Source organism: Yersinia enterocolitica, assembly GCA_002082245.2.
Lineage (GTDB): Bacteria > Pseudomonadota > Gammaproteobacteria > Enterobacterales > Enterobacteriaceae > Yersinia > Yersinia enterocolitica_E.
This window is the reverse complement of the sequence record NBTC02000002.1, coordinates 2,595,216-2,652,886: the sequence shown is the minus strand read 5'-3', so window position 1 is coordinate 2,652,886 and position 57,671 is coordinate 2,595,216. Positions and strand designations below refer to the sequence as shown.

Genomic DNA, 57,671 nt, shown 5'->3' with positions numbered 1-57,671 from the left:
ATAAAAAAAGCAGTAAAGAGAGCCGATGCTTACTTTTCAGAAGCTGATCGTAGGAATGGCTATTCATATTCAATTCACTCTGCATAATGTCGTGCTGTCAGTAGACAAATAAACAATATCCTCATGAAGCCCTATTATTTAGGCATCACGATAAATAGTTTTTCTTAGTAATTATTTTTGTTTGAAGCGTTTTAGTATCGTTTTAGGAATTTTCTTAACCAAAATTACCATTTTTGTTTCAGCCTGTCATCATGATGTTTCTTAACTTGATGTTGTCGCTGTCTGTCCGCTGCTAACAACTTCATAGTGCAGACTACGATAGAGTGATATATGATATTGGTTATCATTATCAATTGGGGCCGTTGTTATGATTACAGCCAGATTAGCCGCTTATCGCTGGTGTGGGATCAGTGGGTTATTGAGCCGTGGTATGTCTAGTGGTTGGGGAATATTGCTGCCTTTTGCTTTACTACCGGTTTTGGGATGGGCTGATATCACCGTCGGTCAGTTACGTATCCTGATTGTGCTCGCCATGCTAGCCACGGTTAGCATGTTGTATCACGCGCGGTTACGGCATTTCTTATTGCTGCCATCATGTCTGGCGCTGTTGGGTGGACTGATGGCGGTGTTAATGCACAGTGGGATGCATTGAACCCAATAGCATTGGCTGAATTTTCTGTATTACAGGTATTTACGTGTATTTTAGGAAGGGGTCTTGCCAGAAGAGAGGTATTACTGTGCTTTTGAAATCATTGTGGTGCGAAGGGAGGGACTTGAACCCTCACGTCCGTAAGAACACTAACACCTGAAGCTAGCGCGTCTACCAATTCCGCCACCATCGCCCAAATGATTTCTTACTGCTATATCCGTCATACTTCAAACTACATGTGCGTTGGCTGCCTTTGTTCACCCCAGTCACTTACTGGTGTAAGCTCTTGGGAGTTCACTCGTTTGCCGCCTTTCTGCAATTCGAATTATTTTGGGTATATCTTAAAAAAGTAAAGCTTAGGATTTATATCACCAGCTTGGTGCGAAGGGAGGGACTTGAACCCTCACGTCCGTAAGAACACTAACACCTGAAGCTAGCGCGTCTACCAATTCCGCCACCATCGCATGTGCTGTGCAATATAAATCTCCCCTCGTACTTGAAGCCACAGGCTATTAAACCTCAATCACTTACCGGAGTAAGCCTATCTGGGTTTGTTTGCTGCCTGCAATACCAATTACTTTGGGGATATACTACGAATCGCCAAGAAAAGTATGTTTGGTGCGAAGGGAGGGACTTGAACCCTCACGTCCGTAAGAACACTAACACCTGAAGCTAGCGCGTCTACCAATTCCGCCACCATCGCGTACCGGAACATCACTTTTATAAAGCAACTACGGAGGCGAATTCTAGAGATTTTCGCGTTCAGGTCAATACTTATTTCCCCTAAGCGGGACGTTTGCTGTAAAAAGCATCATATGTTGAGCAATTGATTTGATTACAGAAGTATTTTTAGTTTTTAACGCCCGCTTGGTTGTGTTGGTGATAACTGTGGATAATCGGAAAACAGTTCAATCAGCCAGTCAATCAGCACTCTTACTCTAGGGGCAAGAAAACGCCCCGCAGGGAACATAATAAACAGCGACATGGCCGGTGGTGGACAGTGGGGCAACACCTCAATCAGTTCGCCTTGGGTTAATTGGCTCTGAATACCTGGCGTGGGAGCTTGAATCAATCCTAGGCCTGCGACACCGGCTGCGATATAAGCATCGGCACCATTGACACTCAAGATACCAGGTAATGTGCGGCTTTCAACTTTCCCCTGATAAACAAATTCTAATGGGTAATCACGGCCATTCATCTGTGAGAAATACCCCACCGCTTGATGGCCGGCCAGGTCGTCGAGGGACTGTGGAACACCATATCTGGCGAGATAAGCTGGTGACGCACAGGTTATCTGTGGTTGCTGACCAATATTACGTGCTGCTAATTGTTCATCATGGGGCAGCCATGCACGCAAAACACAATCGACACCTTCACGCATCAGGTCAATGGTACTGTCATTCGCGCCGAGAATCAGCGTGATATGGGGATAACGCTGATAAAAGTCATTTAGTGCGGGGATAACCACATTGCGGGCTAGCGAATGTGGCATATCAATGCGTACTTTCCCTTCCGGTTGCAGCCGCTGATGGCTGAACAGCGAGTCAGCCTCTTCAAACGCCGACAGTAATTGCAAGCAACGCTGGTAATACAGTGTGCCTTCCGCGGTGATATTCACTTGCCGGGTGGTGCGCACCAATAAACGCACGCCTAAGCGCTGCTCTAACCGTTTTAAGGTATGGCTGACCGTTGCACGGGGCAATTGTAGTTTCTCCGCCGCGCGACTGAAGCTACCTAATTCAACAATACGGACAAATATCCGCATAGCTTGTATTTGGTCCATGATTGCACTCGTCCATTGTTGGTGTTTTTTGAACAGTAATGAGCAATCTGCATTATTTATCTTTCCTCGCTAAACAACCACACTTTCTTCCGACATCATTAACGGGGAATATCACAATGCAACAACGTCAATTAGGTTCGAATGGCCCGCTAGTCTCAGCGCTGGGGCTTGGCTGCATGGGGATGAGTGACTTTTACTCCACCAATCAGGACGTGAATGAATCCATTGCGACGTTACATCGCGCGCTGGAGTTGGGGGTGACTTTACTCGATACCGCTGACATGTATGGCCCGTTTACCAATGAGGAGTTGGTTGGACGCGCCATTAAAGGCAAACGTGATCAGGTCTTTCTGGCCACTAAATTTGGTATTGTACGTGATCCGACTGACCCGACAGTGCGGGGCGTCAGTAGCCAGCCTGATTATATTCGTAAGTCTGTTGACGGTAGCCTGAAGCGGTTGGGTGTTGATGTTATTGACCTTTATTACCAGCATCGTGGCGACCCGAGTGTACCGGTTGAAGATGTGATTGGCACTCTGGCTGATTTGGTCACTGCCGGTAAAATACGTTATATCGGTTTGAGTGAAGTCTCAGCGGCAACATTAGAGAAGGCCCATCAGGTGCATCCAATTACCGCAGTACAGAGTGAATACTCACTTTGGACACGAGATGTGGAATCCTCTGTATTGGCGACCTGCGAACGGTTAGGTGTGGGTTTTGTGGCTTATAGCCCTCTGGGGCGCGGTTTTTTGACCGGAGCGTTACGCCGCCCGGAAGATCTGGCTGCTGATGATTTTCGCCGTCATAACCCGCGTTTTCAGGGGGATAATTTTGCCATGAATCTGGTATTAGCCGATGCGGTGGTGGAAATGGCGCGCGCGAAAGGGGTTAAACCCTCTCAACTGGCGCTGGCCTGGGTATTGGCGCAGGGGAAATATATTGTCCCAATCCCTGGGACCAAACGGCGTGCTTATCTGGAAGAGAATCTGGCGGCACTCGATCTGGCACTCAGCCCGCAAGAGCTGGCAGCACTGGATGCAGTATTCCCGTTCCATGCCGCAGCGGGTGAACGCTACGGCGCGGAAGGGATGGCCCATCTTAACGCCTAGTTTTAACGTTTTTTCTTGGAGTCTCGTGGCGCACGCCCGACAGTTGCCTGATACACCTTAAAACGGCCATTCTGGGCCAGCACTTCATGGCTGCCAAATGCCGCATCCAGCAGTGCAGGGTAAGGCAGGAAGGAGTTCGCCACTATCCGCAATTTACCACCGACATGCAGGTGAGCTGTTGCGCCGCGGATCAACAATTCCGCCGCAGTCAGGCTGGTTTGAATACCATCATGGAACGGTGGATTCGAAATAATCATCTCGAAGCGGCCTTTAATGTCGGAATAGACATTGCTGGCAATCACCTGCGCGTCGATGTTATTCGCCGCTAATGTTGCTCGGCTGGCTTCAATAGCGGCCGCAGAGACATCACTCAGGGTCCATTTGATTTTAGGTGATTGCTGCGCCAATACAGAGGCCAGCACACCTGCACCACAGCCGACATCCAGCACATTGCCTTTAAATGGCTCACTGAACGTAGACAGTAACAGATGGCTGCCGGAGTCCAGCGAGTCACGGCTGAATACGCCAGGCAATGTTTTAACTGTCACATCGCCCACCTGGTAACTTTCCCACCAGGCATCGGCATCAAATTCCGGCTGTTTATCCAACCGGCCATGGTACAGACCGCAACGGCGGGCGCTGTCGATTTTAGTCAACTGCGCAAATTCAGATAACATTTCTTCTGCACTGCGCACGCCACTACGGTTCTCACCCACCACAAAAATATCGGTGCCGACAGGCAATAACGAAAGGAGATTAGCCAATTGGAACTGGGCTTCCTGTTTGCTTTTCGGCCAGTAATAAACCAGCGTATCGCAGTTAGCCACCATGTCGGCAGTGGCCAAAAGACCGAATTGCACATTCTCTTCCAGCGTATTGCTCAGTAATTGCCAGTGGTGATATTGATTGGTATGAACCCGTACCCCGGCTGCATCAAACTGCGCTGGCAGTGCATCTTGTAAATCACCGGCAAACAACACATGGCGGGCTATAAATTCATCACTATGGCGCAGTATCACTTCACTGGCTGGGGTTAATGCTGACATCAGTCTTTGGCTCCTTAATAATATGATCGGGGATTATAGAGGTTTGTTGGCGCATGTTCGATGGGTTTGCTAGCATAGCGTCGAAATACGGGTCGCTCTGACAGGAAATGGCATGGCATCAAGACGAGACTTGCTGTTACAACAGCTAGGCATTACGCAGTGGACATTGCGCCGCCCGGCCGTCTTGCAGGGTGAAATCGCAGTTCGTTTACCCGAAGATACCCGACTGCTGATTGTGGCACACCTGCTTCCTGAATATGATGATCCCCTGTTGTGTGATGTGTTGCACAGCTTGGGTCTCACGCCGCGTCAGGCTTATGCACTGACGCCGGACAGGGTTGCAATGTTGCCGGAAGATACGCAGTGCAACAGTTGGCGATTGGGCATCAGTGAACCGCTTGCGGTCGCTGGCGCGCAGTTACACAGCCCGGCATTGGCCGGACTTTATCAAGACGCGAGCGCTAAGCGCGCACTTTGGCAGCAGATTTGTCACCATGAAGCAGATTTCTATCCTGACGCCAGCCGATCTGGCCACAGCGTACAAAATTGAGCAAGCCAGCCACGCTTTCCCGTGGACGGAAAAAACCCTGGTCAGTAACCAAGGGGAGCGCTATCTCAATTTTAAGTTGAGTGTCAGTCAACAAATGGTCGGTTTCGCCATTACCCAAATGGTGTTGGATGAAGCGACGCTGTTTAATATCGCCATCGATCCGCACTATCAGCGACAGGGGTATGGCCGTTTACTGCTTGAACATCTGATTGAGCAGTTGGCAACACGTGATATCGTCACTCTCTGGCTTGAGGTGCGGGCTTCAAACGCACGGGCTATCGCCCTCTATGAGAGCTTAGGCTTTAACGAGGTTTCTGTGCGGCGCAACTATTACCCAAGTGCCGATGGGCGTGAAGATGCCATTATGATGGCGCTGCCGATGGGATAGCCCCGTTTTGCCGATTGTCAGTCGTGAATAATGACTGTTTGTCTTGAATAACGACTGTTTGTCTCGAATAAATTGTCTATCTCGCATAAATCAGAGAAAATACCGCGCTATAGCCACTTATACCCGACGTGATAGGAGTTGCCGCTAAGCCTGCTGCAATTTCCAATAAGCAGGGTATAGCGCCACAATCAATGCCTCGCTTTGCCTGACCCGCATATCAATAGGATATGAGGCCCAGAGCAGGGCGGCTTAAAAGTAGAAATCTCAAATTATGTCTCCAAGTGAATACGCACTGGAAGTCGCGAAAAGACGTACTTTCGCGATCATTTCCCACCCCGATGCCGGTAAAACCACCATTACCGAAAAAGTGTTGTTGTTCGGACACGCAATTCAGACCGCCGGTACGGTAAAAGGCCGTGGCTCAAGCCATCATGCCAAATCAGACTGGATGGAAATGGAAAAGCAACGCGGGATCTCCATCACCACCTCGGTGATGCAATTTCCGTATGGCGGTTGTCTGGTTAACTTACTCGATACCCCGGGGCATGAAGACTTCTCCGAGGACACTTACCGTACTCTGACCGCCGTGGACTGCTGTCTGATGGTGATTGACGCGGCAAAAGGGGTTGAAGATCGAACCCGTAAGCTGATGGAAGTAACTCGTCTGCGTGATACACCAATCCTCACTTTTATGAACAAATTGGACCGCGATATTCGTGATCCGATGGAAGTGCTGGATGAAGTGGAACGTGAGCTGAAAATTGCTTGTTCACCAATCACCTGGCCGATTGGTTGCGGTAAGTTGTTTAAAGGGGTTTACCACCTTTATAAAGATGAAACGTATCTCTATCAGACGGGTAAAGGCCACACCATTCAGGAAGTGCGCATCGTCAAAGGGCTGAATAACCCAGACTTGGATGCAGCGGTAGGTGAGGACTTGGCTAAACAGTTCCGTCAGGAACTGGAGCTGGTACAGGGGGCTTCTCATGAATTCGAGCATGATGCTTTCTTGTCTGGTGACTTAACGCCGGTGTTCTTCGGTACCGCTTTGGGTAACTTCGGCGTCGATCATATGTTGGATGGCTTGGTTGAATGGGCTCCGGCCCCGATGCCACGTAAAACCGATACCCGTGAAGTGGTTGCTGCTGAACCCAAATTTACCGGTTTTGTTTTCAAAATTCAGGCAAATATGGATCCGAAACACCGTGACCGTGTTGCCTTTATGCGGGTGGTTTCTGGCCGTTTTGAGAAAGGGATGAAACTGCGTCAGGTGCGAACCAAGAAAGACGTAGTAATTTCAGACGCACTGACCTTTATGGCTGGTGACCGTTCTCATGTAGAAGAAGCTTTTGCTGGCGATATCATTGGCTTGCATAACCACGGTACCATTCAAATTGGCGATACCTTCACCCAGGGTGAAGATATGAAGTTCACCGGCATACCGAACTTTGCCCCTGAATTGTTCCGCCGCATTCGCCTGCGTGATCCATTGAAACAGAAGCAGTTGCTAAAAGGTCTGGTTCAGTTGTCAGAAGAGGGTGCGGTGCAAGTGTTCCGCCCGTTGACCAACAACGATTTGATTGTTGGCGCAGTCGGTGTTCTACAGTTTGAAGTGGTCTCTTCACGACTGAAAAGTGAATACAACGTGGAAGCGGTGTATGAATCAGTTAACGTCTCTACTGCCCGTTGGGTTGAATGTGATGACGTGAAGAAGTTCGAAGAGTTTAAACGTAAGAATGAGGTTAATCTGGCATTAGATGGTGGTGATAACTTGAGCTATATCGCCCCAACGATGGTAAATCTTAATATTACGCAAGAACGTTACCCGGAAGTGAATTTCCGTAAAACTCGCGAACATTAATCACCCGCCAAGCCGCACTCTATCGGGGTACAGGGTACCCCGATTCATTAATTGTCTTCACTATTTCCTCCTTAGGATAACTCCTACTTAATCATAAAAATCCGGCTTTAGGGCGATTCCGACTGTATTTATTCTGAGATGCTCTATCTTTATAGGTACACGCAGGATTGACGTGCATCAATTTTAGGTCAAATAACCTGTAGTAATCGTAAAGTATTCATCAACTGGTCACCTCTCTGGGTGGCGTAAAATCCGTAAGTTTGGGTGTTATAACAAGTTAAGTTTCATAACCCTTTACGGTTTATAACGACAAAGGAAGAAATCGATGACAAATACAAAATTTGCCCGTTCAATGATGGCTATTGTCTTAGGTACTGCACTTATGAGTGGTAGCGTGTTCGCTGAAGACACCATGCTCAATAAGACAAACAACGTAGTAGACAGCACCGGCGCGAAACTCGATAGCTCCATGAAGAAAGTCGATAACTACATGGGTGACAGCGCTGCGACAGCTAAAGTGAAAAGCGCTCTGTTGGAAGAGAAATCTCTTAAAAGCACTGATATCTCTGTTGAAACCAACCATGGTGTGGTCACTCTGACTGGTTTTGTGACTTCTCAGGCTGAAGCTGAAACTGCCGTTGAAATTGCCGGAAACGTTGAAGGCGTTAAATCTGTCAGCGATAAGCTGCATGTGAAAGACCAGAAATCACAATCAGTCAGTGAATATGCTGGCGATGCTGCAACAACCAGTTCAATCAAAGCCAAATTGCTGGCTGATGACATCGTACCCTCACGTAAAGTGAAAGTAGAAACCACCGAAGGTGTGGTGCAGTTATCAGGTAGTGTTGAGAATAAAGCTCAGTCCGAACGTGCTGAAAGTATTGCTAAAGCCGTTGATGGCGTGAAAAGCGTTAAAAATGATCTGAGTATCAAACCTTAATTATTATCGGCTGATGGGTATTTCGTGGGGAAATAAAATAACCCACGGGATACCCGTTAATAAGTTTGTCAGCCAAATAACTCATCCACAAATCCAAATAATACGACTTCTGTCAAATACGCTACTGTTAAAGAGTGATTTTTGAACGCGAGTTTACATACCCTAAATAATTCGAGTTGCAGGAAGGCGGCAAGCGAGTGAGTACCGATGAGCTTACTCAAGTAAGTGATTCGGGTGATTGAGTGCAGCTAACACTCCTGCGGCTTGAAGTATGACGGGTAGAAAGCCATTTTTTAAAACGGGAAGGAGAGGCTTATGTTTCGCTGGGGCATTATATTTTTGATTATTGCTTTAATCGCTGCGGCATTAGGTTTTGGTGGGCTAGCTGGTACGGCAGCCTGGGCCGCAAAAGTCGTCTTCGTAGTGGGTATTGTCCTATTCCTCATCAGTCTGTTTACAGGCCGTAAGCGCCTTTAGTCAGGCGAGAGGGTTACAGCAAAGGGTAAGACGGGGTATCCTCGGCACCTGTTGTAACGAATTAAGGATAGATGGTGGGATACAGAATACCTATCACGCTCGGTAATATTGAGCCACTCGCCTATAAACCATACCAACCCGGAAAAATGGCGTTGGTTTGTGAGGGAGGCGGGCAGCGGGGAATTTTTACAGCCGGTGTGCTGGATGAATTTCAACGCGCCCGCTTTAACCCTTTTGATCTGATGATTGGCACCTCTGCCGGTGCACAAAATCTATCTGCCTTTATCTGCGGTCAACCCGGTTACGCTCGCCGCGTCATAACCCGCTACACCACCACCGCTAATTTCTTTAACCCATTACGTTTTGTGCGTGGTGGCCACTTAATTGATCTCGACTGGTTGGTGGATATCACATCCCAGCAGTTGCCTCTGGCCATGGATCATGCTGAAGAGCATTTACGCAATGGCCGTGAATTCTTAATGTGTGCCTGCCGTAGTGATGATTTTGAACCCACCTATATTTCCCCCACTCGAGAAAGCTGGCTGCCGACCATTAAAGCGTCCAGTGCTATCCCTGGTTTATACCGTCAGGGGGTAGATTTGGGGGGGATCAGTTATCAGGATGGTGGCATCAGTGATGCCATCCCGGTGGAGGAAGCCTACCGCCGTGGCGCTGATACTATTGTGGTGATTCGGACTGTACCGTCGCAGGCCTATTACACGCCGCAATGGATGAAGCGGATGGAACATTGGCTGAGTGAAAGCAGTTTGCAACAACTGGTGCGGATTATGCAGCAACATGAGCAGAGCTATCACCGTATTCAGCAATTTATTGAAAAGCCGCCCGGTGACCTGCGTATTTTCGAAATTTTTCCGCCTAAGCCACTTGCCAGTAATGCACTGGGGAGCCGGGTCGCGGCACTAAATCGTGATTATCATTTAGGCCGCCGTTGTGGTCGCTATTTTTTGGCTACCGTCGGGCACTGGCTATTACCGCAAGATCAACGGGATCAGGCTGGAATCAATGGGGAGAAAACCTCGATTTCACTTTCACGTCGTATCATTCAGCCACAAGATATTAATCAACCAGATGATATGGCAGAGCTAATTGATACTGATGACTCTTCATTTGATATTACTCAAACGCCGGATATCATTACACCAGCGGATTCAGTGACCGCCACTCACTATGGCCTACCGGCTCAGATGAGTGTGAGTGACAATGGGTTGATTATTCCGACGAATACCAATAGAAAGCCCTTGCCAGTAGAGATAATTTTGCCTGCCAGTGTGGCAAAAAACAAAGGTGATACCGTCTAATGGTAGAAGTGAGTGAGCAGATAGTGAATTTTAGCGATAAAGCTTATTTTATCGATACCCACTGTCACTTTGATTTCCCTCCATTCAGTGGTGCTGAAGCGGCCAGTTTAGTCACTGCGGCTCAGGCGAATGTCAGGCAATTGATTGTTCCTGCGGTGGGTGCTGCTTATTTTCCCCGTATTTTAGCCTTGGCTGCGAACTATCCACCCCTTTTTGCCGCACTCGGCATGCATCCACTTTATATCGCTCAACATCAAGAGGCCGATTTGGCGACACTGGTATCCTATCTGGCGAACAAAACTCACAAGCTGGTGGCCGTGGGGGAAATTGGCCTGGATCTTTATATGGATGAGCCGCAGTTACCACGCCAGTTGGCGCTATTGCAGGCCCAACTTAAGTTGGCTAAACAGCATGATCTCCCCGTTATTCTGCATTCTCGCCGTTCCCATGACCAATTAGCCTCGGTGCTGCGTAAAACGGCGTTGCCGCGCACCGGTGTTGTACATGGTTTCGCCGGTAGCCTGGCGCAGGCGCAGGCATTTATTCGCTTGGGTTATTATATTGGTGTGGGTGGGACCATTACTTATGTGCGGGCACAGAAAACCCGGAGTGTCATGGCCGCATTGCCTCTTTCCGCATTACTGCTGGAAACCGACGCGCCAGATATGCCGTTAGCCGGTTTTCAGGGGCAGCCAAACCGGCCCGAGCGGGCTGCTGATGTGTTCAGCGTGTTGTGTCAGCTACGCTCTGAAGCGCCACAACAGATTGCCAGCCAGTTGTTAGCGAATAGTCAACGTTTGTTCCGATTACCGCCCGCCGATAGCTGCCCACTTTAAATCACCTCCGGGAATATACAAACCATACTAATAATTTGTGTGATCTCTTTATTTTCGCTTTTTAATGTGACTATCGTCACACTTACGTTGATTCGGTTGCTTTTAGTTGTGTTTATTTGTGACAGAGATTATTTGATAGCGCCTTCATGTCGGTATAATCCCCCGAAAATTATTTCAATTTAATTAATGATTTCACTATTAGGGATAGCGACATGCTAATGAGTCTGGTTGGAATGGCAGTACTGATATTAATAGCCGTACTTCTTTCAAGTAATTATAGGGCGATTAATATCCGCACTGTTGTTGGTGCATTTATTATCCAGATCGCTATTGGTGCGCTGGTATTATATGTGCCCATCGGGCGCCGCATTCTGGGCGGTATGTCAGAAGGAGTCGCTAACGTTATCGCCTACGGTAATGAGGGGATTTCATTTATTTTTGGCGGTTTGGTTTCTGACAAAATGTTTGAAGTTTTTGGTGGTGGCGGCTTTGTATTCGCCCTGCGAGTATTACCAGTAATTGTATTCTTCTCATCATTGATTGCCGTTCTGTATTACCTTGGCATCATGCAAATCGTTATTAAGGTATTGGGCGGCGGTTTACAAAAGTTGCTGGGCACTTCACGTACTGAATCCCTTTCTGCCACAGCTAATATCTTTGTTGGCCAAACTGAAGCGCCGTTAGTGGTGCGCCCTTATATTGCCACCATGACCCAATCTGAACTGTTTGCGGTAATGTGCGGCGGTTTAGCTTCCGTTGCCGGTTCAGTATTGGCTGGTTATGCGCAAATGGGGGTACCATTGGAATATCTGATTGCTGCTTCCTTTATGGCAGCACCGGGTGGGTTACTGTTTGCTAAACTGATGGTGCCAGAAACCGAAAAAACGCACGATAACGTTGATGCTACAACCTTGATTGCTGAAGATGAACGCCCGGCTAACGTTATTGATGCAGCGGCATCTGGCGCGGCTTCCGGCATGCAACTGGCATTGAATGTAGGGGCAATGCTGCTGGCCTTTATCGCCTTGATTGCTCTGCTCAATGGTATTCTGGGTGGGATTGGTGGCTGGTTTGATTATCCACAACTTTCGCTAGAGTTGATTCTGGGTTGGATATTCTCGCCGATTGCTTACTTGATAGGCATCCCATGGAGTGAAGCGATGGTGGCTGGTTCATTTATCGGCCAGAAGATTATCGTTAACGAATTCGTAGCATTTATGAATTTCGGTCAGTATCTCCAGGCAGAAGAGTTAGTCAAAGCCGCGGGTTTACAGGTTCTTTCCGAGCACACTAAGGCTATTATTTCCTTCGCGCTGTGTGGTTTTGCCAACTTGTCATCTGTTGCCATCTTATTGGGTGGCTTGGGTAGCATGGCCCCAAACCGCCGTCACGATATCGCGCGTTTCGGCCTGAAAGCGGTAGCAGCAGGCACATTGTCGAATCTGATGAGTGCGACGATCGCCGGTTTCTTCCTGGCATTATAATTAGGCTAGCTTGACTTGCCATTTTGGGATTGGGCAGTGCTCGGGACTTGTCACCTACTTCGTGTACGCTCCAGTCCCTGCGCGCTGTCCGCACCCAAACTGTCTGCGCCGCTGACGCTTAATTTTTTATGGTTCAGGCCTACAATACTGCGTATTCCTGCCCATAGGCTATTCTTGAAGCGAGTGAGCGTATCGTGGTCAGAAAGCTATAAATTAGGTTATTTTGTGACCCTAATCACATATAATTCCGTCTCGTTACAAGTTACTATTGATTAGTGTGAAATTGAACACACCTAAGCTGCCGATAACGTGTTCAAATAGTGTTATTGGCTTTCGGAATGAAAGCCTAAAGTGTGTATGGAGTCTCATTGCATCAGTGATGTAAGCAATGACCAAGTAGTTAGTGCGGTGAGATGGATCTCAATTGCCACCCATAGGGGCTATCTTCAAGGAACCAAGTCCGCTCGCCAACGTATTGAGCTTAGAACCTTCTCATTAGGGCTATGTTATTTGCCTGACTGCAACAATTACGCCTACTGAGAGGGACTTTTAATCACCAAAGGTACCGGTACGGTCTCTTTGTCCGCTCATAAATAGATGCTCAGTTCTGGCAAAGTGCTGGGGCTGAAATAGTGTTGGAGAGTTTTATGACCGATTTAACCGCCTGCGCGAATCTTAACGATTATGCCAAACGCGCACTGAGTTTGATGGATTTAACCACCCTGAATGACGACGATACCGACGATAAGGTTATCGCGTTGTGTCATCAGGCAAAAAGCCCTGCCGGTAACACGGCGGCAATCTGTATTTATCCCCGCTTTATTCCTATTGCGCGTAAAACGTTGCGCGAGCAGGGTACCCCTGAAATCCGTATTGCGACAGTGACCAACTTCCCACATGGCAATGATGATATTGCTATTGCACTGGCCGAAACCCGTGCCGCCATTGCCTATGGTGCTGATGAAGTGGATGTGGTTTTCCCTTACCGCGCCTTAATGGCGGGTAATGATAAGGTCGGCTTCGAATTAGTAAAAGAGTGCAAAGAAGCCTGCGCTGCCGCGAATGTATTACTGAAAGTAATCATAGAGACCGGTGAGTTAAAGCAAGAGCACTTGATCCGTCAAGCCTCTGAAATTGCTATTAAAGCTGGCGCGGATTTCATCAAAACCTCCACCGGTAAAGTGCCGGTCAATGCCACATTGGAAAGTGCGGGTATTATGATGAGCACTATCCGTGATTTAGGTGTGGGTAAAACCGTCGGCTTTAAGCCAGCGGGCGGAGTACGTACTGCCGAAGATGCCGCGCAATTCCTGCAACTGGCCGATCAATTGATGGGTGAGGGTTGGGCCGACGCCCGCCACTTCCGCTTTGGCGCATCCAGTCTGTTAGCCAGCTTATTAACCACGCTGGGCCATCAGAGTGATAGCAAAAGTAGCGGTTACTAATCATTATCGCAATCATTGAGTTTAGCCGATGCGCTGCGGGCGACTAGCCTGCCGTGCGGCTTTTATCCTTATTTAGGTCAGGGGGATGCTGTGTTTCTGGCACAAGAAATTATCCGTAAAAAACGCGACGGTCAGCCACTGAGCGAAGAAGAGATTCGTTTCTTTATCAATGGGATCCGCGACAATGTGGTTTCCGAAGGGCAGATTGCTGCTTTGGCGATGACCATCTATTTCCATGACATGAGCATGCCGGAGCGCGTGGCACTTACTATGGCAATGCGTGATTCTGGCACGGTGCTCAACTGGCAGAGCCTTAATCTAAACGGCCCCATCGTGGATAAACACTCTACCGGTGGCGTGGGTGATGTGACATCACTGATGCTCGGCCCGATGGTCGCAGCCTGTGGTGGCTATGTGCCGATGATTTCTGGCCGTGGCTTGGGCCATACCGGCGGAACCTTGGACAAACTGGAAGCTATACCCGGTTTTGATATTTTCCCCGATGATAATGCGTTCCGTAAAATCATTCAGGACGTCGGTGTCGCCATCATTGGTCAAACCAGCTCATTAGCACCGGCAGATAAACGTTTCTACGCTACCCGTGATATCACCGCCACTGTAGATTCCATTCCACTGATTACCGCTTCTATTTTGGCGAAGAAACTGGCTGAGGGGCTGGATGCGTTGGTGATGGATGTGAAGGTGGGTTCTGGTGCTTTTATGCCGACATATCAACTATCTGCCGATTTAGCACAGGCCATTGTCAGTGTGGCTAACGGCGCGGGTTGTAAAACGACGGCACTATTGACTGATATGAATCAGGTGTTGGCTTCCAGCGCCGGTAATGCGGTTGAAGTGCGAGAAGCGGTGCGCTTCCTGACGGGTGAATATCGTAATCCACGCTTGTTAGAAGTGACGATGGCGCTGTGCGTTGAGATGCTGTTATCAGGTGGTTTGGCGCAAGATGATGCTGACGCCAGATCCAAGTTACAGGCGGTGCTGGATAACGGTAAAGCAGCAGAACTCTTTGGTCGCATGGTGGCGGCGCAAAAAGGCCCAAGTGATTTCGTTGAGCGCTATGACAGCTACCTGCCGGTAGCCACGCTGAGCAAACCGGTCTTTGCTGAACGAGCCGGCATTGTTACCGCGATGGATACCCGTGCGCTGGGTATGGCGGTGGTTTCCCTCGGCGGTGGTCGTCGGCGGGCAACTGATCCTATTGATTACAGTGTTGGTATCACTGAAATGGCACGTCTGGGGACTGGTGTTGATGGCCAGCAGCCATTAGCGGTGATTCATGCCAATAACGAAGACGACTGGCAGCAGGCAGCAGACGCACTACGTGCGGCGATCACCTTGGGTGACAAAGCGCCGGAAGAAACACCGGTTATCTATCGCCGTATTACTGAATAAACGCCATACTTTTGTTATTGACGCTATTTGCTTTCGACGGCAAATGTTAGCAAAAACAGATTAATTACATGGGGGAGCAAATGAACGTAGCTGCCCCAGAGCGTGAACCCACGCAGGAGAAAATAATGAAACGTACATTTATTATGGTATTGGACTCATTTGGTATTGGTGCCAGCGCCGATGCTAACAAATTTGGTGACCAAGGGGCCGATACACTGGGCCACATTGCTGAGGTCTGCGCCCGTGGTGAAGCTAACGTTGGTCGTAGTGGCCCATTGACGCTGCCAAACTTGAGTCGTTTAGGGTTGGGTAAAGCTGCCGAAGAGTCCACCGGTAAATTCCCAGTTGGGCTGGATAAGAATGCAGACATCATTGGTGCCTATGGTTATGCCAGTGAGTTATCCTCCGGTAAAGATACACCGTCAGGCCACTGGGAGATTGCGGGGGTGCCGGTGCTGTTTGACTGGGGTTACTTCAGTGATGTCGAAAACAGTTTCCCACAGGAACTGTTGGATAAACTGGTAAAACGGGCCAACCTGCCGGGTTATCTGGGTAACTGTCACTCAAGTGGGACCGTTATCCTTGACCAATTGGGTGAAGAGCATATGAAAACCGGCAAACCGATTTTCTATACCTCGGCGGACTCGGTGTTCCAGATTGCCTGCCACGAAGAAACTTTTGGCCTGGATCGCTTGTATGAGCTGTGTGAAATTGCCCGCGAAGAACTGACCGAAGGTGGCTACAATATTGGCCGTGTGATTGCGCGTCCGTTTATTGGTGACAAGCCGGGTAACTTCCAACGCACCGGTAACCGCCATGATCTGGCCGTTGAACCGCCAGCGCCAACCATGTTGAAAAAACTGGTGGATGAGAAGGGGGGGGAAGTGGTTTCTATCGGTAAAATCGCCGATATCTATGCGCATGTGGGTATCACTCAGAAAGTGAAAGCCACCGGTCTGGATGCGCTATTTGATGCCACGATAGAAGAAATGAAGAAAGCCGGTGATAACACTATCGTGTTCACTAACTTTGTGGATTTTGACTCTTCTTACGGTCACCGTCGCGACGTTGCTGGTTATGCTGCTGCATTGGAACTGTTCGACCGCCGCCTGCCTGAGTTGATGGCGCTGGTAAAAGAGGATGACATCATGATCCTGACGGCTGACCACGGTTGTGACCCAACCTGGCCGGGCACTGACCATACCCGTGAGCACATTCCGGTCTTGGTTTACGGCCCGAAAGTCAAACCGGGATCGCTGGGGCATCGTGAGACCTTTGCTGATATTGGGCAGACGGTAGCGACATATTTCAATCTATCCCCAATGGATTACGGTAAGAATATGCTTTAAGTCATTCAGCTAAGCTGAGCGTGCCATTTTGAACCCGGGCAGTGCTCGCCCTCCTCACGTACTGCGTGTACGCTCCGGGGGCTGTGCGCTGGCCGTGCCTAAACTGTCGGTGCTCATCTACGCTGGCGATGGCTGATTTTCTCTGAACTGTGCAAAGTAGTTCAAACTTAAAAACAGCTCAGTAATATAAATTTTAATTCTCTGATTTTTAAGGAAAGTGATTATGGCAACGCCACATATTAATGCTGAAATGGGTGATTTCGCTGACGTTGTATTAATGCCAGGGGATCCACTGCGTGCGAAATTTATCGCCGAAACCTTCCTGCAAGACGTGCGCGAAGTGAACAATGTGCGTGGCATGTTGGGCTTCACCGGTACTTATAAAGGCCGCAAAATCTCTGTAATGGGCCACGGTATGGGTATCCCGTCCTGCTCCATTTACGCCAAAGAACTGATCACTGATTTTGGCGTGAAAAAAATCATTCGTGTCGGTTCATGTGGTGCGGTTCGCGCCGATGTGAAACTGCGTGATGTGGTGATCGGCATGGGGGCTTGTACCGACTCCAAAGTAAACCGTATGCGCTTTAAAGATCACGACTATGCAGCGATTGCTGACTTTGAAATGACCCGCAATGCAGTGGATGCGGCAAAAGCGAAAGGTATCGACGTCCGTGTAGGTAACCTCTTCTCTGCTGACCTGTTCTACACGCCAGACCCGCAAATGTTTGATGTGATGGAAAAATACGGCATTCTGGGCGTGGAAATGGAAGCGGCCGGTATCTACGGCGTTGCCGCGGAGTTCGGTGCTAAAGCCCTGACCATCTGTACTGTTTCTGACCATATCCGTACCGGTGAGCAAACCACCGCTGCGGAGCGCCAGACCACCTTCAATGACATGATTGAAATTGCATTAGAATCGGTGTTGTTGGGCGATCAGAAGTAATCCCGTCTCTGCTTCCCTCTATTCAGCGGCAGCGATTTCTGCCGCTGAATCTATTCATAAAATCTGCCAGAAAAAATAGGTTTCTTTACACATCAGATAATTAGCGCTATAAATCTATTCATCATTCTATTCATGAATCTATTCACATGCTCTCTCTGGAAACGTTATTACGCCAAAACCCGGCGACGGCGAGTTATCTGGCGCAAGCTATGGCAATCAGTCAACCCACTGTTTCCCGGCAATTAAGCAGGTTAAAAGAGAGGGTGCTGAAAATAGGTAAAGGTAAAGCAACCCAATATGCCTTGCGGCGGTACATTGCTGGAGATAGTGCCAGAGAGCATGCATTTCCGCTATATCGTATCGATGAACAGGGTCATGTAACCCATTTCGCGATGCTCTATCCTATCCATCCGGCTGAAATGTGCTGTGTACATCAACTGGCATCTGATACATGGCAGCTATTTGATAGCTTGCCGTGGTATTTGACTGATATGCGGCCTCAGGGGTTTCTCGGGCGGATTTGGGGGAAGTCAGTTGCAGGTAAGTTACAGCTCACCGATGACGTTCGTTTGTGGAATGAAGACCATATCTTATTAGCACTGTCACGTCAGGCCGATGATATGAATGGCAATATATTGATTGGACAACAAAGTTATCAACATTGGTTAGCAGCACCTGATGCGATACCTATCGATCCGGTAGATAAGTTATCTCGTTATGCAGAACTTTCTCAAAAGGCTCTGGCGGGTGAAATGGTCGGTTCTTCTGCGGGCGGCGAACAACCGAAATTTACTTGTTATGCAGGGTATCTGGATCGGCCTTCGTCTTATGTTATTGTCAAATTTTCTGCCTCTTCACAAAACGCCAATAGTCGGCGCTGGGGTGACCTACTGATATCTGAGTCGCTTGCACTTAACACCTTGAATAATAGGGGTTATAAAGCGGCCATAAGTCAGGTTTTACAGGGGGTTGGTAGGCAAATATTCCTTGAGGTAGAGCGATTTGATCGCTGCGGGCAGCGTGGCCGTTTAGGGATAGTTTCTTTAGAGGCGGTTAATGCCGAATTTGTTGGCAACCCAGTTGCCAGTTGGCCACAAGTTTGCCAACAATTAGTCGATAAAGGATTACTGGCCGCGCCGGCATTAGAGCAGGTCAACGTTATCTGGGCATTTGGTAAATTAATCGCCAATACCGATATGCACCAAGGTAACCTTTCCTTTCTGCATCCTGAGAACACACCACTATCATTAGCGCCAGTTTACGATATGCTGCCAATGGCATTTGCCCCGACGAGTACGGGGAATATGCGCCACAACGTGCCGGAAATCTCTTTATCTGCTGATATCAGCAAGCTGCACTGGCAACGCGCACAGCAACTGGCAAATATATTCTGGCAACAGGTGATAGATCACTCGAACATCAGTAATGAATTCAAACTTATTGCCCGACAGATGCAGGGAAAACTGCTTTCTCTCACCACGCTAATTGAGCGCATGGCATAATATCTATCCGCAGTATTATTTATCGCCCGTCTTTTTATCTGCATCTGCCTGACTGGCAGGTGTCTCAGGTGTCTCAGGTGTTTCATCCTCATCTTCTTTGACCGGCGTATTGGCGGTGAGCAGATAAGGTGATTGCTGCCAACGGCTGCGGCGACCTTGCAGCAGAGTGCGAGCCAGAATGATCCCCACCGCCAGTGCGACGAGAATCATCAAGCGCAGCAAATTGGTGGTATTATCCACTTGCTTGGATTCCGTCGCCAGCACATGGGTGTCCAGCGTCATACGCAGAAAGCCGCTTGGCCCGCTTTTCCCGGGGATCAGCTCGACAATCTGGTGGTTGAAATAGCTGCCGGGGCGTTTACCATCCAAAGCCAGTCGATCACGTACTTTTACGTTCTCTCCAGCGCTGGCGACCAGCGTTCCGTCAATTTGATATACACTGGCATCCAATACGCGGCTTGATTGCGTCAGTTGCTGGAGAATTTCGTCAACTTTTTGGCTGTCGATATCATCATCCCCACTGTCCATGATGGGGGCGAGGCTGAAAGTGACTTGTTTTGCCAGTGTTTTCGCCAGCTCTTCAACTTGTTCCGAACGAGCGAGTTGATGACTGAGGCTGAAATAGGATGCACCTTGCATCAGCAAGACTAATAATGCCAAGCAAATCAGCACAATAGCCGTACGGTGCAGTCGGAATTTTAGTTTGGCCTTAGCCATGCAGGTTCCTTGCAAGAATCGGTGACTTTATACCCGTCATACTTCAAGCCGCATGTGCGTTGGCTACTCTCAATAACCCGAATCACTTACTGATGTAAGTTTATCGGGATTATTTCGTTTGCCGCCTTCCCGCAACTCGAATTATTTAGGGTATATGTTGCCAGAAGCAAGGGCGATAGGATAGCTTGATGCGTCCTTTTGTCTGGTCTTTACCCCGTTTTCTACAGGAGTCATTCATGTCTAATAGTCTGACCTATTGCGATCTCCCCGCGGAGATCTATCAATGGCCAGGTCTGCCACTTTCGCTCAGTGGTGATGAGGTCATGCCGCTGGATTATCGTGCCGGTCATACAGGTTGGCTACTGTACGGTAGAAAGCTGGATAAACAGCGTATTACGGGTTTTCAGGGCCAATTGGGTGCCGCCATGGTGATTGTCTCCGCCTGGTGTGTGGAGGATTATCAGGTCATCCGTTTGGCCGGCAGTTTAACCCCACGGATTAAAACGTTAGCGGATGAAAACGGTCTTGATGTCGCCCCTCTGGGAGCTATCCCGCATTTGCGTACCCCGGGCCTGCTGGTGATGGATATGGATTCAACTGCCATCCAAATCGAATGTATTGATGAGATTGCCAAACTCGCCGGTGTCGGCGAAGAAGTGGCTGCCGTCACCGAACGCGCCATGCAAGGTGAACTGGACTTCGCCGCCAGCCTGCGCCAGCGGGTTGCCACCCTGAAAGGGGCGGATGCCAATATCTTAAAACAGGTACGTGACCAACTGCCATTGATGCCGGGGCTGACCAGCCTGGTCCGTAAGCTTCAGGCATTAGATTGGCATGTGGCGATCGCCTCCGGTGGTTTTACTTATTACGCTGAATATCTGCGCGACAAACTGCGTCTGGTCGATGTGGCAGCTAATGAACTTGAAATCAAAGACGGCAAGCTGACCGGCAAAGTGTTAGGGCCGATTGTCGATGCACAATATAAAGCCGATACCCTGCTCAAGTTGGCGGAAAAACTCAATATCCCTATTGCTCAAACAGTGGCTATCGGCGATGGCGCCAATGACCTGAAAATGATGCAAGCCGCCGGTTTAGGGCTGGCTTTCCATGCAAAGCCGAAGGTGTATGCCAAAGCGAAAGTGGCGATCCGCCACGGTGATTTGCTGAGTGTTCTTTGCATTTTGACCGGCAGTCTGAAGCACGAAGAACGATGAAATAGGCTATTTTATTTGCCATTTTGAACGCACTTAAGGGCGGCCCGTAGGGGGAGCGTAGCGAATAAAATCCTCACGTCGCCATGATTTACAACGTCATGGTGTACGCTCCGATTTCTGCGCGCTGTCTGCACTCAAACTGCCTGCAACAATTACGCTTATTAGGTAATTTGGGGCTCAGGCAGGTGTGAGCTAATTAAATTGAGGTGAACCGTGGCTAAAGCGCCAAAACGAGCATTTGTCTGTAATGAGTGTGGTGCCGATTATCCTCGTTGGCAGGGGCAGTGCAGTGCCTGTAATGCCTGGAATACCATTACCGAAATCAGGCTGGCGGCGGCAACCTCGTCGTCGTCGCGCAATGAGCGTTTTGGTGGCTATGCCGGTGATGCAGGCGTCAGCCGGGTACAGAAGCTGTCAGATATCAGTCTGGACGAACTACCGCGCTTTTCAACGGGCTTTCTTGAGTTTGATCGGGTGCTAGGTGGTGGTGTAGTGCCGGGCAGTGCCATTCTGATTGGTGGTAACCCCGGCGCGGGGAAAAGTACCTTACTGTTGCAAACGCTCTGCAAGCTGTCTGAAAACATGAAAACCCTGTATGTCACTGGCGAAGAGTCGTTGCAGCAGGTGGCGATGCGTGCGCATCGTTTGGGGTTGCCTACAGCGGGCCTCAATATGCTGTCGGAAACCAGTATAGAGCAAATTTGCTTGATTGCTGAGCAAGAGCAGCCGCGCTTGATGGTGATCGACTCCATTCAGGTGATGCATATGGCGGATATTCAGTCGTCGCCGGGCAGCGTGGCCCAAGTGCGCGAAACGGCCGCCTACCTGACCCGTTTTGCCAAAACCCGGGGTGTTGCCATTATCATGGTGGGCCATGTGACGAAAGATGGTTCACTGGCCGGGCCGAAAGTGCTGGAGCACTGTATTGACTGCTCTGTGATGCTTGATGGTGACGGTGATACTCGTTTCCGTACGCTGCGTAGCCACAAAAACCGCTTTGGTGCGGTGAATGAGTTAGGTGTATTTGCTATGACCGAACAGGGCTTGCGTGAAGTTAGCAACCCGTCGGCGATTTTCCTCAGCCGTGGGGATGAAGTCACTGCTGGTAGCTCGGTGATGGTGGTATGGGAAGGGACTCGCCCGCTGCTGGTAGAGATTCAGGCGCTGGTCGATCACTCAATGATGTCCAACCCACGTCGGGTGGCGGTCGGTCTGGAACAGAACCGGCTGGCAATCTTGTTGGCGGTATTGCATCGCCATGGCGGGTTACAGATGTCGGACCAAGATGTGTTCGTCAATGTGGTGGGTGGGGTGAAAGTGACAGAAACCAGTGCTGATCTGGCATTGCTGATGTCGCTAGTATCCAGCTTGCGTGACCGCCCGCTGCCACAGGATTTAGTGGTATTTGGTGAGGTAGGGCTAGCCGGTGAAATTCGCCCAGTACCCAGTGGTCAAGAGCGTATCTCTGAGGCGGCCAAACACGGTTTTAAACGCGCTATCGTGCCGTATGCCAATATGCCGAAGAAGCCCCTGCCCAATATGCAGGTGTTCGGGGTGAAGAAATTGGCTGATGCGTTGGCGGTGTTAGAGGATTTATAACCGCTAATTTAGTCGTGTTCATCTTGCGACATACTGTGTTATTTTTGTTTAGCGCACTAAACAAGGAGGCGGTATGCTGCAATTCGACTATCTCAAAACAGCAATTAAGCAAAAGGGTTGCACCTTACAGCAAGTGGCCGAATGCAACGGCATGACCAAAGGTTATTTAAGCCAGCTACTCAACGACAAAATCAAAAGCCCCAGTGCGCAAAAGCTTGAAGCTCTGCACCGTTTCCTCGGGCTGGAGTTTCCCCGCCGTGAGAAAAAAGTCGGCGTGGTGTTTGGTAAATTTTATCCGCTGCATACCGGCCATATCTATTTAATCCAGCGCGCCTGTAGCCAGGTTGACGAGTTGCACATCATTCTTTGTTTCGATGAGCCACGCGATCGTGAGCTGTTTGAGAACAGTTCGATGTCACAGCAACCGACGGTCAGTGACCGTTTGCGCTGGTTGTTACAAACCTTTAAATATCAGAAAAATATCCATATTCATTCGTTTGATGAGCACGGTATCGAGCCGTACCCCCATGGCTGGGATGTGTGGAGCCATGGCGTAAAGAGCTTTATGAATGAAAAAGGCATTGTTCCGAATTTTATTTATTCCAGCGAAAGCCAGGATGCGCCGCATTACAACGAGCAATTTGGCATCGAAACCATCCTGATTGATCCACAGCGCTCATTTATGAAGATCAGTGGTCGCCAGATCCGCCGTGACCCTTTCCGTTACTGGGACTATATTCCGACTGAAGTGAAGCCATTTTTTGTCCGTACTGTGGCGATACTGGGCGGTGAATCCAGTGGGAAATCCACTTTGGTCAATAAGTTAGCCAATATCTTCAATACTACCAGTGCGTGGGAATATGGCCGGGATTATGTCTTCTCCCATCTTGGCGGCGATGAGATGGCGTTGCAATATTCTGATTACGACAAAATCGCGCTGGGGCAGGCACAGTATGTGGATTTTGCAGTGAAATACGCCAACAAAGTGGCATTTATCGATACTGACTTTGTTACCACGCAGGCCTTCTGCAAAAAGTATGAAGGCAAAGAGCACCCCTTCGTGCAGGCGCTGATTGACGAATACCGTTTTGATCTGGTTATTTTGTTGGAAAATAATACGCCGTGGGTTGCCGATGGTTTGCGCAGTCTGGGGAGCGATCGTGACCGCAAATCCTTCCAGAACTTACTGGAGCAGATGTTGCGCAGTAACAATATCGAATATGTTCACGTCGAATCGGCAGACTATGATGAACGCTTTCTGCGCTGTGTCGAACTGGTGCAACAACTTCTGGCCGCTGACCTGCAACGCCTTGCCCGCCCTTCATTATTGAGTGATGTACCACAATAGGGTTGATGAAAATTTGATATCTGAGGGCGTGATTGTTGCAGTCAGTTTGCATGCGGACAGCGCACAGAAACCGGAGCGTACACCATGACGTTGTAAATCATGGCTACGTGAGGATTTCGAGCACTGCCCAAATGTAAAATGGCAAATAAAATAGCCCTGTTAATAATATATTTAGTAAGCAATAACGACTTTACCCTGCATATGCCCGCCTGCAACTTGCGCGTGGGCGGCATGTAGGTTTTCCACTGTCAGGCCGTGCAGTGTTTCGCTTAAGGTGCCTGGCAGTTTGCCCTCATCCACCAACTGGCTTACCTGCTTTAAAATTTGCCCTTGTTGAGCGATATCCGGGGTAGAGAACATGCTGCGGGTGAACATAAATTCCCAATGCAGGGCGGCACTTTTGAGTTTTAACTGATTCTGATCCAACGGTTTTTCATTTTCAACAATGGTACAGATTTGCCCCAATGGCGCGATGAGTTCACTGATGGCGGGCCAGTGGCCGTCGGTGTCATTCAGGCAAAGAATATAATCAACTTTATCAATACCTTCTTTTGCCAGCTCAGCTTTCAGATGGTGATAATCGACGGTCAAGTCCGCTCCACGTTCACGACACCAGGCGGCTGATGCTGGCCGTGATGCTGTTGCTATCACTTTTAGCGGGCTACGTAATGCCGCCAGGGGAATAGCTAATGAGCCAACCCCGCCCGCTCCCCCGATGATCAATAAACTTTGTCCGGCACTGGCTTGCTGAATTTTTAGATGTTCAAACAGCGCTTCCCACGCAGTTATTGCGGTTAATGGCAATGCAGCGGCCTGCGCCCAGTTGAATGAACGGGGTTTGTGGGCCACGATGCGAGCATCAACCAACTGTTGGTTAGCATTGCTACCGGGGCGGGTGATATCGCCGGCATACCACACTTCATCACCTGCACGGAACTCGGTGACGTTCGCACCGACGCTGATGACCACTCCAGCGGCATCCCAACCCAGAATTCGCGGCTGTTGCAGGCCATTCTTCTTCAGGCCAGCATGTACTTTGGTATCAACCGGATTGATGGACGCGGCTTTAACCTCAACCAGCAAATCAAACGGACCGGGAGTGAGTGGGTCCAGAGCGACTTCAATAAAATCGGTGGGTTGTTGCGGGTTCACCGCAATGGCTTTAACTGACATGGTAATACTCCTGTTTAGCGTATGGATTGAGTCTAGACCTTCTTGGTGGTGGTGATAAGATGGACAATCACTAACGCAGTGTTCGTCTAAGATAAACAATCATGTTTAAACAACTTCAGGATATGGCGCTGTTTGCACGAGTCGCGGAGTGTGGCAGCTTTACCCGCGCCGCTGAAATGGCGGGTTTACCGAAATCCAGTGTCAGCCAGCGCATCAGTCAGTTAGAACAAAACTTAGGTATCCGTTTACTCAATCGAACCACCCGTCAGCTGAACCTGACCTTTGCCGGTGAGCGCTATCTAGTGCATTGTCAGGAGATGCTACAAGCCGCAGAGCGCGCTGATCTGGCGCTGCAACGCCTGAAAGATAACCCCAGTGGCCGCTTGCGCATCTCAACTCCAGCAGGGCTGGGGGCGACTTTACTGGCGCGGTTGGCAACAGATTTCCAGCGGCAATACCCGGATGTGCTGTTGGAAGTGTTAGTCTCGGAGAGGGCTTTGATGTGGCATTGCGCACCGGTAAGCCGCAGGACTCGTCACTGATTGGCCGCCGATTGGGCTATGCGCCACGCTATCTGTTGGCGTCACCCGCCTATCTGGCACAGCATCCGCCACTCACTCATCCAAGGCAACTGGATACTCACCGTTGTATTGCCCACCGTGCCTGGCAGGCGCTGATTTTACGCCGTGAAGATGAGTTTTACCGCTGGCAGGTACCTGCGCTGCATGTCACTGATAATCTGCTGTATGCCCGTGAATGTGGCCTGGCGGGTGGTGGTATCACCCTATTACCGGCATTTTTAAGCCGTGAAGTGGTGGCAAACCGTCAATTAGTGGAGGTGTTACCACAATGGCAGGCTGAAGGTAATGAGCTGTATCTGGTGTATCCGAGTCGTAAGTTGAACTCACCGGCATTGAGCTGTTTTATTGATGTGGTGATAGGTCATCCGGTGTTTGAAGACTATGTGCAGGGACTGGCAACGTCCTGAAAGATGTGGAGCCAGGCTCCACATCGGGCGAGCTATGCCAAATAGAACACTTCTCGTAGTGCCTGGCTTACCGGGCTGTTATCAGGGTTGGCTGGCATCACATCGGCCATATGTTGCCACCAGCGCTGGCAAATGGCGGTTTGGGCCACGGCATTCCAGCGCTCTTCTGATTCAATTTCGACAAAACCAAATAGCAAATTGCGCGTGTCATCAAGAAAAATTGAATAGTGGTGAGCGCCATGGGCTTTCAGTACCGCTTCCAGTTCAGGCCAGATGGGTGAGTGCCGCCGCTGATATTCTGCATGGGCATCAGGGTTAACCTGCATTACAAAGGCTTTGCGTATCATGATATTACTCCGATCAAAGTGCCTGTAAGTACAGTGCGCGGACTTGATCTCTGTCCGCAGTACGTGGGTTACAAGGAGCACAAGGATCCGCCAGCGCTTTATCTAACCAGCCTTCGATATCACTTTCCTGAATACCTAATGCTGAGAAGCCAACAGGAATGCCAACACGTTGCGACAACTGCCGAATGGCGCTTATCGCTTGATGGCTGGCTTGCTCATCAGTCAACTGTTGAGTATTTATCCCCATGGCTTGTGCTATGCGGGCAAAACGGCTGACTGCCTGTGGGCGGTTATACTCTTCAATAATTGGCAGTAAAATAGCATTGCACACCCCGTGTGGAAGGTTATGGGTCGCACCCGGCTGATGGGCCAGTGCATGCACTAAACCTAGCCCGGCGCTGTTAAATGCCATCCCCGCCAGATACTGGCCGCACGCCATCATTTCACGTGCGTGCAGATTCTTACCGTCATCGACTGCCAGAGGTAACCATTGGCTGATCAGGCGGATAGATTCAAGCGCTGAATGGTCGGTTAGGGTGTGTGCGCCCAGCGATACATAGGCTTCGATAGCGTGGGTGAGGGCATCCATTCCGGTTGCAGCAGTCACACTGGCAGGAATATTCAACATGACAGAGGGGTCATCGACGGCGATATCAGGAATGATATTGGTATCGATAATGACTTCTTTTACTTGCCGCTGGCTATCAATAATCACTGCATTACTGGTCAGTTCTGCGGTTGTTCCGGCGGTGGTATTGATGGCGACCAGCGGGACACCACTCTGTTTTACTTTACCGACACCAGAGTATGCCGTGGATGGCCCCGGATTGGCGGTCAAAATCTTAACGGCTTTGGCTGTATCGATTGGGCTACCGCCACCAAAAGCTATCAGATAGTCACACTGATGCTGCCTGAAAGCGGCTAATCCTGCCTGTACTAACGCTTCGGTAGGGTTAGGAAATACCTCGCCAAACAAGGCATAAGGTAACTGATGCTGTTGCATCGCAGCGAACAGACCGTCGAGTAGGCCTAGCTCGACCAACTGCCCATCAGTGACAATCAGGGCTTTGTCCCACTGTTTGTCACCGAGTAATTTAACCATATCCTCGATTGCACCTGTGCCGTGCAAGCTGATTTTTGGTAGTGCCAACATAAAGCTCATGCTGTGCTCCTCAAAGAAAGCAGACCAGATAATGACCAGCCCCGGCCTGAACCGGAGCGTTGGTCGAAGGGGTTAAACGTCCAGTGCAGCGGCTAATGGGGTCACGTCAAAACGAGCCGCGAGTGCTATCAGTTGTTCACGAGAAATGGTTTGCTGCTTGCCACCCATCGACAGGACTTTCACCATGATTTCGGCGGATTTCTCGGCGGTATCAATCAGACCAAAGGCATCATCCAGTGTTGGCCCACTGCCGAAAATACCGTGGAACGGCCACAGCACTAGGCTGTGTTCACGCATCTGCTCGGCGGTTTGGCTACCAATACCGTCGGTTCCCGGCACCATCCACGGCACGATGCCGATACCGTCGGGGAACACCACCAGGCACTCGGTGCTGCCCTCCCATAACAATCGAGTGAAGCTGGCATTTTCCAGTTTTTGTACATAACTCAGAGCAATCAGATTGGTGGCATGGCAATGCATGATCACTCGGTTGCTGCCACCACTGACTTGCATGCGAACAATATGAGATTGGAAGTGCGCGGCAAGCTCTGAGGTTGGTAGCCCCCCTTGCGGCAGGCCCCAGTGAATGTGATAAGCCATGCCATCATTGCTGACTTGCAGTAGTACCAGATTGTCTTCTGGGTTTAATTCAACATTGCGGAAAAATTTGCCAGAGCCGGTGACTAAGAACCAACTGTTCGCCAGTTCAGGGGCGGGTTGAGTGAGTTCCACGTTACGTGGTTGCGCAGCGAAATCACCACGATACGGTTCAACCTCTTCAGCCAATAAGCGCAGGCTGATATTGCCACCGTTACGTTCATCCCACCCTTTGCGCCACATATCGCTGGTGGCTTTAATCATTCCCTGAATAAACCAGGAAGATTGAATAGCTTGCATAATCATGAGTCCTTAACGTTGGCTGAGAGTCTGTTGTTCGTAATCACGTACGGCATTGAGCCAGCGGGCATCGACCGGCACATCGTTGCGCTGACAATACCCTTCCCAGATGGCTTGCCATGGCAGGGATTTCTGTTCTTCCAGCAGCGCCAGGCGTGCGGTGTAGTCACCGCGCAGTTCCAATTGACGTAGCATCTCGGTCGGTTCCAATAAGGCGCGCAGCAAGGCTTTCTTCATGTTGCGAGTGCCAATGACCCAGGCGGCGATACGGTTGATGGAGGCATCAAAGAAGTCGAGACCGATATGCACCCTGTCGAACAGGTCGTGGCGGATAATTTCGTTGGCGATAGCCTGTGTTTCATCATCGAGCAAGACCACATGGTCGCTGTCCCAACGCACCGGACGACTGACATGCAGTAGCAGGCGCGGAACATACAACATGGCGCTAGAGATCTTGTCGGAAATCACCTCAGTCGGGTGGAAGTGACCGGCGTCCAGACACAGTGCGGTCTGGCGGCTGGCGGCATATCCCATGTAAAACTCGTTAGAGCCGACGGTGTAGCTTTCAGCCCCAATACCAAACAATTTGCTTTCGACGGCATCAATGTGATGGTTTGGGTTTAACTTTTCACTGATAACCTCATCCAGTGCTGATAGCAGCCGTTGGCGGGGTGCCAAACGGTCGATGGGGGTATCCTTCATGCCATCGGGGATCCAGATATTCATCACCGATGGTGTCCCTAGTTGCTCACCAAAATAGGCAGAGACCCGGCGGCTGGCCTGACAATGTTCAATCCAGAATTGGCGAATTTCAGGGTTAGCATGAGACAGGGTAAAACCATCGGCACTCAGTGGATGAGAGAAGCAGGATGGGTTGAAGTCCAATCCCAGATGATGTTTTTTAGCCCACTCAACCCAGCGGCTAAAGTGGCGTGGCTCAATTTTATTACGCGCCACGGAGGTATCCGATTCGAGATAAATAGCATGTAAATTGAGTCGTTTAGGGCCGGGAATCAATGTTAGGGCCAGTTCGAGGTCAGAACGTAACTCAGTAGCATTACGCGCTTTACCGGGGTAGTTACCGGTGGCCTGAATCCCGCCGGTCAGTACACCATCCGGGTTTTCAAAACCGGTGACGTCATCACCTTGCCAGCAGTGCATGGAGACCGGCAGGGTATCAAGGCGGGCAAGTGCGGCATCAACATCCACGCCGACGGCGGCAAAGCGCTGTTTAGCCAGATCCCAGGCCTGTTCAATAGAGTTCGTCATATGCAAAGTTCCTTAGGTAATTGACTCAGTGACTGGAATTGCGGCCAATGGGCTGCAAAGTCAGTGTTGTCGTGAGGGGATAAAGGGTGGAGTGGGAAGTTATTCGCCACGATACGGCGGTAGTGAGCAACATCACTCACCTCTCCCAGTGCAATTAATTGGCTGCCAATATTGCCCAGTGTCGAGGCTTCAACCGGCCCCATAGTGACATTCAGGCCACAGGCATCAGCACAGAGCTGATTAAGGAATTGGTTTTGGCAGCCGCCACCGACGATATGCAAATGGCTGATTGGACGCCCGCGTAACTCTGCCAGTTCTTGGGCAACTTGCCGGTACAACATGGCGAGGCTATCAAAGATACAACGAGCCAGTTGGGCTGCGGTGGTGGGGATTGGCATACCATATTCGCGGCAGGCGTTCTGAATCTCGCCGCACATATTGGCTGGATTAATAAAGCGGCTGTCATTGGGGTTAATCAGCGAGCGGCAAGCTGGTTGGCGTGCCGCCTGTTCGATCAACTGCGGCAGGTCTTTAATCTGCAACTCATCAGTGGCCCGTTGCAGTAACCACAAACCCATAATATTTTTCAGTACCCGGTAGCGGCTTTCAGCGCCACCTTCATTGGTGATATTGCTGGCCAGCGCCTGCCCATGGGTTATGGGGGTGGGGCTTTCAAACCCCATCAATGACCAAGTACCAGAGCTAAGATAGGCAGCATCCGCATCAATCAAGGGTGCGGCAAGTACCGCGCTGGCAGTATCGTGGCTGGCAACGGCAATGACCGGCACCTGCTGGCCGCTGGCGCCTGGCCAATAGCCGATGGTATTGCCAGGTTTAGTGGGTTTGGCAAACCAATGGGCCGGTACCCCGGCATAGGCTAATAGATCGCTATCCCAATCATTGGTTTCAATATTAAGTAACTGGGTGGTAGTGGCATTGGTGTATTCCCAGTTAAGCTGGCCAGTAAGGCGATAGTGCAAATAGTCCGGGATCAGTAACAGATGGGCGACATCGGCCAACAAATGCGGTTGCTGTTCACTTAATGCCCGTAATTGATACAAGGTATTGAACGGTAAAAATTGAATACCGGTACGGCGATAAATGGCACTGCTTCCCAGCGTTTGTTGCGCTTGCTCCATCACACCCTGCGTACGACTGTCGCGGTAGGAGACTGGCTGTCCGACCCGTTTCCCTTGCTTATCAAGCAAAACAAAATCAACACCCCAGCTATCAATTCCAATGCTGTCGAGCTGAATCCCTTCGCTATCGAGCTGATTCAGGCCCTGACGGATTGATTGTTCAATAGCATCGATATCCCAGACATCGGTACCATCAATAGATTTAATCTGATTAGCAAAGCGGCAAACTTCTCGCAGCTCAAGTTGCGGTTGGCTGGGATGATAACTCGCCAGCATCACGCGCCCGCTGGATGCGCCAAGGTCAATGGCGACTATGTGCCGGGGGCTGATAGATGGTGTTACTGCTGATTGTGTGGGCATGATTAGCGGCCTGTCATTTCTCAATGCCCACAGTGTAGAAACTTGCCTTACCTACCACCTTCTCATCACTGCCAGCCGCTATGGCTTGCTGGCAAAATGACGAAAGTGAAAGTGAAACAGCTCACAGTTTCGTATTTAAACAGGGCATCGCTCGCCTGTGACCCTGCGCATACTTTTCAACATTGCTGCACTTATCTAAAAAAAATCACCGCCAAAGTCGCTTTTAACGTCAAAAATTGAAGGTTTCATTACCGCTGCTGCTTTTACTATCGAGAGCTGAAGCAGGGCGATTTCGCCATGCCTGTTGAAAGAGGGCAAAAGATGACTGTCTTGCACAGTATTGATTTTTTCTCTTCAAGTTCTGCATCGGTCGCAATTGAAGCCCGGGAACCACAACCCGCATTTCCTGAGCATCATCATGATTTTTATGAAATTATTATTGTTGAGCAGGGGGCCGGGGTCCATGTGTTTAATGGCAACCCCTACACCTTAAGCGGAGGGTGTGTTTGTTTTGTCCGTGACCATGATCGTCACCTGTTTGAGTCAACCGACGGTTTGTTCCTCACCAACGTCTTATTCCGTGCGCCCGATGCTTTTCGTTTCTTGTCTGGCGTAGAACATTTTCTGCCACGTGAAACTGAAGGGGTTTACCCCTCTCATTGGCGGATTAATGGACAGGTTTTACAGCAAGTAAAACACTTGATTCGCTGCCTTGAGCACTCGCCTCACAGCGAGCAAGCTGAAGATATCGCACTACATGAAAGTGTGTTTATGCAGTTGTTGGTGCAACTGTGGCAAGGGTGTCGGGCGCAGGTGGGTGAGGATCAGGAAGGGCGGTTATGCCAATTATTAGACTGGCTACAGAACCACTACAGTGAGGTAATTGAGTGGCCGGAACTGGCTGATCGCTTTGCTTTACCATTACGCACCCTCCATCGGCAGTTAAAAAACCAGACCGGCATGACCCCACAACGTTATCTGACGCGTTTGCGTTTGCTACAGGCGCGTCATCAATTGTATTACAGCGATAATAGCGTTACCGAGATTGCCTACCAATGTGGTTTTGGTGACAGCAATCATTTTTCAACGCTGTTTAAGCGGGAGTTTTCTCAGTCTCCCCGTGATTTGCGCAGTCAACTGTAGTGCAACCCGTGGAGGCGTGAATAGCATCACGGTAAAAATCGGTAGTTTCATGATAATGAGCTGCTTATTAATTGACCTGTAAATATAGGGCGATAAACATGCGGATACCACTGCGGTTAGAAAGCCGGGATTATTTGCCATCGGAGCAGATGCCGGTGGCGGTAACCAACCGATACCCGCAGGAAGTCTTCGCAGAGCATACCCATCAATTCTGCGAGATTGTGATTGTCTGGCGGGGTAACGGGTTACATGTCCTAAATGATCATCCTTACCGCATTACCTGTGGCGACGTTTTTTATATTCAAGCCACAGATCATCATAGCTACGAATCCGTGCATGACTTGGTATTAGATAACATTATTTATTGCCCGGAACGGTTACACCTAAATGCACAGTGGCATAAGTTATTACCTCTATTTGGGCATGAGCAGAATCAAGGATACTGGCGGTTAACCACGCAGGGCATGGCACAGGCTCGGCCGATTATTCATCAGTTGGCACAGGAGTCACGTAAGACAGATTCCTGGTCGATACAATTGACGGAAGCGCTATTATTGCAACTCGCCATCGTACTAAAACGCCATCGCTACCGAGCTGAACAGGCACATCTATTGCCCGATGGTGAACAGCTAGATCTCGTGATGTCTGCCGTACAACAAAGCCTGGCAACGCATTTTGATATGGCGGAGTTCTGCCATAAAAATCAGTTAGTTGAACGTTCACTTAAACAACTGTTTCGCCAACAGACCGGAATGAGTATCAGCCATTATTTACGCCAAATTCGCCTTTGTCATGCCAAATGTTTGCTGCGGGGAAGTGAGCATCGCATCAGTGATATTGCTGCACGTTGCGGGTTTGAGGACAGTAATTATTTCTCTGCCGTTTTTACGCGTGAAGCTGGCATGACACCACGCGACTATCGCCAGCGTTTTGTTCGAGCACCGTTATTCGCGGGTAAGAATAGGCGGGAAGCAGAACAGCCTCAGGGTACAACCATCATTTAGCGATGCCAATTGGCGAGGACGTTGCTTAACGTCACCCGCCAATACCATTTTATCTTTAGTTTTGCGATTATGCTGCCATACCCAAACCGACTATATTTGCTGCCAGAATGATCACCAGACAACCAATACACAGCACCGTCACTGGTTTCTTGCTTGAGCATTTCCACTCTTTGAGTAACAGACCCACAATACCACCACACAACACATAGAAACTCATGTGCAGCATCCAGCTCATATAGTCATACTGTGGTGGGATTTTGGCGTGACCCCAAGCATAGAAGAAGAATTGCAGATACCACATCAATCCCCCCAAGGCTGAGAACAAAATATTAGTGATCAACAGCGGCTTGGCGATAGAAAAATCGGCTTTGACCGACAAATTCTTGAGGCTGGCTAAACGAATAAAACAGTAACTCAGGTTGATGATGGCCCCACCGCCCATGATGATGACGTAACTTGGTAACGCTACATACAGAGGGTTAATCCCTAATGCGCTGGCGGCTTCATGCATCGGTTTCGCGGCATCGATGGCAAATGACATACCGGCTGAGAAAATACCGCACATCACCGCCAGAATAAGCCCTTTCTTCAGGTTGAACTCTTCCGCCTGAATGCCCATGGCGCGTTCTTTCAGTAATCCAGCGTAACTGACAATAGCTACCCCGATCAGTGCCACGACGACACCCAGCAGGGTCATTCGGCCGCCAGCAGTGCCGAGTAGTACATCAAAGCGCCCTTGCAGTATGGGGGTCATTAATGTGCCGATAATCAGGGTGATACCGATGGCAATCCCAATCCCCATCGACATGCCGAGGTAACGCATGGTCAGGCCGTAGTTGATATTACCAATCCCCCACATGGCACCGAACAGAAATACTGGCAGTAGGGTTGCTATACTGAAGGAGCCGTAATATTGCCAAAAATCAGGCAATAACAAATAGCTGACCGTCCACGGTAGAATAAGCCATGACACCAGGCCACCAATCGACCACATGGTCTCCCATGACCACTTTTTAACTTGCTTAAACGGCGCGTAGAAACACGCCGCACTGGCAGCGCCCACCAGATGCCAAATTATCCCCAATATAATCGCATTGTTCATCTTATTATCCTTCGTTGTGATGGTGCGGGTAGGCGCAGAACCAGAAGGGCGCATAAACCGCTGATGACGAAGGAGTCTAAATAGTGTGCAGTCTTGTCACCTTCGGCTGACTGCCTTAGGACAAGGAATACTGGCAAAATTCAGTGGGTAAGAATGATAACGATCACAGAATGGAATTCTGGTGGTTGGCGGCTTGTTGGGGGGAGAGAATCGCCGGAGTATTCGGCTCATTTGATGAGCCGAATAGCGGCTTTAATCGGCTCACGTGATGAGCCGATGTCATATTACTTGGTCATCTTCTTATACTTGATACGGTGTGGTTCCAGTGCTTCGGCACCCAGAGTGCGTTTCTTCCACTCTTCGTATTCAGTAAAGTTACCTTCGAAGAACGCCACTTTGCCCTCATCCTGATAGTCGATGATATGGGTAGCAATTCGGTCAAGGAACCAACGGTCATGGGAAATAACCATCGCGCAACCCGGGAATTCCAGTAAGGCGTTTTCCAGTGCGCGCAGCGTTTCGATATCCAGATCGTTAGTCGGTTCATCGAGCAGCAACATGTTACCGCCAACCTGTAGCAGTTTGGCCAAATGGATACGGCCGCGCTCACCACCGGACAGCTCACCCACACGCTTGCCCTGATCAATCCCTTTAAAGTTAAAGCGGCCTACATAAGCACGGCTTGGAATTTCAAAGTTACCAATCTTCATGATGTCCTGACCGCCGGAGACTTCTTCCCATACGGTTTTGCTGTCGTCCATGTTGTCACGGAACTGATCAACCGATGCCAATTGCACGGTATCGCCCAGTGAAATCGTGCCAGAATCAGGTTGTTCCTGCCCAGATAACATGCGGAACAGGGTTGATTTACCGGCCCCGTTTGGCCCGATGATCCCCACAATCGCCCCTTTCGGCAGCGCAAAGGTCAGATCATCAATCAGCAGACGGTCACCGTAAGACTTGCTCAGGTGCTCAACTTCCAGCACTTTGTCGCCCAACCGTGGACCCGGCGGAATGAACAATTCACTGGTTTCATTACGTTTTTGATACTCAACGCTGTTAAGTTCTTCAAAGCGGGCCAGACGTGCTTTACCTTTCGCCTGACGGCCTTTTGGATTCTGACGAACCCACTCCAGCTCTTTCTCAATAGACTTGCGACGTGCGGCTTCGGAAGAGGCTTCCAGTGCCAGACGAGCATCTTTCTGCTCCAGCCATGAAGAGTAATTGCCTTCCCACGGAATGCCTTCGCCACGGTCCAGTTCCAGAATCCAACCCGCCACATTATCAAGGAAGTAACGGTCATGGGTAATGGCGACAACAGTGCCCTCATAGTCGTGCAAGAAGCGCTCCAGCCAAGCCACGGATTCGGCATCCAAGTGGTTAGTGGGTTCATCCAGCAACAACATATCGGGTTTTTCCAGCAGCAGGCGGCAAATTGCCACGCGACGACGTTCACCACCGGACAGATTGGCAATTTTGGCCTCCCACGGTGGCAGGCGCAGAGCATCGGCAGCACGCTCTAACTGGTTATCCAGGTTATGGCCATCATGAGACTGGATAATCGCTTCCAGCTCGCCTTGTTCCTTCGCCAGCTTATCAAAATCAGCATCAGGATCGGCGTACAGTGCATAAACCTCATCCAGACGGGTCAGCGCGCGTTTAACGTCACCCACCGCCTCTTCAACCGACTCACGCACGGTTTGCTCAAGATTTAGCTTAGGTTCCTGCGGTAGGTAACCAATTTTGATACCAGGCTGCGGGCGGGCTTCGCCTTCAATATCAGTGTCAATGCCAGCCATGATACGCAGTAGAGTAGATTTACCCGAGCCGTTAAGGCCCAGCACACCAATTTTGGCCCCAGGGAAGAAACTCAAGGAGATGTTTTTCAGAATATGACGTTTCGGCGGAACGACTTTGCCGACACGATGCATAGAATAGACGTATTGAGCCACGTTGCGTCTGCCTCTCTAGATCAGTTTTTATTAGGATATCTGGTGCGGAGTGTAGCCCGTTTTACTATACCCGTCATCTTTCAAGTCGCAGGCGTGTTCGCTGCTGTTGCTAGTCCGAATCACTTAAGTGATTCGGTGAGAGTCGTTTTATATCTCCCTGTCGCACTAGTCGGGAACGCAACAAGGTTAGGGTGCGGTGACTATCATGGCTACTCGGCGGTTTTCTGCTCGTCCTTTAGGGGTACGGTTATCGGCGACCGGCTCTAACTTACCGCGACCTCGTACCTCAATATTGGCTCGTGGAATACCTATGGTTGCCAGTGCATCCGCTACTGCAGAGGCACGTTGCAGCGATAACTGTTGGTTATACTCATCTTTACCGATGGAATCAGTATGCCCATCAACCCGCAGATGAGTAATGCCCACACTCAATAGCGCACGGCCAATGTTTTGTACTGTCTGCCCGCCAGACGGATTCAATTTTTTCACGTCACTATCGAATAACACTTTGTTTGCCAGACCAAATTCCCAGCCATTTTCAGTTAATTTAAATCCTTGTTCCTGTAAGGCTGCAATCTGCTCGGGTGTTAATCCTGGTGGTTTGGTTGCCTGACACCCCGCCAATATCAATAAACTCATGGCGAAAAAACTCATCCAGATATGGCTTATCAGACTGTTGTTTTTCAATACCTGCATGTCACCTATCCTAAGCTTTCAGTAAGAGTAATATCCGATTGGTAGGCAATGACGCTGCCACCGAACTGGAAACGTTTCTTTGCTTGATACATGGCTTCGTCGGCCCGTTGTAATAGCTCTTCGGGGGTCAGCGCATGATCTGGGTAAATCGCAATACCGATGCTGATAGAGGCGGTTATCTCACTACCATCTACCAAATCAATAGGTTGATTCATACTGTCGATAATATTATTAGCGATGGTTACAACATCATCGGTGTCGTGGATCGGTGCCAGTAATACGGCGAATTCATCGCCGCCCAAACGTGCCACCAAATCGGTTTCACGTAACAGTGCGCGGATACGATCGGCAATCGAGGTCAGCACCAGATCTCCCGCTGCATGACCATAGTTATCATTGATTTCTTTGAAGTGATCACCATCAATAAATAACACGGCCAGTTGTTCATCATCGGCGCAATCACTCAACGTGCGGCTTAGCCGGCCCTCAAAGAAAGCACGGTTAGCCAATCCAGTCAGGCTATCATGGGCAGCACGGTGTGCGAGGAAGTCATTTTCTTGCGTTAAATGGTCTTGCCAAACCTCCAGTTCTTCCAGCAAGCCATTGAAGTCATTGCTTAACTCGTTAAGTTCGGCAATTTTCGCTGACGGCACTCGCTGACCAAAACTGCGGTGGCGGCTAACACTATGAGCAACTTCGGTGATTTTGTTCAATGACTCGATAATGCCAAACAGCATCCGGCGCGACAGGAATAGTGCCACTAACGTGCTGAGAATTAGGCAGACGAATAAGCCCATCAACCCTTGCAACAGAAAACGTAGCAGACTACCACCATGACCAATAATCACGATGCTGCCGACTTCATTACCGGCATGCATCATGGGGAGTACCACCGGCTCAGGCAAAGCCCAACGGGCGACTTTTTGTTCCATATCATACATTGGACTATCGTTTGGTAGCGTCCAGTTAGCTATTTCTCGGCCATTCACATCGAGAATTTTAGCTTGGGCAACTTCTTCATTTGCCGCAATCAAGGACAGCGCCTCGTTAGCGGCCACGCTATCACCAAACACTACGGCAGCTTCAGTGGTGTAACTGATTGAACGGGCAATTAAATGTAGGTTATGGTCGGCATACACCCGCAAGGCAAACAGTGCCACCAGTGTGAGAAAAATACCTGCCGTTGCGACCGAGACCAATGCCACCGTCAGATGTATGCGACCGAGTACCCGTCCCAGTGTGGGGAGCTTCGCGATGTTTGGCCGATTTTTTGTCTGTTTGACTGACTTATTCTGTGTTGAATTCATAATGCGTCTGTCTTTTTACGCGCAAGTTGCAACACACTGGGATGAACCTTTACCCCACCGCGTGCCAATGCATCCATATTGACTTTGAAAGAAGCCTGCTTACCTTCCAGTAACAAACAAAATGCACTGCCAAATGTACATTCGTCATAATCTTCACTGATGGTAAGAATCGGATATCCCGACAGTCGGGCTGTCAACTCCTGACGCTGTTGTAGCTCGGTACGCCCCAGATAAACGACATCGCAATTGGTTGCAATCGAGCTATCCGAGAGGGAATAGCGCTGAGTTTTAATGGGATGTGTGGTTTCCATAAACGCGGGATTAAACAGCTCTTCTGCATAAATTGTCGGGGCCACCACACACAAGCGAGTTACGACGGGGGCCACGGGCCAGCGTGCATAGCTGATAATACCCAACACCATTTTGGTGGCGGCATTACTGCGTTCATGGATAAGGGCTTCATTGATGTTATCCGCAGCCATTGATGGTAAGGGGGCAAGTAAGCCAGAGAGAAGTAATAAAATAGAAGCACAGGCCCGCCAGACACGCCATAGCGTCATTAGTTTTAGCGGATAGTAGCATTCATAATTGCTGACGCCGTTAATTGCGCAAGTTGCGGTGTTCATTTTTGCGCTTCCTGTAGGGCGGCATGGTTCACATGTTCATTACAGCGATCGCATAATAAATCGCCGCCATTCTATTATAAGATTTAATTGATGCAATAATAGTCATGCTATCGGCAATATGCGATTTATCTTAAATCATATTTATGGGCGATAAAAAAACCCGGCTAATTAGCCGGGTTTTATGTATCGCAACGTATTGATATCAGACCGGATTCGATCCGCGCTTAAAGCGACCGATAACCCACTTTTCGATCTCTACTACCAAGAAGATGGCGATAGAAACCAACAGTGTTAAGCCCCAGTAATAGGCCGGCAATGGTTCGGTACCGAAAGCAGTATTCATGAATGGCAGGTAGATGATGGCTAACTGCAATACGATCAATACACCTGACACTAACCACAGCCCTTTGTTAACAAAGACTTCTTTGTTCAGTGGGAAGCGGTCCATCACTCGGCAGTTAAACATATAAATCCACTGCGCGGTAACCAGTGTTTGCATCAATACTGTACGGATAAATTCAGTGCTGTAACCGCGTGGCTCCATGTAGGCTTCCAAGGCAAAAGCACTTAAGGCAATCAAGGTACCAACAAACGCGATACGCCAGATGGCATGGCCATCTAACACATGTTTTGATGGGTCACGTGGGTTGCGGCGCATAATGCCTCTTTCTGCCGGTTCAAATGCTAAACCGAAAGAGAGCGTGGTAGAAGTTGCCATGTTTATCCAGAGGATTTGCAATGGCGTTAATGGAATAACAGCCCCCGCGAGGATGGCAAAGATAATGAGCAACCCTTGCGCCAGGTTGGTGGGCAATACAAACAGAATGGTTTTCTTCAGGTTATCGTAGACACGACGGCCTTCTTCAACCGCACTGGCAATGGTCGCGAAGTTATCGTCTGACAGCACCATATCGGCGGCTTCTTTTGTCACCTCGGTGCCTTTGATACCCATGGCGATACCCACATCGGCCTGTTTCAGCGCTGGCGCATCATTCACACCATCACCGGTCATGCCGACAATTTCGCCTTTCTCTTGTAAAGCTTTAACCAAACGCAGTTTATGTTCCGGGCTGGTACGGGCGAAAATATCATAATGAACGGCAGCTTGTGCCAGTTCTTTATCGTCCATATGCTCCAGTTGGCCACCGGTAATGGAGTCTTTACCATTGCCAATTCCCAGCATGGCACCAATCGCCATCGCGGTTTCCTGATGGTCGCCGGTGATCATTTTCACGCGAATACCAGCCTGCTGGCAGGTCGCTATGGCGTCGATGGCTTCAGGACGTGGTGGGTCCATCATGCCAGCGATACCAACAAACACCATGCCCTGCTGGATATCACTGTGGTCCAACTCACTGACAGGTTGTTCTGTTGGGCGGAAGGCTGCTGCTACCATGCGTAGACCTTGCTTGGCATAACGCGCCATCTCGGCTTCCCAGTAATCGCGGCGGAACGGTGCAACACCCTGGTCAGTCAGTTCTTGTTGGCAGAACGTAAACAACACATCAGGTGCGCCGGTCAGGAAGATACTATTTTCTGCTTGAACCTGATGGCTGGTAGCCATGTATTTATAGGCAGAATCAAAAGGAATTTTACCGTGCTGAGTCACTTGACCCAGCTCAATACCGGATTTGGCGGCTAATACTTTCAGTGCGCCTTCTGTCGGGCCGCCAGTAATGGCCCAATGACCTTGGTCGTTCTTCTGAATCTGGCTGTCATTACACAAATTCACCGCAGTGATAAATGTCTTTAACGTGCCGTTGGTATCGAGCGAGGCTTGCTGGTCACTCCCTTCCGGGTAAATGTTGCCAACCGGTTCGTAGCTTTCACCTTCTACGCGATAGCAGTGGTCTGCCAGAATCACTGCTTTAACGGTCATTTCGTTCATCGTCAGTGTGCCGGTTTTATCGGAACAGACGACAGTCATAGCACCTAAGGTTTCTACCGTTGGCAGCTTGCGGATAATCGCGCGGTTGCGCGCCATCGCTTGTACACCAAGGGAGAGGATGATCGAAATAATCGCCGGTAAGCCCTCGGGAACCGAGGCCACTGCCAGACTTATCAACGCCAGTAACAGCTCATCGACCGGTAGGTCGCGCAGGATAAAGGCGAAGACGAACAGGAATGCCATCATGACCAGGATCAGGATGAAAATGGCTTTGCCTAAACGATCCATCTGTTGCAGTAGCGGGGTACGGGTTGATTCAACCGTCGACATCATTTGGTTGATATGGCCCAGTTCGGTATCACCGCCGCTGGCAATCACCAAACCTTTCGCGGTACCGGCACTAATGGTCGTCCCTGAGAATAGTAGGTTTTTGCGATCGCCAATCACCGACTCGTTCTCAATCACGCCGATTTGCTTCTCGACTACCGTTGACTCACCGGTCAGGATAGCTTCTTCAATCTGAAGATTGTGGGCTTCCAGCAACCGCAGGTCTGCGGGGATTTTATCTCCTGGTTTCAAGGTGACGATATCACCAGGGACCAGGTCCTGTGCATCAATAATCTGGGCGCTACCATTACGAATGACCACCGCTTTACTGGAAAGCATATTCTGTATGCTTTTCAGAGATTTCTCGGCTTTATTTTCCTGAACATAACCAATTAAGGCGTTAATAACCGCAACACAAAGGATAATAATAGTGTCAACCGAGTGACCCATCAGTCCCTTGACCAATGCCGCCGCTAATAAAATGTAAATCAGAACATCATTAAAGTGGGCTAAAAACTGTAGCAGGGGATGTTTGCTTTTTTTGGCCGGTAACGCATTGGGACCGTACTGTTTAAGGCGTTCCTCCGCCTCTTGTGGCGTTAACCCTTCTTCGCGGCTATTTAAATGCTGCAAAGACTCTTCCGCAGTAAGTTGATACCAGGCCTTACCCTCTGGGGGCGGGGAGGCGGATTTATGGTCTGATGAGTTTTGCATTGAAAGAACCTTCTTAAAAATTAATAAATCTAAAATCTATCTATTCGTTTCATGGTGGGACGGGGCAGAGAAAGTTTTTATCATTTCTTCCGTGAACAGTGCCAATTCCTTAATGATTTGATTTTGATTAAAAAGCAAAAAAATATTTTGAAGGATATATTTACAACAACATAGTTATATTAAGCAAGGATAGTCGATTTTTATCAAAGCAGTGCCTTGATCTTAGATAATAAACAAGAAACATTTAGCAACATATGGTTGGTAACCTTGTGAATAGTAAGTAGTTACAGGCTGAACTATTCTGCTGTTGATCTTCTTGCTGGTGTTGAATGTTTCGCGGGTATTAAGTGATAACACAAAGTGATTAATCTTCAGCTCCTATTGCTTTATGTTATTACTGGCTATCAGGTGAAACTCTTCGTTAGTATGTTCTGCTGCCGGAACTAATCGGGCATATGCTAATCAGAGGTTGCGGTAAGCGATATAATGATGTGGCGATAAGTAAAGTGCAGTAGCCAACAACCAGTGAGGAAATAGTAAGTATGGACAAGTGGCGATATCTGGCGATTGGCGTGTGTCTGGTGACGACTTCAGGAGTGGCATTCGCTGACTCTATTGATGCCCAACGGCAACGCTATCAGCAAGTTAAACTGGCCTGGGACAGCAATCAGATGGACACCGTGACACAACTGATGCCCACGTTGCGTGATTATCCCCTGTACCCATATCTGGAGTACCGCCAGTTAACGCAAGACCTGAGCCAGGTGAGCGCGGTGCAAGTGAACGATTTCCTTAGCCGTAATCCAACCTTGCCGCCAGCACGTTCACTGTCATCCCGTTTTGTTAATGAACTGGCTCGCCGGGAAGATTGGCGGGGATTATTGGCATTCAGCCCGACAGCACCGAAGCCGGTTGCAGCCCGTTGTAACTATTACTATGCCAAATGGGCCACTGGCGAACAGCAGGTGGCCTGGGATGGTGCGAGTGAAATTTGGCTGAACGGCCAGACACTCCCAGGCAGTTGCACTAAATTATTCAGTGTCTGGCAACAAGCCGGGCATCAAACCCCACTGGCAACACTGGCGCGGATGAAGTTAGCCTTGAAAGAGGGCAATGCCAGTTTAGTGAGTTATTTACTTAAACAACTGCCAGCGGATTATCAGACCATGGGTACTGCACTGGCGAAACTGCAAAGTGACCCGGCCAGTGTTGAAAGCTTCGCCCGTACGGTCGGACCGACAGATTTTACCCGTTCTGCCACTATCATTGCTTTTACCCGTTTGGCTCGTCAAGACGTGGAGAACGCGCGAGCGATGATCCCGACCTTGGCCCGGCTACAAAAAATGAGTGATAGCGAAAAGCTGGAGCTGGAAGAGGCGGTGGCCTGGCGTTTGATGGGGACCGATGCGACTTACGATCAGGCTAAATGGCGAGATCAAGTCACCTTGCGTAGCCATTCAACGTCGTTGCTGGAGCGGCGTATTCGCATGTCTCTGGGCAGTGGCGATCGTCAGGGGTTAGCGACCTGGCTGGCACGCTTACCGGCCGATGCGCAAGATAAAGATGAATGGCGCTACTGGCGTGCATCGCTGTTATTGGAACAAGGTAAAAAAACCGAGGGTGAAGCTATCCTGCGCAGCCTGATGCAGGAACGTGGCTTTTACCCGATGGTTGCAGCTCAAAAGTTGGGCGTTCCTTACCCTATTAATGTTGAGGTAGCGACCAAACCGGATGCATCGTTAGCACAGCGGCCGGAAATTATCCGGGTGCGTGAATTGATGTACTGGAATATGGACAATCTGGCCCGTAACGAGTGGAGCTATCTGGTCGCCAGCCGCAGTAAGCCGGAGCAGGAAGCACTGGCGCGCTACGCTTTTAACCAGAAGTGGGCGGACTTAAGCGTACAGGCTACCATCGTTGCCAAATTGTGGGACCATCTGGAAGAGCGCTTCCCGCTGGCATGGCCAAAGGAGTTCCGTCAGGCGACAGAAGGCAAAGGGATAACCCCAAGTTATGCCATGGCTATTGCCCGTCAGGAAAGTGCCTGGAACCCGAAAGCACAGTCACCAGTAGGGGCGACGGGGTTAATGCAGGTGATGCCGCGTACCGCTGAACATACGGTAAAACTCAATAATATCAGTGGTTATGTCAATAGCAGCCAATTACTGGATCCGCTTACAAACATTGAGATCGGTACCAGCTATCTGGAAGAGGTTTACCAGCAGTTCGGGCGCAACCGTATCTTATCCAGTGCCGCCTATAACGCCGGCCCATCGCGGGTGAATACCTGGTTGGGTAACAGTGGCGGGCAAGTGGATGCAGTGGCATTCATCGAGAGTATTCCTTTCTCAGAAACCCGTGGCTATGTGAAAAATGTGTTGGCATACGATGCCTTTTATCGGCACTTTATGAATCGCCCAGCGAAGGTGTTGAGTGATGCCGAGTGGCAGCGGCGTTACTGATCCCCCTTTGTACTTGAAGCCGCAGGGGTGTTAGCTACGCGCACTTACCCGAATCACTTACTTGTGTAAGCTCATCGGGGTTTGCTCGCTTGCTGCCTTGCCGCAACGCCAATGACGTTGAGGATATTCCTTTGTTCTGGGCGCTGCGGCGGTGTTAGCGGCGCTTACGACCTTGGCGTTGCAGGCTGTTTACTGGCAGCCCTACAACGCCAAGTTCTTTGGCTATATCTCACGTTATGGTATGCTCTCGTACTAGTTAAATAGTACCTTGGGTATCTATCATGACAAAACTACGATTGACCGATGATTTGTCGGCTGACGAAATAAACATGCCTAATATCCACAGCCCGGTTAATACTGCTTTCGCGCCAGATCCGGCGTTATCCCCTGCAGATAATCAGCACTGGCTGAGCTTTGTTGCGCTGTTGGAAAACGCGATTGCGCAAGACCTGCATTTGCCCTTGCTGCAATTGATGCTGACACCGGATGAGCGTACGGCTCTGGGCACCCGGGTACGTATCATTGAGGAGTTAATGCGCGGGGAATTAAGTCAGCGTGAATTGAAAACCCAGTTAGGTGCAGGTATCGCGACCATTACCCGTGGCTCTAACAGCTTGAAAACGGCCCCGCCACAGCTCAAAAGCTGGCTTGAGACCCAATTACTGACAAATGATGTAAAGCCTTCCTGAGTTTAGTATCACGGTGCCGGGCGTTGATATATTTCGTTGTGAAATGGTACCAGCGCTAACAGCAGTGCCTGGTGATAAACACTGGTGCGGGTCAATTTACCGTCGGTAAAGATACCGATGGCACCACCCTGATGTTTTACATTCGATATGCCGGTTAAAACTGCCATTTCGTCGCCCAGCTCACGGCCTTGGCGAATCCCATGCAATATAATGTCGGGCAGCATTAAGCTGGCAGAACGGGATTCTCCCCGTAACTGTAAGTGTTCAATTACCATCCAGGCAAAGGTCATATTATCTTCAATACCGGCTTCAACCCCAACCCAAAAATCAGCCTCAGGGCGAATCTTACGTGCGTTACTCACACGCTGTCTGGCGCCACTGTGTGTCTCAAGACTGCCGATGGGTTGCAGGGGAACACCGCTATCGACATTGACACCTTCAATACGATACTGGCCGGGGCCATAAACATCATCGAAGGCGAGGGTGATAGCCTTAATCTTTGCAGGGTTGGTAGTTGCGGCAACAACATGGTACATAATGAGTCTAGTATCCTATTCCCTTGGGACTTGAAGCAGCAGGGCTGTTAGCTGTCTATCTGCCACGCCAACGTCTTTGGGTTTATCTAAAGTAATGGTTTTTGTGCCTATTTTACGCAGTATAACGGAAAAACGACATGTTACAGGTATATCTCGTGCGTCATGGTGAAACCCTCTGGAACGCCTCACGCCGCATTCAGGGCCAATCAGACAGTCCTCTGACCGACATCGGTATCCGTCAGGCCAACTTGGTTGCGCAACGGGTTAGTAGCCAGGACATCACCCATATTATTACCAGCGACCTTGGCCGCACACAGCAGACAGCTAAAATTATTGCTGATGCTTGCGGCCTAACCATGGTGACAGACTCACGCCTGCGTGAGCTGAATATGGGCGTGTTGGAGGCGCGCCCCATTGAAAGCTTATCGGTGGAAGAAGAGCAGTGGCGTAAGCAGATGGTTAATGGTACCGAGGGCGGGCGTATTCCTGAAGGTGAGTCGATGACTGAACTGGGTAGCCGTATGCATGCAGCGCTGGATAGCTGTCTGAAGTTACCTGCTGGCAGCAAGCCGCTGTTAGTTAGCCATGGTATGGCGCTGGGATGTTTGTTGAGTACATTACTGGGTCTGCCCGCGCATGCCGAACGGCGTCTACGTTTGCGCAACTGTTCGTTATCTCGGGTTGATTATCAAGAAAGCCCTTGGCTGGCCTCTGGCTGGGTCATTGAAAGTGCTGGCGATACCGCTCACTTGGATATGCCAGCACTTGATGAGCTACAGCGTTAACGACGGATAGGAATGAGATATTCACATTTCAACGAGGTTGGAGGCTGATCTTTCGGCCTCCCCTGCGGGAAGAAGCGCTCTATATCGTACCCTCGCCGGCGGGTTAGCCCTAATTGCGGCAGACTGGTGCCATAGAGTGTCAGAATGAAGTTTTGCAATCCCTCCAGCGGCCCCTCATAGCTGAACTGCACGTACTCGCCACCTTGCAAGATAACCGGTTGCCCTTCCGGCACATTGCCCGGAACATGTTGTGGCTCAATGGCGGTGGTATAGAAAATCTCCTGCTCATCATCTTTCTCCTGATTAGGGCGGGAGTGATGTAAACCATAGAGCACTGGCGGCAAGTGATCGGCATCACCGAGATATTGTTGCCAAAAATGCGAGCGTAGTTCAGTACGATAAGTTGATATCTGTTCAAGCGTACAAGAGTAGCTTTGTGTCAGACCAATCAGGTGCTGTTCAGGCAAGGTGATGAATTCAGGTTGAGGTAGCGTATATTCCCCTAGCCGAATCGGTGGGCAAATCCCAGCCGAGTGCCAATCTTCTGCCCGTCGGTACAGCGCCGGTGTTTGTGCAAACTGCTTTTTAAATGCCCGGGTAAAGGTTTGCTGCGAATCAAAGCGATATTGTAGGGCAATGTCCAGAATAGGACGGCTGGTTAATCGTAACGCTACAGCGGCTTTAGATAACCTTCTGGCACGGATATAGGCACCGATAGCATTCCCGGTGACATCCTTGAACATTCGCTGCAAATGCCATTTAGAATAGCCGGCTTTGGCAGCAACATTGTCCAGTGCTAAAGGCTGGTCTAAATGACTTTCTAGCCAGCTAAGCAAATCACGAATGATACTGGCTTGATCCATAGATCTTCCTCGTAAAGCGGCCTAAATTTAGGGTGTTAGTCATATGAAAAGAATAGCTCTGGCGAATAGTAGCAACTTTTTATGTTCCCGACTGCTTAAGAATTTTGTGGCATAGTGTGTTAAAAAAGAACCTAAGATTTATAAAATATCTTTTTAACGAATATTTTATTTTTAGTACAAATAGTTAACGCTGAGTAACGTTATTCAGCGGAATGGAGTAAGTGTATGAAAAAGAATTGGATATTCCTTGGTTGTCTGCTTTCATTTGGGGCCATAACTGCTCATGCAGAGGAAATTGGCTCCGTCGATACAGTCTTTAAACTGCTCGGGCCAGATCATAAAATAGTGGTTGAGGCCTTCGACGACCCCGATGTTAAAAATGTAACTTGTTATATCAGCCGCGCTAAAACCGGGGGCATCAAAGGTGGATTGGGGTTGGCAGAGGATACGTCTGATGCAGCAATTTCCTGTCAGCAAGTGGGGCCGATTGAGCTGAGTGACAAAATTAAGAATAAAAAATCCGAAGGTACAGTGGTTTTCCAGAAACGGACTTCTTTGGTGTTTAAAAAGTTACAGGTAGTGCGTTTCTATGATCAAAAGCGTAATGCCTTAATCTATCTGACCTATTCCGATCGCGTTGTCGACGGCTCGCCGAAAAATGCGATCAGTGCCGTTCCGATTATGCCGTGGTAAAAATTGGATAGATATAAAAAAGCCAGCATAGAATGCTGGCTTTTTACTGTGGATAGCAGCCAGAGGTTTACTCTTCCAGGTCACCACAGAAACGGTAACCTTCACCATGGATAGTGGCGATGATTTCTGGTGTGTCCGGCGTGGATTCAAAATGTTTACGAATGCGGCGGATAGTCACGTCAACAGTACGGTCATGAGGCTTCAGCTCACGGCCGGTCATTTTCTTCAACAATTCGCCACGAGATTGAATCTTGCCTGGGTTTTCACAGAAGTGCAGCATGGCGCGGAACTCACTACGTGGCAGCTTATAATGCTCGCCAGCAGGGCTTATCAGTGAGCGGCTATTGATATCCAGCTCCCAGCCATTAAATTTGTAACTTTCAACCAAGCGGCGCTCTTCACCCACGCTACCCAAATTCATGGTACGTGACAGTAAGTTACGTGCCCGAATGGTTAATTCGCGCGGATTGAAAGGTTTGGTGATGTAATCATCAGCGCCAATTTCCAAGCCAAGGATCTTATCTACTTCGTTATCACGACCTGTCAGGAACATTAGGGCAACACTTGCTTGTTCACGAAGTTCTCGTGCTAGCAACAGGCCATTCTTGCCCGGCAGATTGATGTCCATGATAACTAAGTTGATATCATTCTCAGACAGAATGTGGTGCATTTCTGCGCCATCATTGGCCTCATGAACTACATAGCCTTCCGCCTCGAAAATGCTCTTCAGGGTGTTACGAGTAACTATCTCGTCTTCTACGATCAGAATGTGCGGGGTCTGCATGTTTGCTACCTAAAATTGCCAACAAAATAGAAATAGGAAGTACAGAAGTCTTTGTTATATTAGGATTTTTATTGACTTGTTACTCGTCATCCCGTTCATCACATGACTAAAGTACGTAAACGCGTTCTTGATGCACTTTCCATCAAGGTCAACAACATCACTAGCTTGGTCGGGGTGTTACTCCCTACAGCCCCAAAGGTGACAAAAGCGGCGCATATCCTAACCCTATTAACAGCAATATAACAGTGTGAGCCGAATCTACCACCCAACAAAACTACGCTTTGTTGACATATATCAAATTCAATTGTAGCACGTTAACACTTTTGTGAAAAAGACTTACAAGAATACCAGCTTATGCGCGAGTTGGTTAAATTATGTGATCGATTCAGTGTTATTAATATTAAAAATTGAATGTCAAACGTAACAAAAAAATGATTTTTCTAATCTATTGATTTTTATTGTTTAAAATCAATATTCTTTCAGCATTACAGCCATCAAGGGATTTTTCTTGTCAGCGTCCTATTTCGCCTAAAAGCATAAGAAGAATTATCGTCAATGTTAGTTAAATGTAAAGTAATAGAGGAAACTTTTCATATTTGTTGTTTTTTAAGTCACTCATGCAAATCAATGATGATTAATTTGCCATTTTATGGCTTCAATTGGATTTTGCTATCGCGATCCTATCAATTGTCCGTTGGCGTGTTTTCTGTCATTTAGTCGAAAAAAAATCTTACAGTGGATAGTAGTGATTAAAATTAATATTACAGATTTATTATCTGGTTTATCGCGGGATTTTTTATTTGTATCTGCTGATTACCCCTATTGAATTAGTTGATTCCCCATTGTGGGTGGGGGCGTTTCTTCAGGAAATTGGATGAAAAAATTTGACTTGAGGGGGCTATTGCTTTAACCAATAGAGGGACAGCTTCATTTATGAGACAGACAGACGACATGCGATATATCAGCCTGAACACAACAATTATTACCACCACCGAAACCATTGGTTACGGGGCGGGCTGACGCGTACAGGAAACAACAGAAAAAAGCCCGCACCTAGACAGTGCGGGCTTTTTTTTTCAATCAAATCTTTGCAAAAAAAGTTTGCGATAAAAAAAGCGCGAAAGCGGGAGAGAATCAGAAATGCGAGTGTTGAAATTTGGCGGGACATCAGTAGCAAATGCAGAACGCTTTATGCGTGTTGCCGATATCATCGAAAGTAATGCACGTCAGGGACAAGTGGCTACCGTGTTATCCGCTCCCGCTAAAATTACCAATCATCTGGTTGCGATGATCGACAAAATGGTCGCAGGGCAAGATATCTCGCCGAATATCAGCGATGCGGAGCGGATTTTTTCCGAGCTGTTGCGTGGGTTGGCCGACACTCAACCCGGGTTTGACTATGAACGCTTGAAAGCGCTGGTGGCGCATGAGTTTGCGCAACTCAAACATGTCCTGCATGGTATCTCATTGCTTGGCCAGTGCCCGGATAGCATCAATGCGTCAATCATTTGCCGTGGCGAAAAACTCTCCATTGCCATTATGGAGGCGCTATTTCAGGCCAAAGGTTATCCAGTTACTGTGATTAATCCGGTCGAGAAGTTGCTGGCTCAAGGCCATTACCTCGAATCCACTGTTGATATCACGGAATCTACCCGCCGTATCGGGTCCAGCAGCATTCCGGCCAACCACATCATCTTGATGGCAGGTTTCACGGCCGGTAACGACAAAGGTGAGTTAGTGGTGCTGGGGCGTAATGGCTCCGACTATTCAGCCGCGGTGCTGGCTGCTTGTTTACGCGCTGATTGTTGTGAGATCTGGACGGATGTTGATGGGGTTTATACCTGTGACCCGCGTACTGTACCCGATGCCCGTTTACTGAAATCGATGTCATACCAAGAGGCGATGGAGCTGTCCTATTTTGGCGCTTCAGTTCTTCACCCCCGCACTATCGCCCCCATTGCCCAGTTCCAGATCCCTTGCCTGATTAAAAACACCTCTAATCCACAGGCACCTGGCACCCTAATTGGCGGGGAAAGCAGTGATGATGGCTTCCCAGTTAAAGGTATCACCAACCTGAATAACATGGCGATGATTAACGTCTCAGGTCCGGGGATGAAAGGCATGGTCGGTATGGCTGCCCGTGTCTTTGCGGTGATGTCACGCAGTGGCATTTCAGTGGTACTTATCACCCAGTCTTCTTCTGAATACAGCATTAGCTTCTGTGTGCCGCAGGGGGAGCTAGAGCGTGCCCGTAGAGCATTGGAAGACGAGTTCTATCTGGAATTGAAAGATGGCCTCTTGGAACCTCTGGATGTGATGGAGCATCTGGCGATTATCTCCGTGGTGGGTGATGGTATGCGCACATTGCGTGGCATCTCCGCTCGCTTCTTCTCGGCGTTGGCGCGTGCCAATATTAATATCATTGCGATTGCGCAAGGCTCGTCTGAGCGCTCTATTTCGGTGGTGGTGAGTAATGATGCGGTTACCACCGGTGTGCGTGTCTGCCATCAAATGCTGTTTAACACTGACCAGGTGATTGAAGTGTTTGTAATAGGTGTTGGCGGTGTCGGTGGGGCATTAATCGAACAAATCTATCGCCAGCAGCCGTGGTTGAAACAGCGCCATATCGATCTGCGGGTGTGTGGTATTGCTAATTCCAAAGCCATGCTGACCAATGTCCATGGCATTGCGTTGGATAACTGGCGTCAGGAACTGGCTGAGGTGAAGGAGCCATTTAACTTAAGCCGCTTGATTCGGTTGGTAAAAGAGTATCACTTGCTCAACCCGGTGATTGTCGATTGTACTTCCAGTCAGGCTGTTGCCGATCAATATGCTGATTTCCTGGCCGATGGTTTCCATGTTGTGACGCCAAACAAGAAAGCCAACACCTCGTCGATGAATTACTACCGTCAGATGCGTGCGGCGGCGGCGAAATCTTGTCGCAAATTCCTGTATGACACTAACGTGGGTGCGGGTTTACCGGTAATCGAAAACTTACAGAATCTGCTCAATGCTGGTGACGAACTGATGCGTTTTTCTGGCATTCTGTCAGGGTCGCTGTCGTTTATCTTCGGCAAGCTGGATGAAGGCATGACATTGTCACAGGCAACCTTGCAAGCCAGGGAGATGGGATACACTGAACCTGACCCACGCGATGACCTCTCTGGCATGGATGTTGCGCGTAAATTGTTGATCTTGGCCCGTGAAGCAGGTTACAAACTTGAGTTGACGGATATTGAAGTTGAATCTGTTCTGCCAGCCAGTTTTGATGCTTCTGGTGATGTAGATAGCTTCCTGGCGCGTTTACCGTCACTGGATGCCGAGTTTACCCGTTTGGTGGCAGATGCGGCGGAGCAGGGCAAAGTGCTGCGTTATGTTGGGGTTATCGAAGAAGGGCGTTGTATCGTCAGAATGGATGCTGTTGACGGTAACGACCCGCTGTATAAAGTTAAAAATGGTGAGAATGCGTTGGCTTTCTATACCCACTATTATCAGCCTATTCCGTTGGTGCTGCGCGGATACGGTGCGGGTAATGACGTGACTGCTGCCGGGGTATTCGCCGATCTTTTACGCACATTATCCTGGAAGTTGGGAGTTTAAATATGGTTAAGATCTATGCTCCGGCATCGATTGGCAATGTCAGCGTTGGATTTGATGTGTTGGGTGCGGCGGTTTCGCCGCTAGATGGCACCTTACTCGGCGATTGTGTCAGCGTGACGGCGGCAGACCGTTTCAGTCTGCGCAATGAAGGCCGCTTTGTCAGCAAACTGCCTGATGACCCGAAAGAGAATATTGTTTATCAATGCTGGGAGCGTTTTTGTCAGGAAATGGGCAAACAGATCCCGGTGGCTATGGTGCTGGAAAAGAATATGCCGATTGGTTCTGGGCTAGGCTCCAGTGCTTGTTCGGTGGTTGCCGGGTTAATGGCGATGAACGAGTTCTGTGGCAATCCATTGGATAAAGTCACGTTACTCGGCCTGATGGGGGAGTTGGAAGGGCGTGTTTCCGGTAGTGTGCATTATGATAATGTTGCACCTTGCTATCTGGGTGGGATGCAGTTGATCCTCGAACAGGAAGGTTACATCAGCCAGAATGTTCCCGGCTTTGATGATTGGCTGTGGGTCATGGCGTATCCGGGTATTAAGGTCTCGACCGCTGAAGCGCGCGCCATTTTACCGGCGCAATATCGCCGTCAGGATTGTATCGCTCATGGTCGTAATTTGGCTGGATTCATTCACGCTTGTCACACTCAGCAACCTGATTTGGCCGCTAAGATGATGAAAGATGTTATCGCCGAACCTTACCGCACCCAACTGTTGCCGGGCTTTGCTGCCGCCCGCCAAGCCGCCCATGATATTGGTGCATTGGCTTGTGGTATTTCCGGCTCTGGCCCGACGCTATTTGCTGTCTGCAATGATCATGAAACCGCACAACGCATGGCGGGATGGCTACAAAATCATTACCTGCAAAACGACGAAGGTTTTGTTCATATTTGCCGTCTGGATACCGCAGGCGCACGACTACTGGGATAACGCATGAAACTGTATAACCTTAAAGATCACAACGAGCAGGTCAGCTTCGCGCAAGCGATCAAACAAGGCCTGGGTAAGCATCAGGGGTTGTTCTTCCCACTGGAATTGCCAGAATTTGAACTGACAGAAATTGATAAACTGCTGGATCTGGATTTTGTTACCCGCAGTAGCCGTATTCTGTCTGCTTTTATTGGCAGTGAGATTGCCCCTGAAACCTTAACCAAACGCGTTCAGGCCGCATTTGAATTCCCAGCACCCGTGGCTCAGGTTGAGAATGATATCGCCGCACTGGAGCTGTTCCACGGCCCGACACTCGCGTTTAAAGATTTCGGCGCGCGTTTTATGGCGCAAATGTTGGCTGAAGTGGCGGGTGACCAGCCGGTGACAATCTTAACGGCGACTTCCGGTGACACTGGGGCGGCGGTAGCACATGCATTCTATGGCCTGAAAAACGTGCGGGTGGTTATTCTCTACCCACGTGGCAAAATCAGCCCATTGCAGGAAAAACTGTTCTGCACATTAGGTGGCAATATCCACACCGTGGCAATTGAGGGCGATTTTGATGCCTGCCAGGCCTTGGTGAAACAGGCCTTTGATGATGAAGAGCTGAAGCAGGAACTGAGCCTTAACTCCGCCAACTCGATCAACATCAGCCGCTTATTGGCACAAATCTGCTATTACTTTGAAGCGGTAGCCCAGTTGCCACAAGAAGCACGTAATCAACTGGTTATCTCGGTACCCAGTGGTAACTTTGGTGATTTGACCGCCGGGCTGTTAGCGAAGTCATTAGGTTTGCCAGTTAAGCGCTTTATTGCTGCCACCAACGCCAACGACACAGTGCCGCGCTTCTTGGTTAACGGCCAGTGGCAGCCAAAACCTACTGTTGCGACACTCTCGAATGCAATGGATGTCAGCCAGCCGAACAACTGGCCACGTGTTGAAGAGTTATATCGCCGTAAAATCTGGCAGTTGAAGGATTTAGGCCACGGTGCGGTGAGTGATGAAGTGACCAAAGAGACCATGCGTGAGCTGGCGGAGCTGGGTTATATCTCTGAACCTCATGCGGCGATTGCGTATCGTGTTTTGCGTGATCAGTTGCAGGACGGCGAGTTTGGGTTGTTCATCGGTACCGCTCATCCGGCGAAATTCAAAGAGAGCGTGGAAGAGATCCTCGGCCAGGAACTTCCGTTGCCGAAACCACTGGCTGTTCGGGCGCAACTGCCTTTGTTATCCCATGATTTACCAGCCGATTTTGCGCAATTGCGGGCTTTCTTGATGGCTTTGCCAAAATAATTACCCGTCTTACTTGGTGTTGCAGCGTTGTTAGCCGCTCTCACTCACCCGAATCACTTACTTGAGTAAGTGATTCGGGATGTGCCCGTTTGCTGCCTAGCTGCAACACCAATTACTTAGGGTAATGCTTTTTCTACTTGACGTTGTTAAAACTGCTCAGCGCGCTTAAACACCAGTTCATTTTTTGCCGACAGCCCGATATCAAACTCATAGCCTTCCAGATTGAAATCAACCAGTTGTTCTGGTTTGGTTAACTTATTCTGGATGATAAAGCGGCTCATCAGGCCACGGGCTTTCTTGGCATAGAAACTGATGATTTTGTATTTACCGTTTTTCTCATCTAAAAATACCGGTTTAATCAGTGAACCTGCCAGGCTGGCCGGTTTAACAGCTTTAAAATATTCATCAGAAGCCAGATTAATCAGCACATTATCACCTTGCTGCGTCAATGCCTGATTCAGTTTTTCAGTTATCTGGTCACCCCAGAACGAATAGAGATCTTTGCCGTGGGGATTAGCCAACTTAATCCCCATCTCCAGGCGGTAAGGTTGCATTAAATCCAGCGGGCGTAACAGGCCGTACAAGCCAGAAAGCATACGCAAATGCTTTTGCGCAAAATCAAAATCGGCGGCGCTGAAATTCTGTGCTTGCATGCCGGTATAGACATCACCTTTAAAAGCCAAAATCGCCTGACGTGCATTGTCTGGGGTAAAATCAGGCTGCCAGTCGCTAAAGCGGGCAGCATTTAAACCGGCCAGCTTGTCGCTAATCCCCATCAGACTGCTGATTTGGGCTGGCGTCAGCTCACGACAAATCTCAATAAGCGCTTGTGACTTATCCAACATTTCAGGCTGAGTAAACTTCTTGGTCGCTAATGGACTTTGATAATCAAGGGTTTTAGCCGGAGAGATAATAATAAGCATAACGATATCCTGTTAATCCAGATGAGACACTGTAGCAAAAAGCGCACGTCAGCAAAAAAAAAGATTGGGCGATTGCTAAGATAGGTATCCCCATCGGACATGACGTTGTAGGGTTGTCAGCGATGATAGAGCTTGGCTAAATCGTCTCAGCACGATAAGAATGGACGAAATTGCTATTAACCAACCGGTTTCTGGCTGTTTTGCACGGCGAAAACGGTTGCTAAGCAAAAAGCGTGTCTTTGCGCTTTTTTTAATCAGTTTAACTGCCTTGCACCAAGGCTTACGCATGTTATTATCAAGACAAGGCAGTGCGTCCAGATAGCCACTATTGCGAAATGGCTAACATTTCGAAAGAGCAGAAAGCAGCTTGAGAAAACAGATTCTTGAGAACATGCGTTCTTTAGGAAATGAACAGTTTTGACATGCCAAAAGTTCATGCACAAACGACGAGAAACGACAACATGACCGATAAACTTACTTCCCTACGTCAAATTACCACAGTAGTAGCAGATACCGGGGATATCGCGGCAATGAAGCTGTACCAGCCGCAAGATGCAACCACTAACCCATCACTTATCCTGAATGCGGCTCAAATTCCTGAATATCGCAAACTGATCGATGAAGCCATTGCTTGGGCACGCGAGCAAAGCAGTGACCATGCTCAGCAGATTGTTGATGCCACTGACAAATTGGCTGTGAATATCGGTTTGGAAATTCTGAAACTGATCCCAGGGCGCATTTCTACCGAAGTTGATGCTCGTCTTTCCTATGACACCGTTGCCAGCGTGGCAAAAGCCAAGCGCCTGATTAAACTGTATAACGAAGCTGGCATCAGCAATGATCGTATTCTGATCAAACTGGCCTCGACCTGGCAGGGTATCCGTGCTGCGGAACAACTGGAAAAAGAAGGCATTAACTGTAACCTGACTCTGCTGTTCTCCTTCGCTCAGGCGCGTGCTTGTGCTGAAGCGGGTGTGTTCCTGATTTCACCGTTTGTTGGCCGTATTCTTGACTGGTACAAAGCCAATGGCGACAAAAAAGAGTTCGCGCCACACGAAGATCCAGGTGTCGTTTCAGTAACCGAGATTTATCAGTATTACAAAAAACACGGTTATAGCACTGTGGTGATGGGCGCAAGCTTCCGTAATCTGGGCGAAATCATTGAGCTGGCGGGTTGTGATCGCCTGACTATCGCACCTTCTCTGCTGAAAGAACTGGCAGAAAGCGAAGGCCCGATCGAGCGTAAACTCGCTTATACCGGTGACGTTCAGGCGAAGCCTGCACCACTGACTGAAGCTGAGTTCTACTGGCAGCATAATCAGGATCCAATGGCTATCGATAAACTGGCTGACGGTATCCGTAAGTTTGCTATCGACCAAGGCAAGCTTGAGAAAATGATCTCTGACCTGCTGTAATTCGAGTTGTGTGTCAGATAAAAGGTGGCGTAAGCCGCCTTTTTTATTGCCCGTTAACCAGGCAGGTTTGCGCGCCTACCCCCACGCTAATTACGTTGGATATGCTATTATTCGCCCTGGATAACAGGCATTTCGTCGAGGTAGTCGCATGAATACATTACGTATAGGTTTAGTCTCCGTCTCTGATCGGGCGTCGAGTGGGGTATATCAAGATAAAGGCATTCCGGCGCTGGAAGAGTGGCTGGCAAGTGCGTTAACCACCCCTTTTGAAATAGAAACTCGCCTTATCCCCGATGAGCAAACTCTGATTGAGCAGACATTGTGTGAGTTAGTCGATGAAATGGGCTGCCACTTGGTGCTGACCACTGGCGGTACCGGCCCGGCAAGACGTGATGTTACCCCTGATGCCACGCTGGCAATCGCGGATCGGCAGATGCCTGGTTTTGGCGAACAAATGCGCCAAATTAGCTTACATTTCGTTCCCACTGCTATTTTATCCCGTCAGGTAGGGGTTATCCGTAAGCAAGCATTGATTATCAACTTACCGGGGCAACCTAAATCTATCAAAGAAACCCTTGAAGGGGTTAAAGATGCTGAATCGAAAGTGGTCGTCCCCGGTATCTTTGCCAG

General features: G+C 49.3%; 52 protein-coding genes, 3 tRNA genes and 3 pseudogenes (2 of these 58 cut by a window edge). 34 read left to right on the top strand and 24 right to left on the bottom strand.

All coding sequences use genetic code 11. The annotated features are described in order from the left end of the window. Window positions 1-85 carry the 5' end (the start) of a GGDEF domain-containing protein gene (locus tag A6J66_013585; GenBank protein PNM25123.1) on the bottom strand. The gene continues 1,016 nt to the left of window position 1, outside the view, so the window shows 85 of its 1,101 coding nt (coding positions 1-85); it begins with the start codon at window positions 83-85; its stop codon lies off the left edge, out of view. A 333-nt stretch (window positions 86-418) separates the two neighbouring features. Between A6J66_013585 and A6J66_013580 the strand changes: the two genes are divergently transcribed. Further along, a complete protein-coding gene (locus A6J66_013580; GenBank protein ID PNM25122.1) occupies window positions 419-652 on the top strand; it encodes a DUF1435 domain-containing protein in 234 nt (77 codons plus the stop codon). A 103-nt stretch (window positions 653-755) separates the two neighbouring features. Here A6J66_013580 and A6J66_013575 read toward each other — a convergent pair. From A6J66_013575 to A6J66_013560, 4 genes are all read right to left on the bottom strand, one after another. Further along, window positions 756-842: transfer RNA gene (locus tag A6J66_013575), tRNA-Leu, on the bottom strand. A gap of 184 nt (window positions 843-1,026) precedes the next feature. Then, window positions 1,027-1,113: transfer RNA gene (locus A6J66_013570), tRNA-Leu, on the bottom strand. 152 nt (window positions 1,114-1,265) lie between these two features. Further along, window positions 1,266-1,352, bottom strand: a tRNA-Leu gene (locus tag A6J66_013565). Between the two features lie 153 nt (window positions 1,353-1,505). Beyond that, window positions 1,506-2,432 carry a LysR family transcriptional regulator gene (locus tag A6J66_013560; protein PNM25121.1) on the bottom strand — a complete coding sequence of 309 codons (927 nt, stop codon included), beginning with the start codon at window positions 2,430-2,432 and terminating at the stop codon, window positions 1,506-1,508. A 116-nt stretch (window positions 2,433-2,548) separates the two neighbouring features. On the opposite strand from A6J66_013560, the gene A6J66_013555 reads away from it, so the two are divergent. Beyond that, a complete protein-coding gene (locus A6J66_013555; protein PNM25120.1) occupies window positions 2,549-3,541 on the top strand; it encodes an aldo/keto reductase in 993 nt (330 codons plus the stop codon). Window positions 3,542-3,543: 2 nt separating this feature from the next. Here the strand turns inward: A6J66_013555 and A6J66_013550 are convergent, their stop codons facing one another. Next, window positions 3,544-4,587, bottom strand: a complete 1,044-nt coding sequence (locus tag A6J66_013550) for a 16S rRNA (guanine(1207)-N(2))-methyltransferase RsmC (GenBank protein PNM25119.1) — start codon at window positions 4,585-4,587, stop codon at window positions 3,544-3,546. 112 nt (window positions 4,588-4,699) lie between these two features. On the opposite strand from A6J66_013550, the gene A6J66_013545 reads away from it, so the two are divergent. The 4 genes from A6J66_013545 (at window position 4,700) to A6J66_013530 (ending at window position 8,326) form a co-directional block, all read left to right on the top strand. Next, window positions 4,700-5,137, top strand: a complete 438-nt coding sequence (locus A6J66_013545) for a DNA polymerase III subunit psi (protein PNM25118.1) — start codon at window positions 4,700-4,702, stop codon at window positions 5,135-5,137. Beyond that, window positions 5,082-5,525 (top strand): ribosomal-protein-alanine N-acetyltransferase, encoded by a 444-nt coding sequence (locus tag A6J66_013540; GenBank protein ID PNM25117.1) that lies wholly within the window; start codon window positions 5,082-5,084, stop codon window positions 5,523-5,525. The genes A6J66_013545 and A6J66_013540 overlap by 56 nt, the downstream gene beginning before the upstream one ends. Before the next feature lie 271 nt (window positions 5,526-5,796). Then, window positions 5,797-7,386, top strand: coding sequence for a peptide chain release factor 3 (prfC, locus tag A6J66_013535; GenBank protein PNM25116.1), 1,590 nt, complete (start codon window positions 5,797-5,799; stop codon window positions 7,384-7,386). A 325-nt stretch (window positions 7,387-7,711) separates the two neighbouring features. Beyond that, entirely contained in the window at window positions 7,712-8,326 is a 615-nt protein-coding gene (locus tag A6J66_013530) for a molecular chaperone OsmY (protein ID PNM25115.1), read from the top strand. A gap of 127 nt (window positions 8,327-8,453) precedes the next feature. Here the strand turns inward: A6J66_013530 and A6J66_013525 are convergent. Next, window positions 8,454-8,564, bottom strand: a pseudogene (locus tag A6J66_013525) (methionine aminopeptidase). Between the two features lie 77 nt (window positions 8,565-8,641). Here A6J66_013525 and A6J66_013520 point away from each other — a divergent pair. The 10 genes from A6J66_013520 (at window position 8,642) to A6J66_013475 (ending at window position 19,094) form a co-directional block, all read left to right on the top strand. Further along, window positions 8,642-8,803 (top strand): DUF1328 domain-containing protein, encoded by a 162-nt coding sequence (locus A6J66_013520; GenBank protein ID PNM25114.1) that lies wholly within the window; start codon window positions 8,642-8,644, stop codon window positions 8,801-8,803. A 71-nt stretch (window positions 8,804-8,874) separates the two neighbouring features. Next, window positions 8,875-10,122, top strand: a complete 1,248-nt coding sequence (locus A6J66_013515; protein PNM25113.1) for a patatin family protein — start codon at window positions 8,875-8,877, stop codon at window positions 10,120-10,122. Beyond that, a complete protein-coding gene (locus A6J66_013510; GenBank protein ID PNM25112.1) occupies window positions 10,122-10,958 on the top strand; it encodes a metal-dependent hydrolase in 837 nt (278 codons plus the stop codon). The genes A6J66_013515 and A6J66_013510 overlap by 1 nt, the downstream gene beginning before the upstream one ends. Before the next feature lie 212 nt (window positions 10,959-11,170). Then, the gene (locus A6J66_013505) at window positions 11,171-12,442 is read left to right on the top strand and encodes a NupC/NupG family nucleoside CNT transporter (GenBank protein ID PNM25111.1); all 1,272 of its coding nucleotides are present in this window, start codon (window positions 11,171-11,173) and stop codon (window positions 12,440-12,442) included. 647 nt (window positions 12,443-13,089) lie between these two features. Beyond that, entirely contained in the window at window positions 13,090-13,887 is a 798-nt protein-coding gene (locus A6J66_013500; protein PNM25110.1) for a deoxyribose-phosphate aldolase, read from the top strand. Window positions 13,888-13,977: 90 nt separating this feature from the next. Then, window positions 13,978-15,300 carry a thymidine phosphorylase gene (gene deoA / locus A6J66_013495; protein ID PNM25109.1) on the top strand — a complete coding sequence of 441 codons (1,323 nt, stop codon included), beginning with the start codon at window positions 13,978-13,980 and terminating at the stop codon, window positions 15,298-15,300. A 125-nt stretch (window positions 15,301-15,425) separates the two neighbouring features. Further along, complete coding sequence (gene deoB / locus A6J66_013490; GenBank protein ID PNM25108.1) at window positions 15,426-16,649, top strand: phosphopentomutase; 1,224 nt, start codon at window positions 15,426-15,428, stop codon at window positions 16,647-16,649. A 28-nt stretch (window positions 16,650-16,677) separates the two neighbouring features. After that, window positions 16,678-16,785, top strand: coding sequence for a DNA metabolism protein (locus tag A6J66_013485; GenBank protein ID PNM25107.1), 108 nt, complete (start codon window positions 16,678-16,680; stop codon window positions 16,783-16,785). Between the two features lie 87 nt (window positions 16,786-16,872). Then, complete coding sequence (gene deoD, locus A6J66_013480) at window positions 16,873-17,592, top strand: purine-nucleoside phosphorylase (GenBank protein ID PNM25106.1); 720 nt, start codon at window positions 16,873-16,875, stop codon at window positions 17,590-17,592. 146 nt (window positions 17,593-17,738) lie between these two features. Then, on the top strand, window positions 17,739-19,094 hold the full coding sequence (locus A6J66_013475) for a type II toxin-antitoxin system HipA family toxin (protein PNM25105.1): 1,356 nt from the start codon (window positions 17,739-17,741) through the stop codon (window positions 19,092-19,094). 15 nt (window positions 19,095-19,109) lie between these two features. Here the strand turns inward: A6J66_013475 and A6J66_013470 are convergent, their stop codons facing one another. Then, on the bottom strand, window positions 19,110-19,811 hold the full coding sequence (locus A6J66_013470) for a hypothetical protein (GenBank protein ID PNM25104.1): 702 nt from the start codon (window positions 19,809-19,811) through the stop codon (window positions 19,110-19,112). A gap of 52 nt (window positions 19,812-19,863) precedes the next feature. Here A6J66_013470 and A6J66_013465 point away from each other — a divergent pair. From A6J66_013465 to A6J66_013450, 4 genes and pseudogenes are all read left to right on the top strand, one after another. Continuing rightward, window positions 19,864-19,971, top strand: a pseudogene (locus tag A6J66_013465) (type I methionyl aminopeptidase). A gap of 76 nt (window positions 19,972-20,047) precedes the next feature. Next, window positions 20,048-21,025, top strand: a complete 978-nt coding sequence (gene serB / locus A6J66_013460; protein ID PNM25103.1) for a phosphoserine phosphatase SerB — start codon at window positions 20,048-20,050, stop codon at window positions 21,023-21,025. A 213-nt stretch (window positions 21,026-21,238) separates the two neighbouring features. Next, on the top strand, window positions 21,239-22,624 hold the full coding sequence (locus tag A6J66_013455; protein PNM25102.1) for a DNA repair protein RadA: 1,386 nt from the start codon (window positions 21,239-21,241) through the stop codon (window positions 22,622-22,624). A 73-nt stretch (window positions 22,625-22,697) separates the two neighbouring features. Next, window positions 22,698-23,972 carry a multifunctional transcriptional regulator/nicotinamide-nucleotide adenylyltransferase/ribosylnicotinamide kinase NadR gene (locus tag A6J66_013450; protein ID PNM25101.1) on the top strand — a complete coding sequence of 425 codons (1,275 nt, stop codon included), beginning with the start codon at window positions 22,698-22,700 and terminating at the stop codon, window positions 23,970-23,972. Window positions 23,973-24,143: 171 nt separating this feature from the next. On the opposite strand, the gene A6J66_013445 is transcribed toward A6J66_013450, so the two are convergent. Next, a complete protein-coding gene (locus A6J66_013445; GenBank protein PNM25100.1) occupies window positions 24,144-25,145 on the bottom strand; it encodes a zinc-binding alcohol dehydrogenase family protein in 1,002 nt (333 codons plus the stop codon). A gap of 101 nt (window positions 25,146-25,246) precedes the next feature. On the opposite strand from A6J66_013445, the pseudogene A6J66_013440 reads away from it, so the two are divergent. Then, window positions 25,247-26,133 (top strand): annotated as a pseudogene (locus A6J66_013440) (LysR family transcriptional regulator). A gap of 32 nt (window positions 26,134-26,165) precedes the next feature. Here the strand turns inward: A6J66_013440 and rhaM are convergent. From rhaM to A6J66_013415, 5 genes are all read right to left on the bottom strand, one after another. Then, the gene (gene rhaM / locus A6J66_013435) at window positions 26,166-26,480 is read right to left on the bottom strand and encodes an L-rhamnose mutarotase (protein PNM25099.1); all 315 of its coding nucleotides are present in this window, start codon (window positions 26,478-26,480) and stop codon (window positions 26,166-26,168) included. A gap of 13 nt (window positions 26,481-26,493) precedes the next feature. Next, entirely contained in the window at window positions 26,494-27,642 is a 1,149-nt protein-coding gene (gene fucO / locus A6J66_013430) for a lactaldehyde reductase (protein ID PNM25098.1), read from the bottom strand. A gap of 72 nt (window positions 27,643-27,714) precedes the next feature. Then, window positions 27,715-28,539: a rhamnulose-1-phosphate aldolase gene (gene rhaD, locus A6J66_013425; protein PNM25097.1), complete on the bottom strand. Its 825-nt coding sequence runs from the start codon at window positions 28,537-28,539 to the stop codon at window positions 27,715-27,717. A gap of 12 nt (window positions 28,540-28,551) precedes the next feature. Then, window positions 28,552-29,808 (bottom strand): L-rhamnose isomerase, encoded by a 1,257-nt coding sequence (locus A6J66_013420; protein ID PNM25096.1) that lies wholly within the window; start codon window positions 29,806-29,808, stop codon window positions 28,552-28,554. Then, window positions 29,805-31,262: a rhamnulokinase gene (locus A6J66_013415; GenBank protein ID PNM27010.1), complete on the bottom strand. Its 1,458-nt coding sequence runs from the start codon at window positions 31,260-31,262 to the stop codon at window positions 29,805-29,807. The genes A6J66_013420 and A6J66_013415 overlap by 4 nt, the downstream gene beginning before the upstream one ends. On the opposite strand from A6J66_013415, the gene A6J66_013410 reads away from it, so the two are divergent. From A6J66_013410 to A6J66_013400, 3 genes are all read left to right on the top strand, one after another. After that, entirely contained in the window at window positions 31,252-31,407 is a 156-nt protein-coding gene (locus tag A6J66_013410) for a phosphoribosylaminoimidazole synthetase (protein ID PNM25095.1), read from the top strand. The genes A6J66_013415 and A6J66_013410 overlap by 11 nt on opposite strands. 221 nt (window positions 31,408-31,628) lie before the next feature. Further along, on the top strand, window positions 31,629-32,450 hold the full coding sequence (locus tag A6J66_013405; protein PNM25094.1) for an HTH-type transcriptional activator RhaS: 822 nt from the start codon (window positions 31,629-31,631) through the stop codon (window positions 32,448-32,450). A gap of 98 nt (window positions 32,451-32,548) precedes the next feature. Beyond that, entirely contained in the window at window positions 32,549-33,454 is a 906-nt protein-coding gene (locus tag A6J66_013400) for an HTH-type transcriptional activator RhaR (protein PNM25093.1), read from the top strand. Between the two features lie 67 nt (window positions 33,455-33,521). On the opposite strand, the gene A6J66_013395 is transcribed toward A6J66_013400, so the two are convergent. From A6J66_013395 to A6J66_013370, 6 genes are all read right to left on the bottom strand, one after another. After that, on the bottom strand, window positions 33,522-34,556 hold the full coding sequence (locus tag A6J66_013395; protein PNM25092.1) for an L-rhamnose/proton symporter RhaT: 1,035 nt from the start codon (window positions 34,554-34,556) through the stop codon (window positions 33,522-33,524). Window positions 34,557-34,840: 284 nt separating this feature from the next. Next, window positions 34,841-36,508 (bottom strand): energy-dependent translational throttle protein EttA, encoded by a 1,668-nt coding sequence (locus A6J66_013390; GenBank protein ID PNM25091.1) that lies wholly within the window; start codon window positions 36,506-36,508, stop codon window positions 34,841-34,843. A gap of 186 nt (window positions 36,509-36,694) precedes the next feature. Next, window positions 36,695-37,204 (bottom strand): hypothetical protein, encoded by a 510-nt coding sequence (locus tag A6J66_013385; GenBank protein PNM25090.1) that lies wholly within the window; start codon window positions 37,202-37,204, stop codon window positions 36,695-36,697. Window positions 37,205-37,209: 5 nt separating this feature from the next. After that, window positions 37,210-38,409 carry a diguanylate cyclase gene (locus tag A6J66_013380; protein PNM27009.1) on the bottom strand — a complete coding sequence of 400 codons (1,200 nt, stop codon included), beginning with the start codon at window positions 38,407-38,409 and terminating at the stop codon, window positions 37,210-37,212. A gap of 98 nt (window positions 38,410-38,507) precedes the next feature. Further along, window positions 38,508-39,137, bottom strand: a complete 630-nt coding sequence (locus tag A6J66_013375) for a DUF4154 domain-containing protein (GenBank protein ID PNM25089.1) — start codon at window positions 39,135-39,137, stop codon at window positions 38,508-38,510. Window positions 39,138-39,339: 202 nt separating this feature from the next. Continuing rightward, window positions 39,340-42,066: a carbonate dehydratase gene (locus tag A6J66_013370; protein ID PNM25088.1), complete on the bottom strand. Its 2,727-nt coding sequence runs from the start codon at window positions 42,064-42,066 to the stop codon at window positions 39,340-39,342. Between the two features lie 542 nt (window positions 42,067-42,608). Between A6J66_013370 and A6J66_013365 the strand changes: the two genes are divergently transcribed. Then, on the top strand, window positions 42,609-44,528 hold the full coding sequence (locus A6J66_013365; protein ID PNM25087.1) for a murein transglycosylase: 1,920 nt from the start codon (window positions 42,609-42,611) through the stop codon (window positions 44,526-44,528). A 338-nt stretch (window positions 44,529-44,866) separates the two neighbouring features. After that, window positions 44,867-45,217, top strand: a complete 351-nt coding sequence (locus tag A6J66_013360; GenBank protein ID PNM27008.1) for a trp operon repressor — start codon at window positions 44,867-44,869, stop codon at window positions 45,215-45,217. 8 nt (window positions 45,218-45,225) lie between these two features. Here A6J66_013360 and yjjX read toward each other — a convergent pair whose 3' ends face one another. After that, window positions 45,226-45,753: a non-canonical purine NTP phosphatase gene (gene yjjX / locus A6J66_013355; protein PNM25086.1), complete on the bottom strand. Its 528-nt coding sequence runs from the start codon at window positions 45,751-45,753 to the stop codon at window positions 45,226-45,228. Window positions 45,754-45,890: 137 nt separating this feature from the next. Between yjjX and A6J66_013350 the strand changes: the two genes are divergently transcribed. Next, window positions 45,891-46,538: a phosphoglycerate mutase gene (locus tag A6J66_013350; protein PNM25085.1), complete on the top strand. Its 648-nt coding sequence runs from the start codon at window positions 45,891-45,893 to the stop codon at window positions 46,536-46,538. On the opposite strand, the gene A6J66_013345 is transcribed toward A6J66_013350, so the two are convergent. After that, window positions 46,535-47,401 carry an MDR efflux pump AcrAB transcriptional activator RobA gene (locus A6J66_013345; GenBank protein ID PNM25084.1) on the bottom strand — a complete coding sequence of 289 codons (867 nt, stop codon included), beginning with the start codon at window positions 47,399-47,401 and terminating at the stop codon, window positions 46,535-46,537. The genes A6J66_013350 and A6J66_013345 overlap by 4 nt on opposite strands. A 225-nt stretch (window positions 47,402-47,626) precedes the next feature. Here A6J66_013345 and A6J66_013340 point away from each other — a divergent pair, with 225 nt between their 5' ends. Further along, complete coding sequence (locus A6J66_013340) at window positions 47,627-48,094, top strand: hypothetical protein (GenBank protein PNM25083.1); 468 nt, start codon at window positions 47,627-47,629, stop codon at window positions 48,092-48,094. A gap of 67 nt (window positions 48,095-48,161) precedes the next feature. Here A6J66_013340 and A6J66_013335 read toward each other — a convergent pair whose 3' ends face one another. Beyond that, a complete protein-coding gene (locus A6J66_013335) occupies window positions 48,162-48,878 on the bottom strand; it encodes a two-component system response regulator ArcA (protein ID PNM25082.1) in 717 nt (238 codons plus the stop codon). A gap of 951 nt (window positions 48,879-49,829) precedes the next feature. Here A6J66_013335 and thrL point away from each other — a divergent pair. The 4 genes from thrL to A6J66_013315 all read left to right on the top strand — a co-directional run bounded on the left by thrL (window position 49,830) and on the right by A6J66_013315 (window position 54,703). After that, the gene (gene thrL / locus A6J66_013330) at window positions 49,830-49,898 is read left to right on the top strand and encodes a thr operon leader peptide (protein ID PNM27007.1); all 69 of its coding nucleotides are present in this window, start codon (window positions 49,830-49,832) and stop codon (window positions 49,896-49,898) included. A 120-nt stretch (window positions 49,899-50,018) separates the two neighbouring features. Beyond that, window positions 50,019-52,478, top strand: a complete 2,460-nt coding sequence (locus A6J66_013325; protein ID PNM25081.1) for a bifunctional aspartate kinase/homoserine dehydrogenase I — start codon at window positions 50,019-50,021, stop codon at window positions 52,476-52,478. 2 nt (window positions 52,479-52,480) lie between these two features. Beyond that, window positions 52,481-53,410: a homoserine kinase gene (locus A6J66_013320; protein PNM25080.1), complete on the top strand. Its 930-nt coding sequence runs from the start codon at window positions 52,481-52,483 to the stop codon at window positions 53,408-53,410. Between the two features lie 3 nt (window positions 53,411-53,413). After that, window positions 53,414-54,703 carry a threonine synthase gene (locus A6J66_013315; GenBank protein PNM25079.1) on the top strand — a complete coding sequence of 430 codons (1,290 nt, stop codon included), beginning with the start codon at window positions 53,414-53,416 and terminating at the stop codon, window positions 54,701-54,703. 146 nt (window positions 54,704-54,849) lie between these two features. Here A6J66_013315 and A6J66_013310 read toward each other — a convergent pair whose 3' ends face one another. Beyond that, window positions 54,850-55,626, bottom strand: a complete 777-nt coding sequence (locus A6J66_013310; GenBank protein PNM25078.1) for a peroxide stress protein YaaA — start codon at window positions 55,624-55,626, stop codon at window positions 54,850-54,852. A gap of 461 nt (window positions 55,627-56,087) precedes the next feature. Here A6J66_013310 and tal point away from each other — a divergent pair, with 461 nt between their 5' ends. Next, window positions 56,088-57,041 carry a transaldolase gene (gene tal / locus A6J66_013305; GenBank protein PNM25077.1) on the top strand — a complete coding sequence of 318 codons (954 nt, stop codon included), beginning with the start codon at window positions 56,088-56,090 and terminating at the stop codon, window positions 57,039-57,041. 148 nt (window positions 57,042-57,189) lie between these two features. Continuing rightward, a protein-coding gene (locus A6J66_013300; protein PNM25076.1) for a molybdopterin adenylyltransferase crosses the window boundary here: on the top strand, window positions 57,190-57,671 show its 5' portion. It continues 106 nt past the right edge of the window; only the first 482 of its 588 coding nucleotides appear in the window; it begins with the start codon at window positions 57,190-57,192; the stop codon falls past the right edge of the window.

What these genes read in the sequence shown, in the direction of transcription:
- A6J66_013315 (PNM25079.1), top strand. Translation starts at nt 53,414, where the DNA reads ATGAAACTGTATAACCTTAAAGATCACAACGAGCAGGTCAGCTTCGCG.
- A6J66_013560 (PNM25121.1), bottom strand. Translation starts at nt 2,432, where the DNA reads ATGGACCAAATACAAGCTATGCGGATATTTGTCCGTATTGTTGAATTA.
- A6J66_013385 (PNM25090.1), bottom strand. Translation starts at nt 37,204, where the DNA reads ATGCAGGTATTGAAAAACAACAGTCTGATAAGCCATATCTGGATGAGT.
- deoB (PNM25108.1), top strand. Translation starts at nt 15,426, where the DNA reads ATGAAACGTACATTTATTATGGTATTGGACTCATTTGGTATTGGTGCC.
- A6J66_013375 (PNM25089.1), bottom strand. Translation starts at nt 39,137, where the DNA reads ATGAACACCGCAACTTGCGCAATTAACGGCGTCAGCAATTATGAATGC.
- A6J66_013515 (PNM25113.1), top strand. Translation starts at nt 8,875, where the DNA reads ATGGTGGGATACAGAATACCTATCACGCTCGGTAATATTGAGCCACTC.
- A6J66_013340 (PNM25083.1), top strand. Translation starts at nt 47,627, where the DNA reads ATGAAAAAGAATTGGATATTCCTTGGTTGTCTGCTTTCATTTGGGGCC.
- A6J66_013470 (PNM25104.1), bottom strand. Translation starts at nt 19,811, where the DNA reads ATGGCTAAGGCCAAACTAAAATTCCGACTGCACCGTACGGCTATTGTG.
- A6J66_013365 (PNM25087.1), top strand. Translation starts at nt 42,609, where the DNA reads ATGGACAAGTGGCGATATCTGGCGATTGGCGTGTGTCTGGTGACGACT.
- fucO (PNM25098.1), bottom strand. Translation starts at nt 27,642, where the DNA reads ATGAGCTTTATGTTGGCACTACCAAAAATCAGCTTGCACGGCACAGGT.
- tal (PNM25077.1), top strand. Translation starts at nt 56,088, where the DNA reads ATGACCGATAAACTTACTTCCCTACGTCAAATTACCACAGTAGTAGCA.
- A6J66_013450 (PNM25101.1), top strand. Translation starts at nt 22,698, where the DNA reads ATGCTGCAATTCGACTATCTCAAAACAGCAATTAAGCAAAAGGGTTGC.
- serB (PNM25103.1), top strand. Translation starts at nt 20,048, where the DNA reads ATGTCTAATAGTCTGACCTATTGCGATCTCCCCGCGGAGATCTATCAA.
- A6J66_013520 (PNM25114.1), top strand. Translation starts at nt 8,642, where the DNA reads ATGTTTCGCTGGGGCATTATATTTTTGATTATTGCTTTAATCGCTGCG.
- A6J66_013335 (PNM25082.1), bottom strand. Translation starts at nt 48,878, where the DNA reads ATGCAGACCCCGCACATTCTGATCGTAGAAGACGAGATAGTTACTCGT.
- A6J66_013420 (PNM25096.1), bottom strand. Translation starts at nt 29,808, where the DNA reads ATGACGAACTCTATTGAACAGGCCTGGGATCTGGCTAAACAGCGCTTT.
- yjjX (PNM25086.1), bottom strand. Translation starts at nt 45,753, where the DNA reads ATGTACCATGTTGTTGCCGCAACTACCAACCCTGCAAAGATTAAGGCT.
- A6J66_013350 (PNM25085.1), top strand. Translation starts at nt 45,891, where the DNA reads ATGTTACAGGTATATCTCGTGCGTCATGGTGAAACCCTCTGGAACGCC.
- rhaM (PNM25099.1), bottom strand. Translation starts at nt 26,480, where the DNA reads ATGATACGCAAAGCCTTTGTAATGCAGGTTAACCCTGATGCCCATGCA.
- deoD (PNM25106.1), top strand. Translation starts at nt 16,873, where the DNA reads ATGGCAACGCCACATATTAATGCTGAAATGGGTGATTTCGCTGACGTT.
- A6J66_013320 (PNM25080.1), top strand. Translation starts at nt 52,481, where the DNA reads ATGGTTAAGATCTATGCTCCGGCATCGATTGGCAATGTCAGCGTTGGA.
- A6J66_013395 (PNM25092.1), bottom strand. Translation starts at nt 34,556, where the DNA reads ATGAACAATGCGATTATATTGGGGATAATTTGGCATCTGGTGGGCGCT.
- A6J66_013475 (PNM25105.1), top strand. Translation starts at nt 17,739, where the DNA reads ATGCTCTCTCTGGAAACGTTATTACGCCAAAACCCGGCGACGGCGAGT.
- A6J66_013400 (PNM25093.1), top strand. Translation starts at nt 32,549, where the DNA reads ATGCGGATACCACTGCGGTTAGAAAGCCGGGATTATTTGCCATCGGAG.
- A6J66_013555 (PNM25120.1), top strand. Translation starts at nt 2,549, where the DNA reads ATGCAACAACGTCAATTAGGTTCGAATGGCCCGCTAGTCTCAGCGCTG.
- A6J66_013545 (PNM25118.1), top strand. Translation starts at nt 4,700, where the DNA reads ATGGCATCAAGACGAGACTTGCTGTTACAACAGCTAGGCATTACGCAG.
- A6J66_013505 (PNM25111.1), top strand. Translation starts at nt 11,171, where the DNA reads ATGCTAATGAGTCTGGTTGGAATGGCAGTACTGATATTAATAGCCGTA.
- A6J66_013405 (PNM25094.1), top strand. Translation starts at nt 31,629, where the DNA reads ATGACTGTCTTGCACAGTATTGATTTTTTCTCTTCAAGTTCTGCATCG.
- A6J66_013550 (PNM25119.1), bottom strand. Translation starts at nt 4,587, where the DNA reads ATGTCAGCATTAACCCCAGCCAGTGAAGTGATACTGCGCCATAGTGAT.
- prfC (PNM25116.1), top strand. Translation starts at nt 5,797, where the DNA reads ATGTCTCCAAGTGAATACGCACTGGAAGTCGCGAAAAGACGTACTTTC.
- A6J66_013310 (PNM25078.1), bottom strand. Translation starts at nt 55,626, where the DNA reads ATGCTTATTATTATCTCTCCGGCTAAAACCCTTGATTATCAAAGTCCA.
- A6J66_013325 (PNM25081.1), top strand. Translation starts at nt 50,019, where the DNA reads ATGCGAGTGTTGAAATTTGGCGGGACATCAGTAGCAAATGCAGAACGC.
- A6J66_013445 (PNM25100.1), bottom strand. Translation starts at nt 25,145, where the DNA reads ATGTCAGTTAAAGCCATTGCGGTGAACCCGCAACAACCCACCGATTTT.
- A6J66_013530 (PNM25115.1), top strand. Translation starts at nt 7,712, where the DNA reads ATGACAAATACAAAATTTGCCCGTTCAATGATGGCTATTGTCTTAGGT.
- A6J66_013500 (PNM25110.1), top strand. Translation starts at nt 13,090, where the DNA reads ATGACCGATTTAACCGCCTGCGCGAATCTTAACGATTATGCCAAACGC.
- A6J66_013345 (PNM25084.1), bottom strand. Translation starts at nt 47,401, where the DNA reads ATGGATCAAGCCAGTATCATTCGTGATTTGCTTAGCTGGCTAGAAAGT.
- A6J66_013410 (PNM25095.1), top strand. Translation starts at nt 31,252, where the DNA reads ATGGCGACTATGTGCCGGGGGCTGATAGATGGTGTTACTGCTGATTGT.
- A6J66_013370 (PNM25088.1), bottom strand. Translation starts at nt 42,066, where the DNA reads ATGCAAAACTCATCAGACCATAAATCCGCCTCCCCGCCCCCAGAGGGT.
- rhaD (PNM25097.1), bottom strand. Translation starts at nt 28,539, where the DNA reads ATGCAAGCTATTCAATCTTCCTGGTTTATTCAGGGAATGATTAAAGCC.
- A6J66_013510 (PNM25112.1), top strand. Translation starts at nt 10,122, where the DNA reads ATGGTAGAAGTGAGTGAGCAGATAGTGAATTTTAGCGATAAAGCTTAT.
- A6J66_013540 (PNM25117.1), top strand. Translation starts at nt 5,082, where the DNA reads ATGAAGCAGATTTCTATCCTGACGCCAGCCGATCTGGCCACAGCGTAC.